Consider the following 41,805-nt stretch of genomic DNA (forward strand, 5'->3'; position numbering starts at 1 on the left):
CGTATTTTCATTGCCATAAACATAAAACGAGAGAAGACAAGTCCTGTCCTCTCTCGGTGTTAAATTGGTCAACCCACTACAGTTGACAAAGAGCCCAAAAATCCACTACGAGAGTGGATTTTTGTTTGAGATTTATCGCACCTCAGCGCCGACTTGTTCCGTCAGGGCCTTGGTAATTTTTTCCATGTATTTGGCAACTTCTTCATCCGTCAGGTTATCCTCAGGATTTTGGAAGGTCAGACTGTAAGCCATCGATTTCTTGCCCGACACGATATTGGCACCAGCATAGACGTCGAAGAGTTTCACAGCAGTTAGGCGTGACACCTTAGCAGACGCGATGGCTTCAAGGATGGCTTGATGGCTAACTTTCTTATCCAATAGCAGAGCGATATCACGAGTCACAGCAGGGAACTTGGTGATGTCCTTGAAGACCTGAGTCCTTGGCAGAGCTGCCAAGACAGCATCCAAGTTGAGTTCTGCCACATAGGTTTCTGGGATTCCATAGGCCTTAGCCACTTGCGGATGGACCTGACCAACAAAACCAATCACCTGTCCATCGCACTCAATCAGGGCCGTCCGGCCTGGATGAAGACTGGCCAGGTCTTTGCTGGCACGGTAGGTCACATGAACACCCAACTTGGCAAAGAGTGTCTCTAGAATCCCCTTAGCATGGAAGAAATCAACTGCCACTGCTGGTGTCTGGAAATCTTTTTCCGCCACCAAACCAGTCAAGGCAAACGCAAAGGAGCTAATTTCAGTTGGAAGGTCTTTTTTCGCATCACCAGTCTGGTCAAAGACCTTGCCGATTTCGTAGAGGGCCAGGTTTTTATTTCGACGGGCGACGTTATAGGCCACCGTATCCAAGATACCAGAAACCATGGATTGGCGAAGAACTGAGCGTTCAACAGACATAGGCCACATCAGCTCAGTCAACTGAGTTGGCTCTGCCTTGAACTGAACTGCCTTTTCAGGTGTGGTCAAGGCATAAGTAATAACTTCCGTCAAACCAGTTCCTTCGGCCAAGGTCCGTACCTGACGGCGAAGTTTTTGGCTGGCAGTCAATTCACCAGCTGTTCCATCCGCATCAGGGAGAGTGGTTGGCAAGCGGTCATAGCCATAGATACGGGCGATTTCCTCAACCAGGTCCGCCTGAATGCTGATATCCCAACGGCGACGCGGTACAGAGACCGTGAAGAGTTTTTCATCTCCCTCGAGACCAAAACCAAGTTTTTCAAAGACATCTTCCACATCCGCATAAGTCAACACAGTCCCCAAACGAACATTGACATAGTCTAGACTAGTCGAAACTTGAACAGGCTCAGTTGCAACTTCACCAGCTTCAATACGGCCAGCCAGAACTTGACCACCAGCTAATTCCTGTAACATGGCTGCCGCGAAATCCAAGGCTTCAGTCACGGTTGCCAAATTGATTCCCTTCTCAAAACGAGAGGAACTTTCAGAACGCAGGTTAAGGCGACCAGATGTCTTACGGATAGACTTACCGTTGAAGACAGCCGCTTCCAGGACAACCGTTTTAGAAGTGCTGTCAATCTCCGTAGACTGACCACCCATGACCCCACCGAGGGCAACAGGCTTGTCATTGACTGCGATGACGATATCTTCTGTCGTCAATTGACGCTCTTCGCCATCCAAGGTCACGAGTGTCTCGCCTTGACGGGCATCGCGGGCTACGATTGCCTGACCGTCAAACTTATCGAAGTCGAAGGCGTGCATAGGCTGTCCGAAATAAAGGAGGATATAGTTGGTCACATCGACCACATTGTTGATGGGACGGATGCCTGCATTCATGAGCAGGTTTTGCAACCACTGTGGACTTGGTGCAATCGTTACACCTTCCACCACACGGCTGGCATAGTAGGCCACCTTGTCACTCTCAATCGCTACGGAAATCTTATCAGCAGCTTTGCTATTGCTTTCCACCAGAGCCTTCTCAGGGAAATTGACCGTCTTCCCGTAGATAGCAGCAACCTCATGGGCCACGCCTCGCATAGACAGAGCATCGGCTCGGTTAGGCGTGATGGAGAGCTCAACCACTTCATCGTTGAGGTCCAGGTAAGGCAGGACATCGCTACCGTTCACAGCATCCTCTGGCAAAATTTGGATGCCGTCCGCAAATTCTTTCGGAATCACAGAGTCAGAAATGCCCAACTCTTGCAGGGAACAAATCATCCCCAAGGATTCCATGCCACGGATTTTACCCTTTTTAATCTTGTAATTATCCGCAATGCGAGCGCCTGGCAGGGCCACCATGACCTTGATGCCGGCACGAACATTTGGTGCACCGCAGACAATCTGACGGAGTTCGTCTTCACCAGTGTCTACCATGCAGAGATGGAGATGGGTTTCAGGCACATCGTCGCAGGAGATAACTTCTCCGACCACGATTTTGGAAAGACCGGCACCTGGGACTTCAACGCCCTCAACTTCGATACCGGTAGTCGACATTTTTTCGGCTAGTTCTGAGCTGGGGACGTCAATGTCAACCAGTTCTTTGAGCCATTTGTAGGATACTAACATAGGTTTTCTTTCTTTATTTTTAATTTTTTTATGACTATTTCCTTAGGTAGTACGGACGGCAGCGACCTCCTGCGGAGTTCCGTGCCTATTTTTTGAGTCTAGGTCTCAAAAAATCCGTCGTAACCAATTAGGATTAACTCCTAGTTGGTTACTCTTACTACAGCGGAAATCGTCGATTGTTTAGGCTCGCTATTGCTCGCCGTACTCGGATTCATTTCAACTTGTAAAAATAATCTATTGTATCTGGGCTAATGTCTGTGGTTTATTCTTCCACCTATGTGAGTGGGTAAACCACTTCAAATTCTTCGCAGACGATTTTGGAGTTTTCGGAAAAGGTGAGGCCTGCTTCTTCGTAGTAGGGTTTGAAAAAGTCTTCGTGGACTTGCCTCCAATAAGCCAGACTACGGTCGCCTTCACCTTCTTTGTAGGCGTGCTCGGCGGTAACATTACAAAACTCGGTCACATAGACCTTGGTTTGTTTGGTCACGCAGACGGCATTACCCTGACTGTCCAAGATGATGTTGTAGCTAGAATCAGATGGCAATGGCTCATCTTCTAGAGCGTACAAGTCATAGCCTGATGCAGTCGCTGTTTTGACCCCGTCTAGGACAAGCTGGGCTAGTTCATCTTCTAAGAGTCCAAAGGCCCAGGCTTCATAGTCATCTCCTGCGTTTGGGTTGATTGTTTTGTAGGCTTGCCACATGTCTTCAGGTGTCATCGCAAGTCCTTTCTGAGCAACCAATCGGTATCAATCTTGTCGCCGATTGGAAAATCATGCTCCGCAAACTTTTCAAAGCCGTACTTGGCATAGAGGGCTTGGGCCTTATGGTTATGTTCCCATACCCCCAACCAGGCCCAGTCAAAATCACCATCTTCAGCTACTTCTAAGGCATACTCAAAGGCAAATTTTCCAAGACCCTGACCTTGAAAGGCTTTCAAGATATAGATGCGTTGAACTTCAATAGCTTTCTCCAGCTCTTGTTCTGTCTGGGCAGTTCCCCAGTTGAGCTTGATATAGCCAGCCACCTGATTATCAACCATGATAAAATCAATCTCAGTCTCTGGATGATTGAGCTCAGCTGCCAAGGTTTCAATCGAATAGTCCGTGTCAAAATAGGCCTGTAACTGTGCTGAACTATTATCATGACCAAAGGTCTCCGTAAATGTCTGCTCTGCTATTTCCTTTAAAAGACCAACCTCATCCAAACGAACGGGGCGAATTCCAATCATTTTAGCCATATCAATCTCCTAGTTGAATTGTTCAGAGAAGCGAGCATCGCCTAGATAGAAGCCACGAATGTCGTTGATACCGTAGCGCAACATGGCAATCCGCTCTTGACCCAAACCAAAGGCAAAGCCAGAGTATTTTTCAGAGTCAACGCCAGACATTTCCAATACCTGTGGATGAACCATACCGGCACCAAGAATTTCAATCCATCCCGTCTTCTTGCAGACATTACAGCCGTCACCACCACACTTGAAGCAAGAAACGTCCACTTCAACAGAAGGCTCCGTGAATGGGAAATAAGAAGGACGCAGACGAATCTTACGCTCAGCTCCAAACATCTTTTGGCTGATGAGTTCCAGAGTCCCCTTGAGGTCCGCCATGGAAATATTTTCGCCAACAACCAAACCTTCGATTTGATGGAATTGGTGGCTGTGGGTCGCATCGTCCGTATCACGACGGAAGACACGTCCTGGTGAGATCATCTTAAGGGGACCCTTGCTGAAATCATGTTGATCCATCGTCCGAGCTTGGACTGGACTGGTATGGGTACGCAGCAAGATTTCCTCAGTGATATAGAAGGTGTCCTGCATATCACGCGCCGGATGATCCTTAGGCAGGTTCATGCGTTCAAAGTTATAGAAATCCTGTTCAACTTCAAATCCATCAACAACCTGATAGCCCATCCCCAAGAAGATATCTTCGATTTCTTCAGACGTTTGGGTGAGGACATGACGATTCCCAGCCGCAATGGGACGGCCTGGTAAGGTCACATCCAGCGACTCTGCTTCCAGTTTAGCGTTGATAACCGCCGCTTCAACAATTTTGGCTTGTTCTTCAAAGGATGCGGTTAAGATATCACGCATCTCGTTGACTAATTTCCCGACGGCAGGGCGCTCTTCGTTTGAGAGATCCTTAAGGCCCTTAAGCAACTCTGTTAGGGAACCCTTTTTCCCCAAGACCTGCACTCGTAAGTCCTGCAATTCCTTGGCATGATTGCCATTCATCTGCTTGAGCTGGGCCTGAGTTGCCTCTTGCAATTCCTTTAATTGTGTTTTTAAATCCATGGTTGTCCTTTCTGATTGACCATTTTGTAATAGCTGAGCGAACTGTGGTAGAGAGACAAAAAACCGCATGCCAATCTCCAACATATGCGGAGCGTTGACACGCGGTACCATCCGTATTCGTCCAAGGAAAGACCTCAGACCTCAATTCTCAGTCCTTGATGCGAGTGAATTCACCCAGCTTTCATCCAGGAGACTTCCAGTCACGGTCTCCACTCCCTGTCGATTGCCCCTAGGCTACTAGTCTCACAGACTATCAGCTATTCAATTACCCTCTATTTTAGCAAAAATAGCAGAGCTTGACAAGGAGTTTGGTGCAGTCAGCGGCATTCTAACTAATCGCTCTGACAGAGTCTTTAGCACCCTCACCAATCGCAAAGACATACTTGTGGCCTTGGGTCAGACTGTGGTAAAATCCCTCACCATCATAAAGTTGGAAGACCTGGATTGTCTCATCCGTTTGATGATTTGGATAGACGATATCGACATAGGGATTACCGGCCAACAAGGTCTCCAACAAATCTGGACCAACTTTACGAATTTTCCCCTCAATCCGTATCACCTGAATGAGATAGTCTTCCTCACGCATAGCTGTAATAGCAATCTGAGGATTGGTCTCTACCTGCTTGTAAAAATGCGTCTCAGGACTAGTCATGAAAAAAACTCCCTGCTCATTCGCCACACCGATATGAAAATAGCGGGCATGAGGCTTTCCAGATTCGTCCACACTCGAAAACGTCGCTACCCCAATATCTTTTAAAATCCCCAGAATATCATTCAACTCCATAAATAGGCTCCTTTGTAATCGTTTTCTCTTGTTTATTATAGCACAATCTTAGGACTATTTCATGCCATTTTTCAAGAAATTCAGCGAAAGCTAAACCAAACACTTACCTCAAGAATTCGAAAAAACACTCACACTAGAACTCCTAAATTTTAACCACTAAAAAACGAGAAGATGCCTCTCCTCGCTCAGTTGATTAGTCAAATAAAGTCTGATAATCCTCATAGCCTTCTTCTGCTAGTTTATCCTTAGGAACAAAGCGAAGGGCCGCTGAGTTGATACAGTAACGCAAACCACCTCTATCAGCAGGACCGTCGCTGAAGACATGCCCCAGATGAGAATTAGCCTGACGACTGCGAACCTCAACCCGGTGCATCCCGTATGAATTATCCTCGTGATTGGTTACCATCCGATTCTGAATAGGTTGTGTAAAGGCCGGCCAGCCGCAGCCCGAGTTATACTTATCTAGCGATGAAAAGAGCGGTTCACCACTCACGATGTCAACGTAGATGCCTTCTTCATTGAAATCATCGTACTGACCTGTAAAGGCCGGCTCAGTTGCCGCGTTTTGAGTGACCTCATAGGCCAAATCACCAATCCGCTGGCGAAGTTCCTCTGCTGATTCTGTCATGAGTATCCTCCTTCTCTATTTTTCTAATGAATCTGGGTAGGCCTGTGTGCCACCAACAACATTGGTCACATCGTACCCCTTTTCTTCTAGAAAGGCAACTGCCTTGGCCGACCGTCCACCCATTTGACAGATGACATGGTAGGCTGTGCCTTTATCAAGTTGAGCATAGGTCTGCTCCAACTGACTAAGCGGGAAATTAACCGCACCAGGAACATGTCCTGCCTCGTATTCGTCAACCTCACGAACGTCGATAAGAGGCACTTCTCCACCTGCCATCAAGCTCTGCAATGTGTCAATCGAAATCTCTTTCATGATACTCCTCATTTATTCAGCGTAATCGCCACCTTCAACACCAAAATATTCCTCTAGCGTCAAGCCAGATTGGTAAATTTCAGTCGCTTCCTGACCAACATACCGGACATGCCAGGTCTCCGCCTGATAACCTGTTATCGATTCCTTATCAGCAATGTAACGCACAATAAATCCATATTCATGTGCGTTCTGAGCCAACCAAGTCGTCGCTGCGCTATCTACCAAAAGATTCCCAGAAGTATCCATCAAATCAAAGGCTAAACCAGACTGATGCTCACTGTAACCAGGTCGAGCTGAATAAGTATCAACCGCCACCTGACCATCGCGATTGACATAGGTTTGATAAACCTGTGTCTGATACTCGTAAGAACGGAAACCACTATAATTATCTGAAATCGCGAACCCAAAATTCTGCATATCAGACTTAAGCTTTTGGAACTGAGCCAAGGCCTCTCCATTTTCACCAGGATTATAATCTGCTGCTATCGGATGTTTCTTATTGATAATTGGAATTTCATCATATTTTCCTTGAACATAGTAGTATGATCCATTGTGGAACACACCACTTTCATCGGTCGCTTGATCCGAATTTACTGAGGCCGTTGTTGTCGTTTCTTGCATAGTTGTAACAGTTGTCGTTTGGGAGCTTGTCTCCGTACTTTCTTTTTGAGTTGTCGCCTGAGTACCACAAGCCGTCAATGAACAGACGACAAAGGCACTGGCAAGATATTTTTTCAACATATTCCTTAACTTTCTAGGTGCATTTCTCTTGCCTTTTCATTATAACACATTCCTAGTCCACTGACGTAACAAACTTAAACCTTATTAGTACTAACTTTTTATCCCAACTTTTGGAAATGGCAGAGCTCCAAACAAAATCCCTCGCTAGAACACGAGGGAACCATATTAGCGCAATACTGCAGCCGCCAAGGCTTGTTGAATTTGCACAATGTTCTTGCTGGACTTAAACTGCAAGATTTCCGCAGGCTCTTTTGCTGATGAAATCCAAATCTTCAACTCAGAATCCAAATCAAAGTGACCATTGGTTTCAACAGTGAAACGCGAAATCGATTTGTAAGGAATGGAGCGATAGGAAGTTTTTTTACCTGTCACTCCTTGCTTATCTACCAAAATCAAACGTTTTTCTGTAAAGACAATCAGGTCTCGTACCAAGACATAGGCCAACTCAACCTGCTCACCCGGCACCAGAACATCAACTAATTGCTGCTCGACCTTGTCATTATCCTTTTGCGACGCATTGCCAATCAAACCTGAAAATAAACCCATAGGAACCTCCAATTTATATGATACCTTATTCTAGCAAAATTTAGATTAAAGCACGAAGAAAAGACAGGAAATCAATAATTTCCTGCCTGTATTAGTATTAGGGAAAGTTACTAGCGTAACTTCTCATTTCCAACTAGAAAAAGTCCCCCGGACCTTTTGGCGCAGTAGGTTTCAGCCAATCAAACAGCACTTCGCTTGTTTTCTTAGGAAACCCTTGCGGAGATGTAAAGTTGCTACTGCAACTTCCTATTTCCCACTATCAACTGTCTCCCAGACAGTTGCTACATCTTCTCTTCCAACGCCACATCTGGATACTTATCCGCAAACCAGCGGAGGGCAAAGTCATTTTCAAAGAGGAAAACAGGTTGATCAAAGCGGTCTTTGGCCAGGATATTCCGACTTGAGGACATGCGTTCATCCAGGTCCTCTGGCTTAATCCAGCGAACGGTTTTCTTGCCCATCGGCGTCATGACCACTTCAGCGTTGTACTCGCCTTCCATGCGGTGCTTAAAGACTTCAAATTGCAGTTGACCAACCGCGCCAAGCATGTACTCACCTGTTTGGTAGTTGGTGTAGAGCTGGATAGCCCCTTCTTGCACCAATTGCTCAATCCCCTTGTGGAAGGATTTTTGCTTCATAACGTTCTTGGCAGAGACCTTCATGAAAATTTCTGGGGTAAAGGTTGGCAGTGGCTCAAATTCAAACTTGTTCTTGCCAACTGTCAACGTGTCTCCAACCTGATAAGTTCCTGTATCGTAGACCCCAATGATGTCTCCTGCGACAGCATTTTCAACATTTTCACGTGATTCTGCCATGAACTGGGTCACGTTGGACAGTTTGGCAGACTTGCCAGTGCGAGGTAGGTTAACGGCCATACCACGCTCAAATTCACCAGAGACCACGCGCACAAAGGCAATGCGGTCACGGTGACGAGGGTCCATATTGGCTTGGATTTTGAAGACAAAGCCTGAGAAGTCTTTGTTGAGCGGGTCAATCACTTCTCCTTCTGTGGTCTTATGTCCGTGAGGTTCTGGCGCAAATTCTAAGAAGGTATCAAGGAAGGTCTGTACTCCAAAATTCGTAAGGGCTGAACCAAAGAATACAGGTGTCAACTCTCCATCAAGAATAGCCTGCTCAGAAAATTCATTTCCAGCCTCTTGGAGCAACTCGATATCCTCAAGCACTTGCTCATAAAACGGGTTGTTGGCAAACAGAGCTCCGCCATTTTCTAAATCCGCAAAACGCTCGTCGCCCTTATAGAGTTCCAGGCGCTTGTTATGAAGATCATAGAGCCCTTCGAAGCTCTTGCCCATCCCGATTGGCCAGTTCATTGGGTAGCTGGCAATGCCAAGTACTTCCTCCAATTCTTCAAGCAAATCCAGCGGCTCACGACCATCACGGTCCAACTTGTTAATAAAGGTAAAGACTGGAATGTTGCGGTGCTTGACAACCTCAAAAAGCTTTTTGGTCTGTGCCTCAATCCCCTTGGCTGAGTCGACGACCATGACAGCCGCATCCACCGCCATCAAGGTACGGTAAGTATCTTCTGAGAAGTCCTCGTGCCCTGGTGTATCCAAAATATTGACACGCTTACCAGCGTAGTCAAATTGCATTACAGATGAAGTAACAGAAATCCCACGTTGTTTCTCAATATCCATCCAGTCAGACTTAGCAAAGTTTCCAGTCTTTTTCCCCTTAACCGTCCCGGCCTCACGGATCTCACCCCCGAAGTAAAGGAGCTGCTCGGTGATGGTCGTTTTCCCCGCGTCCGGGTGACTGATAATGGCAAAGGTACGGCGTTTTTTAATCTCGTCTTGTAAGGTCATAATCGTTCTTTCTCTATCGTTTCTATTTTTCTTTAAATTTTATTACTAAGTTTTATCTTCTACATTGGTCTTTTATCCTTAAGCATGCTAAAAAGAGCTGCCTTGGCAACTCTTTAATTATAGCTAAAATACTTGGGTTAGGCAATTCTTTTGGAGGAATTTAGGAAATAGCAGAGCTTAAAAAGATTTATTGATTTAATATCCTACTAAATCCATCTTTTAAATCTGTATTCTCGGTTTCCTTGCTGACATTGTAATTAAAGTATTCTGTATAGTCACTTGATGCACCATTAGGTGGAAACATCCGATTATTTTCTGAATAAAATATGATCGGTGTACCATCTTGACGTAAAGCAAAATGGTAGCGATGAACAAGATTTATGTCTCTTGAATAAACATAGGTTGCAACTATTGTATACTCTGATGTACTAAGTCCTGTCTCACTATAGCTAGCGTCTATTTTATTTTTAAAAGAACCATTCCAAAAAAGATTTCCGCCATCTTCTACTTTTCTATAATCAGGCTGTCCCATACTGTTACCCCACTCAATCATAAAATGTGCTAATTGAGCTGATTTTTCAGCATTCCATGGTCCTGAACTTGCTTGGCTAACTCCCTCTGTTACTGTTGTAACACTCATAGTCGCCTGGGTGGTCGTAGTTGAGGTTTCTTTTTGCTTTATAGTCGAGGATGAAGTTGTTTCATCGTCTTCTTCCAACATTTCATCCTCATCATCACTACTTGTTTCAATTAAGTCCACCAATGATTTTTTGCCGACTACCTCATCTGTTTTTTTAAAAATCATAAGATTGCCGTTCTCATCAGTAACTTCAATCGTATTACCTTTAGTCTTGTAGGTCAATACCTGTGTCTGTGAAGTTAAGCCCAACAAGCTACTTTCGACTTCAAAGGTATTCCCTTTTATTTTTCCTTCCCCGCTAAGGATATAGGCATTCAACCGGACATCCTCTCCACTTATCACCAACTGATAACCGTTAGAATCTTCATAAACACCATCTTTAGGCCGCCCACTACAAGCAGTCAGGAAGAGTAAAATCACGGACAAGAGAGTTAATGTCACTATCTTTTTCATAAAACTCTCCACTTTTACTTCTTACGATTCATGAAAGTATTAAAAGCTGTAATTGTTGAAGCAGTTGCTGTAACTCGTGAACTGTTAGCAATGTCAGCTTGGAGGGCTCGTGTTTCTTCTTGAATAGACAATTGTGTTTCTTGGAATTGTTGACTTTCTAATAAATTATAAGCCTCTGGTAATGTCATCGCTCGACCTTCACTAATCAACTGATAGAGACGATAAATGTCGTGGTAATTATAAAATTTTTGAGGAAATCCTTGAGCTCCAGCGATATAATCCGGATCATTAACCGCAACATTATAAGCGTACTGGGCTTCATCTAAAACCAGTTTTGCTGGTTCGATTTTTAACTTCAGACGAGCAAAATAAATTCCACCTGCTAAAATAAACCAAATTGCTGATTTCATAGGATTCCCCCAGGAATCTATCACATTAACAATTAAAACCAAAATCGCCCAAATCAATAAACTATTAATGAGCCATTGTAGAAATTTCTTAGCATTGTTATAAACTAACTGTGCCTGATTTAAATTTTTGCTAGCAACAGCAACTGGTGCTGTCAATTTACGTTTTTCAGCTAATAAATTAAGTATTTCCTCTTTCGTCATATTTACTCTCCTAATTTTTCATTTTTTTTCGTTCTGTATAGACTAGTCCAATTCCTGTCAACAAAATTCCTACAGTAGGCAACAAGCTATCTTGATCTCCTGTTTTTGGCAGTTCTTGTTTTGGGGAAACTTGTGTATAAGCTGAGTCTCTATTAGATTTCTCGGAAACTGAAACCAAGTCCTGAGTTTTTTCTGTAGATTTCTGCTGAATTGGCTTAACAACTGGTGACTTAGATAATGGAACAGATTTTTTATCAGTTTGAATGACTGGAGCAGTCACAACCTGACTTCCCCGTTCAATAATTCGCTCAGTCATAGGAACTTTAACAGACTTAATTTGCGAAGAAATTTCTCCTGTTTTAGGGTCAACTGTATAAGTCGTTGTTACTAAGGTATATCCGTCACTTCCTTCTTGTAGAATGTGCTCTTGGCCCCTGCTCAAGGAAGGATTCTCTTTGTACACTGTAGTCGATACAATCCTATCGATAGAAACAGATGTCGGCTTTGTTCCTTTAATCATTAAACTATCTTGAACCGGTGTATCACTAAGTACTGTCTCAACCGCATCAAGCTTATCTCCATTGAGAACGTAGCTAGTGCGGACAACCTTAGAGCCTGCTTGACCGCCTGTCTCTGAAGTATAGCCATAGTCCTTGGTCTCATCCGCGACATAGTATGTCTTATAGGCTGTTACCGTCTGTGTTTCAACAGGTTTTGACCCCAAGGTAATCACCTTATCAATGGCTGGACTTTCACTGACAACTGTCTCAACTGCATCAAGCTTATCTCCATTGAGAACATAGCTAGTGCGGACAACCTTAGAACCTACTTGACCGCCTGTCTCTGAAGTATAGCCATAGTCCTTGGTTTTATCTGCAATATAGTAAGTCTTGTAGGCTGTGGTCGTCTGGGTTTCAACGGGTTTCGCCCCGTAGACCACAGTACCGTTTTGTGCTGAAGTGTTGGTTTTAGTAATGGTGTTTACAACTACTGTTGCATCATTACCTTGCTCAAAGAGTTTAGTGTAAAGATCTGCAAAATAATAGCTAGCTTCTTCAAAAGGATCCGTCATAGCATCCTCGTAACCATACTCTCCCTTTCTAACATGATAGACCTTACCCTCAAAATATCTATACCGAGGATAGTCAATTCCAAACAGCTCTTTTCTAAGATAGCGTGAAAAACCTTCTGCAAAAGTTTCCTCTGTATTATCACGATAGTAAGCTGTTACCAAGGGATTATCCTTGATATAGGTCTCGTACATCTGCTTAAATTCTGAGCTGCGTGAAGATAGACCAGATTGAAAATTTGCATCTAAGGCCCCATAACCAGCATAAGTAAGGCCAGTACTAAAATCAATCTGATGAGACAGTTCATGTAAGAGTACTGCCGTTAGATTACGCTTATAGTCAGTCATCGTTACTTCTTTGACTTCCTCAAGCCCAGTCTCTTCATTCAAGATAACCTGTTTGCGATTATAACTAGTACTATAGTTTAAATCAATACGCCCTCGATTCCAATAAGCCAAGCCAACAGGATCATTAGTTTTGGATGCAGGTGGTAACTTTTTGTCGGTAATATAGAGTTTCAGCAGATTCTTACGGAGCTGTTGGGGAATCGCTTGAATGGTATCTTCCAACCATTGTTTATCCTCATCCGACATACTTGGAGCATCATAGTCAATCATCATCTCCTCAAAGCCCTTGCTCCTATTGTAACGCTCCGTAATAATATCATACATCTCGCTAGCTAATTGATAATACTCTTCCTCAGCAAATTGTCCCAATTCTAACATCTTCTGACGAGCCAAGGTCAGTCTCAGATAATCTGCCTTCACATCAGCATAGAGTCCTTCAGAAATCGCGTTACGTGTATAATAACGCTCAATCATTTTACCCGTATCAGTAGTATAAGAGTCCACTGTATAGGCACCTGATGAAACAGCTGAGATGTCCGCATAACTTTCCATAAAGAGTTGCTTATAGGCTTCCGGAGTTGTTAAAGAGAATTCGTCCACTAATTCACCAAGGTACATGGCATCCGAATATCCATAATCCATACCACTGCCATCGGCTGCTATTTCCCGCAAAGACCTTTCCTCAAGAGACAATTTTGAAAGGACCTCTGAATCCCCTCGCCCTTTGATAAAGAGCTTGTCAATAACAACCTTATCACTCGGCAATTCTTTTGTCTCATCAATCGAATAAAATGACTCTGTAATGTATCGATAGGTATCATCAGTTGCCTTTGGAGAGGCTTCCTTTGGTACGGTTGGCTCGATGCGATAGGTGGTCTCAGTACGAGTGACTCCATCAACTGATGGGATAACAACATTATTCCCATACTCCTTGTTCTCATCAATGCTATAGTTTGTCTCAGCAGGGACAGTTGTTTCTTCAACTGTTTTCTTAGTACCAAGCACAACTGTCGTTTCCGTAGGCTCCACACGAGCTGCAGTGGTTTTATTTTCAGTTGTCGTAAGTGTTAGTGAGCCATCTGTTCCACTAGTAACCTCTTCACGGTAACCAACTTCTTTAATCTCATCAGCTACAAAGTTTGTTGGACTAACAATCTCCTCCGTAACTGTAGTTACCTTATCTGAATTATTTACAATAGCAGAGCTACTCGCATCTGCTACTGTCGTATCAGCGGCTACACTTGGCGACAAAAGACTGACACCAATTAACACACTTCCTACCCCTAACAAAGTCTTGCGAATCCCAAAAACACGCTTATCTTTGAACATAAAATCTCCTTTTAGGTTATATTTGCTGATAATTATCTTAAAACAGGAATTATCTGTCTATTTTTATAGCTTATCTTGGATTTTTTTATCTATATTTTTTAAATTTAAATACATATAATACCCTCCCCTATTGTTCTTGATTACCTTATGATTATTTAAAGTAGACTATGGAGGTAAAGCAATATGGACTTCGGACAAAAAATTGCTCATCGTATACGAGAACTCAGAAAAAGTAAAGGGATTACTCAAGAAAAATTAGCTGAGAAAGTAGACATGGACTTGACTGCCTTTAGCCGAATTGAGAGAGGAAGTAATACGAATATCCAAGTTAATACACTTGATCGTATTATCCAAGCACTAGAAATTGACTACCTAAGCTTCTTTTCCGTCTCATCCGATGATAATCCCAAACATCGACTTAATGCTAAGCCAGCATTACTTGAGGATCAAGATCCTATCCTAGAACATCTTGAGGGCATCTTAGACTGGAAAGTAGACAACTAGCCTTTAGTACCCATCAAGGTGAAAAATAGAAAGACCGAGCATCAGTTCGGCTTTTTTAGTGTAACAAAATTTTATTCCTATAAATTAGCCTTCAAAACTATAGTTTCAAAAAAGTGATTTTGTAGTTAATTTCATAACTCTTTACAGATTTCTGAAACTATAGTTTTACTTTTTGTAACCAAAGCATAGAAAATAGGCTATAATATTATCAAAAGAAAAAGGAGTATTTACAATGACATCACTTCATCCTTTTGGACCTACTTTTAAAACCTTACGTGAACAGAGAGGCTATTCCCTCAAAGAAGCTGCAGGTTCAATCGTCTCTCCACAGTTTTTAAGTCAATTTGAAAAAGAACAAAAAGGAATGAGTCTGGAGAATTTCAGTCGATTACTGATTTCCATAGGAATCGATTGGCTAACCTTTGCTAGTGAATATGACGGTGAATCTATTGATCTTTATAGTAAATTATTCTCCCAAGCGGTCTCTAAATACCCACTTAGTGAAGCCAAGACAATCAAAGAGCTTGAAACAAGTATTGATCCGTTTTTAAAGGACAACAGTGAACTCAAAAATTTATCTAAAATTCTGACAAAATTTTTACTACTCAAAAATGATAAACATGCATTAGAAAAAGATATTGAGCAAGCTATCACCTACCTCAATAAGCAAACCTATTTCAACACTCTGGAGCTGGATACTTTCTGTGCACTCATTGATACTATTAAAAATTGTCCATTAAGTTTAATCCAAAAAGTTCGAGATTTTTTACTCGATAGTCTCAAACCTGGTATGACAACTTCTGAGCATCATAATACGCTTATTATTTTAGCTCACATCACTAACTACCTTAGTCGCAATGGTTACTTCAATGAAGCTAAGAAAATCTTGGATAAAACTGGTCATTATCCATCACCAAACGCTGTAGCAACGGGTACTGTTATGATTGCCATGCAGGAAGCTTACTACCTCATCCGTCAAAATGATAGAGCTGCTCTTGAAAAGGCTAGAAATATTTTAGACTATATTGAAGCTTCTAATAAAATCATTCCTTCGGAGGCTTTGATTAAAATTGGACGAATCTTTGAACATAATTTTAACGAATTAAATCATACTGGAATCGGAATTTACGATTAAAGTGGATAAGCTAATGTCCATAAAATCAGAAAAAGCACATAAACTTAAGGCTTTATACCTTAAATTTATGTGCTTTTTATCATTTCTTCAAAAATTAGATATGCTCCAACTCTTCCACAACCTTGGCCAAATTCATGGAGTTACTGCCCTTGAGCAGGATTTGGTCAGTAGGCTTCAGGCTGGCTTTTATTGCTATAATCAGGGCATCCAGTTGGTCCATCTCGTCAGTCTTGGTAAAATAGCTGACGCTCCCTGATGGGAATTTTTCGAGAGCCTTCTCGTAGAGAGGTTGGATGTCTGGACCATAGAGATAGACAGCATCTAAAACAGCTGGGTCTAGACTATCAATCATAGCTACGTGAAGTTGGTCCTTGGTATCCCCAAGTTCCTTCATATCAGCCAGCACTGCTATTTTCTGTCCACCCGCATTTCTCGGGATGGCTGAAAATGTTTCTAGAATCAGTCTCATAGCGGTTGGATTAGCGTTGTAGACGTCACTGAGGATGTCAGCTCCGTTGGCTGCTTTTTTCCACTCTGTCCGGTTGCGGGTCAGGTTCAGATGAGCCAGGGCTTCAACGATGCCCTCGTCCTCAACAGCTGAGAGTCGGCCAACGTAGGCTGCGACCAGTGCATTCGTGGCGTTATACTTGCCAGGTACTGGCAGACTAATCGTCCGATCCATAAAGTTAGGTTTAAAGGACAGGCTATCCTTCTCCTCCACCAAATCAATCAGATGGAGCTCTGCCATGTCTCCAAAACGAATGACCATCTGATCCTCAGGGATAAAGGGCTCAATAATGACATCGGCAGGAGCAATCAGAATGCCATCTTCGCCCATCCCATCTAGAATCTGCATCTTACCTTCAGCGATTTTGTCACGGCTACCAAAGAACTCCAAATGAGCTTCCCCAATCAGCGTCACTACCGCAATCCGAGGCTTGGCAATTTCCGATAGGAGTTTGATATCCCCAAGATGATCCTGCCCCATTTCAAGGACAATCTTTTCCGTATCGTCCGGCATATGAAGCGCCGTATAAGGCAAACCAATCTCGTTATTGTAGTTACCCTGAGTTTTATAGGTCTTGTAGGTTGTTGACAGGATATCGTAAATCATATCCTTGGTTGTCGTCTTACCGTTCGAACCTGTGACTGCGATGACATCTACTCCCGTCCGTTCCAGGTAATAAGCCGCCAAATCCTGAAAGGCCTTGAGTGCATCCTCAACCAAAAGATAGGGTTTATCAGTTTCTAAAACTTTTTCTGTAAAGGTCGCTATTGCACCATTTGCAAAAGCTGTCTCTATGAAGTCATGGCCATCACGCGCTCCCTTTAGGGGCAAGAAGAGGTCACCTGGACCAATTTTTCGTGAGTCAAACTCAATCTGGTGTAAGGGAACGTCTTCGACGTCCGACAAATCATTGGTCGCCCCAACCACATGGGCAACTTCATGCAAGGTAAGTTTCATGTTTATTCTCGTTTCTGTTTAGCCTTTATCTGTTTCATCAAAAAAGGAAGGAATTCTCCTCCCATTATACCACAATCCTGCTAATTACTGTTGAGCTTTTTTCCCTGCCATACGACATCAAAGTACTCTTCGTCGGAATCGTAGTAGCTGGATTCCGGCGTTCCATCACTGTCAAACGAGAGATCATCAACAATCACGTCTCCCAATTTCTGTTGTTGAGGCACAAAAACCTGATTGCCTGTGTATAAAAATTTATTTTCTACAGATTTCCTTTGAAGCAAGTACTGTGCCACCAAAGTTCTGTCACAACAGTGTAGCGTTGGCCCCTTACTTCTATCTCATCATAGGTCAGTAATCGCTCATAACTAAATCTTAATAACACTGCATAAAAGATGAAGGAGAGACTGCCGACACCTAAAATTCCTATACAAATTCGTCCCAGAGCGCTATCCGTCTTTGTCAGTTCATAGAAAATAAGGGCTACAAACCCACCAATAATGAGTAAAACTAGTAAGCTAGGCTTTAAAAAATTAGTCCGCATAAAAATAAGCCTACGACTAGAACTCTACAGGTGACTTTTTTAGATAACCTTTTTGTATGCCAAAAAGACTAGCAATATTGGTAGTGCGAACCAAACCAGTTGTTTGGCGATATAGATCGAAAATGCAAGCATTCTTTCTCCTTCTATCCTATTGAGACCTAAAAAAGAGTGCTATTGCACTCTAGTATACCATATTTTAACTTATTGCTTAAATCAAATGGCGTTCGCGCTCGTCGAACTTCTCTTGGCCCAGACGGACCAACTCAGCAATTAGGTCTGGATAGGCCAGCCCCATATTATCCCATAGCAGAGGATACATAGACCACTGGGTAAAGCCTGGCATGGTGTTGAGCTCGTTAAGGTAGATGGAGCCATCTTCTGTCAAGAAGAAGTCACAGCGAGAAAGACCACAGCCACCCAATGCCTTAAAGGCTGTTGCGGCGTACTGGCGCATCTGGTCCATGATTGAAGCTGGAATATCCGCTGGAATCGCCATTGTAATCTTATTGTCGATGTACTTAGCCTGGTAGTCATAGAAAGCAACATCTTTGACCACTTCTCCTGCCTCTGTCGTCTTGACATCGCTATTACCTAAGAGCCCCACTTCAATTTCACGCGCTACGACGCCTTGCTCAATCAGGATGCGGCTGTCGTATTGAAGAGCCAAGTCAATGGCCGCGCGGAGCTCGGCTTCATTTTCCGCCTTGGAAATCCCGACAGAAGAACCCATGTTAGCTGGTTTAACAAAGATTGGGAATGTCAAATTTGCCATTGTCTCAGCAATGGTCGCTTCCAAATCGCCGCCTTCGACATAGACCGTATAGGCAACCTGAGGCACACCAACAGATGAGAGGATGTGCTTGGTCACAATCTTGTCCATGGCTGCACTGGATGACAGGACATTGGTCCCCACATAAGGCAGACGCAGGGTTTCAAGAAAGCCTTGAATAGAGCCATCCTCACCCATCGGACCATGAAGGACCGGAAAGACAACCGCGCCCGCTTCGTAGATATCGCTTGGCTTGATTTGTCGGGAAGCGTCCACCGTATTATTGGTCATAAGCTTCTCGTCTTGGCCAGGAGTGCTGGTAAATTCCTGGGTCTGGATAAAGTCACCTGCTTGTGTGATGAAGTAAGTCTTGACCACAAACTGGTCGTAGTTGACCGCACGCATCACACTTTCAGCAGTTAAGACAGACACTTCACGCTCAGCTGAGCGCCCTCCGTAGAGGAGAATAATGGTTTGTTTGGACATGGGATTCTCTCATTTCTTGGTATTAGTATCGTACTTATCATAGCATAGTCAGGCCTATTTTTCAAAGGATTTTTCTGAAGGTAGTAAAAGGAGCAAGTCTATTAAGACCTACTCTTCTACTGTGATTCTCATACTTCTGTCCGATTTTCAATAGCACGCAAGAGCGTGACTTCATCGGCATACTCAATATCTGATCCAACTGCAAGTCCTCGCGCCAAGCGTGTTACCTTGATTCCTGCCGGCTTGAGAACTCGGGAAATATACATAGAAGTTGCTTCACCATCTGCAGTCGCATTGGTGGCAATAATGACCTCAGACACCTGACCATCCATAAGGCGACTAATCAAATCCTTAAGATTAATATCATCGGGACCAACCCCATTCATCGGAGAAATAAGACCGTGGAGTACATGATAGAGTCCATGATATTCTTGAATTTTCTCCATTGCAGAAACATCTTTAGATTCTTCAACCACTAAAATAGTCGTCCTATCTCGAGTCTCATCCTGACAGATAGCACAAGGATCCTCATCCGTCAAGTTACCACACGTTGAACAATAGGTTAGTTCTCGCTTGGCTGCCAAAAGATTCTTGGCAAAGTCATTAACATCCTCATCTGACATTCCTATGGTATAAAAAGCTAGACGTGTAGCTGTTTTTATCCCAATACCAGGTAATTTACTATAGCTATCAATCAGCTTTGCTATGGGGGTTGGATAAAGCACTACTATTCTCCTTCTTCTGTAACTGTATCGACGTCGATTTCTTGTGACTGCTCAGTATTCATGTACATTGAATAATAAAGATTAATAATATCTCTCGTTATTTCGTGAGCAACTGTTGAGGTAAGCTCAGTCGTATGTGGCAGAATAATACCAACTGCAATCTTCGAACCTGAATCATTAACATCATAGGCAACCACACTGACATTAGAAGTCGTAACACTATTCCCTGAGGCATCGGTTGCAAAAGTTTCAGCCGTACCAGTCTTAGCAGCAATTGTAACAGCAGAATTCTGTGCAATCGTACTTCCGGTTGCATAACCGCTACCACTATTTACAACGTTGTAAAATCCTTGTTGGATGATTCCCATATCTTCACTACTGATACCGACTGTATTGAGTGTTTTTGTATTGATTGCTTGAATTTCTTGACCAAGTCCACCCGATTCATTAGCGTCATAGATTCCCTCAGCTAAATGGACTGCTAGGCGGTTCCCACCATTCGCGATTGTCGCAGCATATTGAGCCAGCTGCATTGGAGTATAATTATCAAACTGACCAAAACTCTCTGTTAAAACGTTAGAAACTGTATAATCTTCAGGAATATAACCCTTTGATTCAGTTGGTAAATCAATCCCAGTACTGGTTCCCAAACCAAATTCTGCATATGTCGAGCGAAGTTTTTCCATGGCTTCCTTATAACCATCTTCCGATAAGTACATACCATATTCATAGGGCTGTCCCATTAATCGCATCACTAACTGTACCATGTAGGTATTTGAAGAATATTCTAAAGCTTGGGCAGCAGTAATTGGCATGGACCCGCTTGTAAACCACGATTTTATGGGAGCCGATCCTGCAAATTGGATGGATTGATCTAGGAGGGTTTCATTGCCCGTCAACACACCATTTTCCCAACCAGCTGCAAGAGTTGCTCCCTTAACTACAGAACCTGGGGTAAAGACTTGCGTAATCGTGCCAAGAGAATCTTCAGTCAGATTTTTTGTTCCCGTCTCATGTGACAGTCCAGCCATAGCTCTAATTGCACCGCTAGATGGGTCTAAAGCCACAGCATAGACACCTTCAGAGTAATTGACTGTTCCTTCGTCCAATTCACGACTAAAATAGCTATTCAGGATATTTTGAACACCTTCCTGAAACTTAAGATCAATCGTTAACTTAATATTTTTCCCTTTTGCCCCTTCCTCAGTGATGGCATCAGATATTACTTCTCCCTTCCTATCGACAGTAACTTGACGGACTGTCCGACTCCCCTGTAAATAGGATTCATAGTATTTCTCTATGTAAGAGGTTCCTACACGATCATTAAGGGAATAGCCATTAGCTAACAATTCTTCTGCATCTTCTTGAGGTAATCCACTTTTCTCCGTTGATACAAGACCAATGATTGAAGATAAGGCCGTCGTAATCGGCTTCCTCTCCCAACCTGTCGAAATAGCAATCCCAGGTAGTTGATCAAGCTGTTCACCGATTATTTTCTCTTGTTCCTCCGTCAAGTCATCTGTTTGAAGGTTAACCGTTGTAAAGACTGAGGCAGCGTTCATCTGAGTAAATAGGGCAACAGCCTTAAGCTCCTCATCCGAGTACCTGACCTGGTCTTCAGTCACTGCATTGACAGCATTAGCATAGATTGTCGATTCTGTTAGACTATTTTTAAATTTATCATATTTTTTATCGTCTGGAAGCTCTTTAACAACAGCTGCATAGACCGCCTGGTCCGCCAAATAGTAGTCCTTGCGGTCACGGAGACTTACACTTGTATCAGAAATCTGAACAATTGTAGCCAGTTTCTGAGCCTCTTCCTTGATTATTTCAGTTTTTACCGTATTATCGCGTGTAAAGGTTAAGATATCTTTTGATGTGTTTTCAACTAGGGCAACACCTTGAGCATCATAAATCTGTCCTCGTTCATTAGCAGACTTTATCGTATAAGTCGTAGACTCTTTAAGTTTGTTGACATAAAAATCACTGTCAAAGAGTTGCATCTGCGCCAATCTCAAAACTAATACACTGAACAATAAGACAACAACAAAAAATAAAATGGTAATACGATTACTAATTTTACTAAATGGCCTTTGGTACCTCTTACTTTTTTTCTTTAACACGTTTAACTTCCTTCTACTCATACGGGTAACTTGGTCGCTTGACCACTCACAATAAAAATAAACGGCCTCCAAACTCACTGTTTGGTAGGACGATTCTGTCATTTTTTATATTTTCTATTCTATCATAATTCTACCCAAAATTTCGGCCTAAGCAAACTTTTTCAATAAGAATTTTTTATGTCTCCTTTCATCAATTCACGACTAGAATTGATAAAAATTACTAGAACTTTCTACGCCAATAATATTAGAAAATTAAAAATACTGATAAACTCATTTCTAAGAGGATTTGGCAATCCTCTAACTGACTCGTAATCACTTCCTACATCTAACTAGACTATACTGTCTTATTTCAGATACTACTTTAAACTCAGAGGACATATGGCTCTTATTGAGAATTCTAAAAACATCAAAAAAATCCTACCAAAAGAAATTTGGTAGAATTTTTATCTTTTCGTTTAGAAAGAATTATTCACCACCGAGGTAGTATTCTTTCACGATGTTAAGTTTTTCGTCCAATTCGAACACAAGTGGTGGGAAGTTTGGAATTTCCACGTCCATGATTTCGTCGTCAGACAATTGTTTGATGTGTTTTACAAGCGCACGGATAGAGTTCCCGTGTGCACCAACGAAGACGTTTTTGCCGTCTTTCAAAGCTGGCGCAATCTTGTCTTCCCAGAAAGGAAGGGCACGCTCAAGCGTTACTTTCAAGTTTTCAGCATCTGGAATCACAGAGTCATCCAAGTGAGCATAGCGACGGTCAGTGTGTGCTGAATGCTCGTGGTCTTTTGCCATTTCTGGCGGCAATGTGTCGTATGAACGACGCCAGATGTGCACTTGCTCATCACCAAATTCAGCTGCTGCTTCTGCCTTGTTAAGACCAGTGAGGCCACCGTAGTGACGCTCGTTCAAACGCCAGGATTTTTCAACTGGCACCCAGAGTTGATCAGCTGCTTCAAGGGCAAGGTTTGTTGTTTTGATGGCACGTTTAAGAACAGATGTGTAAGCCAAGTCAAATTCGATACCAGCTTCTTTGATCAAAGCACCAGCGTCGATCGCTTGTTGTGTTCCTTTTTCTGACAAATCAACGTCAGCCCAACCAGTGAAAAGGTTGGCTTTGTTCCATTCTGACTCACCGTGGCGAGCAAAAACCAATTTTACCATTGTGTTTCTCCTTTATTTTAGGCTTTGCGCCTTACTCTCCTATTTTACAAAAATCTTGTGAAAAAATCTACTATAAGCGCAAAAATTCTCAAGATTATGAAATATTTTCAGTTTTTTTCAAGCTTATCCTTTCAAAAATAGCAGAGCTAAGATATCTTACTCACTCAAAATCTCAATAGACAAGACAGATTAACGTAGACTTCAGAGAGTTAGGCAAGGAAACCTAACGATGTATCCTTTTGATTTTGGAAGAATATCACTCGCAAATCCGAACCTTATTTTTTATCTCCTCGTTGTTTCACTTGAAAATCCTGACTTTCCATGATAAACTGGTGAAAATTTATCTTTTGGAGGATGATATGGTTTCAACTGCAACTCAAATTGGAGATTTTCACTTTGACAACTGCCTCATGAATGCGGCTGGGGTCTACTGTATGACTCGAGAAGAACTTGCTGAGGTAGACGCTTCTGCTGCTGGTTCATTCGTGACAAAGACTGGTACCTTGGCAGCACGCGCCGGCAACCCTGAACCTCGCTATGTCGATACGGATTTGGGTTCCATCAATTCCATGGGACTTCCCAACCAAGGTTTCCAATACTATTTAGAGTATGTAACTGAGTTGCAGAATCAACCTGGTTCAAAACACCATATTCTCTCCTTGGTCGGTCTGTCACCAGATGAAACCCACACCATCCTTAAAACTGTCCAAGCCTCTGACTATGAAGGCCTAGTTGAACTCAATCTCTCCTGTCCAAACGTTCCAGGCAAACCTCAGATTGCCTATGATTTCGAGATGACAACTGAAATTTTAACGGAAGTCTTTACCTACTATACCAAGCCACTCGGAGTTAAACTGCCACCGTATTTTGATATTGTGCATTTTGATCAGGCAGCTGAGGTCTTTAACCAATTCCCACTCGTCTTTGTCAACTGCATCAACTCTATCGGTAATGGCTTAGTCATCGATGATGAATCTGTTGTCATCAAACCCAAACAAGGTTTTGGAGGTCTTGGTGGAGACTATGTCAAACCAACAGCCCTTGCTAACGTCCACGCCTTCTATCAACGCCTCAAGCCATCCATCCAAATCATCGGAACTGGTGGTGTACGTACTGGCCGTGATGCCTTTGAGCACATCCTCTGCGGTGCTAGCATGGTCCAAATTGGAACAGCCCTTCAACAAGAAGGCCCTGCTATCTTTGAACGTGTAACAGCTGAACTCCAAGCTATTATGGCTGAAAAGGGCTACGAAACGCTAGAAGACTTTCGTGGAAAGCTCAACTATATCGATTAACAAAGAAATACAAAAACCGAGATTAAAAGTCTAATCTCGGTTTTACATTCTTCTAGGAAACCTTATTCCTTACCAAAAAATTTTTCATCGGATTCTTTGTCAAAAGCTTCTTTTTCAGCCTCGGACATTTCTATTGGCTTGATTCGCTTTATGGTAATGACAATGGCAATTAATTTGATGATTGAAAAAATGGCCAAAAAGATAACAAATAATTTCAAAGGGGTCATAGGCTGTCCTTTCTGCCCTTATTATAGGATTTTATAAGGAGCTTTGCAAGCAAAGAGCAGTTCAGTTGAACTGCTCTTGTTATTTATTCGCTTGACATTCAGGGCAAATGCCATAAAGCATGAGTTGAGCACTGGTAATTTCATAGCCAGTCTCTTCTGCCGCAACCTTAGAGATATCTTCAATATCATGATGGTCGATGTCAGTGATTTTGCCACACTGTTCACAGACAACATTGAGATGATCATGCCCCATAAAGTCAAAATAAGAGGTATTATCCTGACTAACCTTGAGCTCGGTTACAAAGCCTTCTTCAATCAAAACCTTTAGGTTATTGTATACCGTTGCCAGGCTTATGTTAGGATAAGTTGGTTTGAGGTCCTTATAAATCTGCTCAGCACTCGGATGCTCAAAACTCGCAATCATGTACTGGATGACAGCCTTACGGGTTTCCGTAATACGAATATGCTTAGCTTTCAAGTGACTAATCACATAATCAAAAGCATCGCTACTGCGATGATGTTCATGATGATGACCCATGTGGACCTCCTTTCGAACCCTTTTAGGTATAATATCTTTGATTAAATCATATCATATTTTTCCTGAAAAAAGTTGAAATTTGCCTCAGATATTCTTTTTAAAAGGCAAACAAATCGTTGAAGTTCTCGACCATAGTTGGGTGAGTAAAAATTTGATTTTGGAAGTAGGTCGCTGGAATTTTATTATCCATGGCCATTTTAACCATGTTAATAAGTTCATGGGCTTCTGCACCAAAGAAGGTTGCGCCAAGAATTTGCTTGCTTTCCTTGTCAACAATGACCTTATAAGCACCACGGAGGTCAGCATTGACATGGCCACGAGGCATAGCAGCAACAGGAAGTGTCTTAGCTAAGTAGTCCAGGCCTTTCTCTGTGGCTTCTTTCTCTGTTAATCCAACCTGAGCCAGCGGTGGATTGATAAAGGTGCTTGTAGGAATAGCAGAGCGTTTAGCTAGGCTGTAGTCTGCTTTGCCATTGAGATAGCCATTAACGATACGGAAGTCATCCAAGGACACGTAGGTGAACTGAGGACCACCATTGACATCTCCCACCGCAAAGACACCGGCAACAGTCGTCTGACAGAAATCATCGACTTTGATAGCACCACGCTCAGTCAACTCGATACCAGTCGCCTCCAGGTTGAGTCCTTCGATAGCTGGTTTGCGGCCAGTTGCATAGAGGACCGCATCAAAGCTAAACTCACCGCGGTCAGTTGTGATGACAACTTCTGCGCCTTGGTTGGCTACTTTTTGAACACGGCTTGGCAATTCAAAGACGATACCATCTTCTTCCATGTAACCACGTGCCATCTCTGCAATCTCTGACTCAAAACGACCCAAAATCTGCTCAACACCATCAAAAACGGTTACTTGACTGCCAAGGCGATTGAACAAACCAGCAAACTCAAGTCCGATATTTCCAGCTCCGATAATTCCCAGACGCGCTGGGCGCTCTTCCAGATTTTGAATACCAGTTGAATCATAGACATGATCAGTTGTTGTCAGACCTTCAATTGGTGGCACAACAGACACAGCACCAGTGTTGATAATGATGGTCTCAGCTGTCAGAGTTTGAACTTCGTCACCAGCTGTGATTTCGATAACCTTGTCCTCAAGGAAACGAGCTGTCGCATCGATGACATCTACAGCAGCAGAAACGGTTGCGTAGTTCTTAGCATTCAGGCGGGTCACAACAGCTGTTTTTTCAGCCATAACTTGGTCGAAACTGAGACCTTTTTCAGCTGCAACTAACATGGTTTTGGTTGGGATACAAGCGATGTTGATACAAGTCCCACCGTACATAGCCTTGCTCTTCTCAATAAGGGCAACCTTCTTGCCTGCAGCAGCTTGCTTGGCAGCTAAGGTTTTACCAGCCTTACCAAAGCCAATAACAATCATGTCGTAAGTTAACATATAAAAACTCCTTTGTTCTGTTTGAGTCACTTCAATAACATGGCAGAGCTTATTTTTTAACTTCGGCTCAATGTCATGAGTGACCTTAAACTTATTATATCATCTCCCTTATAGTCCTGTCAGAATTCTGCTACGACATAAAAATACATTAGATTTCAACTCCAAATTCTCTTCTTGATTAAACATTTAAACAAACTCCATCACAAAGTCAAAACCTTGAAATGAGGAGATTAAATCTAGTAATTTACATATGATTAAAAACAAAAACGACCAGTTCTAGTCTGTTCTCCCTATCCCCTTTTTTGCCCCAAAACATAAAAAAAGACCCGTCACACAAGGCTTAAACCTTGATATGACGGGCTTTTTAAGTCGCTATTATTTTACAGCGTCTTTAAGAGCTTTACCAGCTTTGAAGGCTGGAACTTTAGAAGCTGCGATTTCGATTTCTTTACCAGTTTGTGGGTTGCGACCTTTACGAGCTGCACGTTCACGAACTTCAAAGTTACCAAAGCCGATCAATTGAACTTTTTCACCAGCCGCAAGGTAATCAGATACAGCTGTAAAAACAGCTTCAACCGCTGCTGCAGAATCTTTTTTAGTAAGTTGAGTAGCTTCTGCTACTTTTGCGATCAAATCTTGTTTGTTAGCCATGTTAACAAATCCTCCAAATAATTTATGAGCTTTCGCTCTAACAGTTTATATCATATCTAATTTTTCTATATCGGTCAAGTATAAAACGCTATTTTGACGGCTTTTTCTTGTAAATATCAAATGAAATTGCATCATTGACAAGATCTATCGATGTTGCCTTAAGATAGATTCCACTGGTATTTTCAAGATTTTCCAAATGAATTACTATTGAGGATTGTTTAGGTTGAACTTCAACAATTTCAGGTAAATCATAACTTTTAGCGATAAACTTGAGAACATCAGCTTCCGGAAGCGGTAATGCTCCGGCGGATATAGAAGTAATTTTAAGTTGAACAGAGCCGTCTTCAAGCTGATATGGTTCAAAATAAACATAAAGTGGGACATCATAACCTAGCAGATTATAGGTCCCTTCAAAAACAATTGTGCTCATTGTCGCATAAACCTCATAGGTCATGCTCTTCGTCTGATACTCCTCAAGAAAGGACGCGACAGTCTGATTGAGTTGTTCCCTATTGGTCGATACTGTTCCGACTCTAATATCGTCAGTTGAAGAGAGTTTAGCTACTGTCTCTTTCAGGTTGACTTCACGAATAGTAGTGATTCTCTGGAAAACAATGATTGCTAGTGCCAACTCTGCTATCACAAAAACGAAAAAGAGCCATTTCCAAGCATTAATCCGTTTTCCATTCCTCTTTTGTTTCAAGTATTTTCTCCATAATTGCATTTGTCATAATCAGATAACCTGTATTATTGGGATGGAAATGATCATCTGATAAAAGATTATTAAGCGATTCGTTAGAGGCTGTAGTGGATTGTTTATCTGTATCTGTCTCTTCTTCACTACCAAAAATAGCATCGAAGAAGGACGGCTCACTCTCTGAGGTTGTTTCTGAATCTGTTGGTGAATCATCTTCAGATACTTCCAATCCCTGTTTTCCATCCAATCCTTTGTAAAGGAGATCATTTACGGGTACAAAATAGACTCCGTTATACTCACTCACAACGGCCTGCGTCGCCTTATTCCAGTCATCAATCACAGTCTGCATTTCGGTAAGTTCATTAAAACTAAGATAAAAGGGGTTGTATATCCCAACGATGTAAATAGGCAAGTCCTTGTTATCACGCCTTGCCAAGCCAAGAATCTGCCTCAATTGTTGCTGATACACTTGCACAGGTTGGGTAAATGAAGACAGGCTCAACTTATCTAAATTCTTCCGAACAACTGACATGACATTATTACCACCAACAGTCAAGGTCATAAAATCTGCCTGAGCAAGATTTTTTTTAATCTCTGGATTCTCCCTCATCCGTTTTAGAATCTGCTTACTGGTATTACCCGCTTTTCCATAATTATAAAAGTCTACATTTTGACCATACTGACTGGTTATCTTTTGAGATAGGATAGGAACAAATCCACCTTGCATGGTACTGTCTCCAACTCCTTCCGTCAAAGAGTCACCAATAGCTACATAAGTTAACGTAGGCCTTGCCTGAGTTTCAAAATCACTCTTGGTCAAGACCGGCTCTGCTATGGGAACCAAACGATTAAAAAATAAGAGACTAGCCAAAAATAGGCAGATCACGAATCCAAGGGGAAAGGCTCGTCTAAGCATAGCGAACCATGACAGCAAAAGCGTCCTCTCCTGTGTGGGTTTGAATAATAGAACCAGTCTCTAAAACGGCAATATCAGATGAAACATAGGGTTGAAGCAAGGATTTGAGTTGCAAAGCTAGCTCCGTTCCACCTGAATAAGAAATACTAATTTCAGCAATTTCTCTGCCTTTGATGCCAGAATAAATATAGGATTCAGCCCATTTTGTAAAAGTTTTATTTCCACGACCTTTAGAAAGTGTCTCTAATTGACCGTCAATCAATTGCATCATGACACGTACATTCAGAAGACTGCTCAAAACGCCTGTTACTCGACTAATTCGACCACCTTTAACCAAGTTTTCTAATGTTGATACCCCGATATAAAGCTCTGTTTTCTCCTTCACTTCTTCAACACGGGCCAAGACATCCTCAAGACTCCCACCAGTTTGAGCCACCTTGGCTGCCTCGACAACTTGGAATTTAAGGGCCTGGTCTGTGAAGGTAGAATCCAAAATAGTCACAGGTGCATTCGCCAATTGGGCTCCCTGTCGCGCTGCTTCAATCGTACCAGATAAAGTCGGTGTAAGGTGAATGGACACGATATGGTCCGCCCCTTCAGCGACCAATTTTTCAAAGGCTTCTGCAAAGAGTCCAATTGGTGGTTGGCTCGTCTTCGGCAAAGTTTTGCTCTGCTTCATAAGACTGAGAAAATACCCAGGACTTTTCAAATCATTGTCAGAATATACGACACCATCGACCATAACAGATAAAGGAATAACTGTGATGCCATATTCTTCCACTAAGCTCGGTTCAATCGTAATCGAAGAATCTGTAACAATTTTAATCATATCTATCTAACCCTTGTTTTCTCTCTAAAATGATTATCCTTATTATAGCATATTTTACAAGCTCATTCTGTTAGAAACATTGAAAATATTGTGAAAATAGCAAAGCAGTTCTCTGATTAAAGAGAACTGCTGGTTCTGTATAAACTGTGGTTAAGATGTGTGTTGCTGAAGCAGTTCTCGCGCTTGGACGCGAGCAGCTTCGGTCACTTCACTTGCTGCCAACATCTTAGCAACTTCCTCAACTCGCTCCTCTGTCGTCAAGAGACGGACAGTCGAAACTGTTGAATGGTCGTCCGAGATTTTCTCAATGAAAAATTGGTAATCGGCAATAGCAATGACCTGGGGCAGATGCGAAATGGCCAGAACCTGTCCATGCGAGCCAATCTTATGAATTTTCTGGGCAATGGCTTGAGCTACACGGCCTGACACTCCCGTATCTACCTCATCAAAGACGATGGAGGTCTTGTCTTCACGTCTTGAGAAGGCCGACTTGATAGCCAACATGAGTCGGGATAATTCCCCACCAGAGGCAACCTTGGTTAGGGGTTTGAAGTCCTCGCCTGGATTGGTTGAAATGTAGAACTCGACCGCTTCATTGCCCTCACGGCTGAACTTAGCCTTGGTAAAATGAACCTGAAAATTTGCCTTTTCCATGTAGAGGTCTTGAAGCTCTTGCTTGATTTCAGCCTCCAGCTGCGAAGCAATGGCATGGCGGTGCTCACTGAGTTGACCTGCCTGTTCAACAAGATCATGCTCCAATTTTTTGAGTTCCCGTTCCAGCTCGTCAGAAGAAAGACTGTTACCAGTTAGCAGTTGATACTCCTTACTGATGTTATCATAGTAGTCAATGACATCGTTGACCGCTCCGCCATATTTCCTCGTAATGCTATTGAGCACATCTAAACGAGACTCAATGGACTGGAGATATCCTAGGTCAAAGTCCAGATTATCCAACAAATCACCAAGCTTGCGACTGACCTCCTCTAGGCTATAGTAGGCATCGGTGAGGTTACTAGAAATCGCCTTGTAATCCTGGTCATAATCTTCCAGGGTCAGCATGTCATTCATGGCTGATCGGATGTTGTTGAGGCTAGAATTATCCTCATTATCCAGCATGACATAGGCATTGGTCAAGGTGTCGGCAATCTGCTTGTGGTTCATAAGCTTATCACGCTCTTTTTGGAGCTGAATGTCCTCGTCAACCTTGAGACCAGCCGCCTCAATCTCTGCCATCTGGTACTCAAGCATTTCAATACGGGCCTTATGTTCCTGTTCATTTTTCTGCTTGGTTAAGACTTGATGGCGGAGCTTTTTATAGGCATCAAAGGTAGCCTGATAGTGCTTCTTGAGATCAACAAAATAAGCTTCCCCGAAGGCATCCAGCATCCGAATATGCATCTGGGGTCTCATCAGTTCTTCCTGGTCATGTTGACCATGGATGTCTACTAGAAAATGACTAATAGCACGCAGGGTTGACAGGTTCACCATCTGACCATTGACACGGCTAACAGATCGCCCATTTTGAAAAATCTCCCGACGAATAATCAATTCATCGCCAATTTCCAGGCCATTTTCTTCTAGGATTTGCGTTAAGGCCGGATTTTCCTGAACAGAAAAGAATCCTTCAATCTCAGCCTTGGTCTGACCATGTCGGATGACATCAGTTGAAGCCCGACTCCCCAGCATCATGTTCATCGCATCGATGATGATGGACTTCCCGGCCCCTGTCTCACCAGTTAAAACCGTCATCCCATTTTCAAAATTAAGACGAATTTCCTCGATAATGGCAAAATTCTTAATCGAAATTTCTAAGAGCATTACTCACCTCTATTGTTCGTCACTAACAACCATCGATTCTAATTTTTGTCGAATAACTTGCTGATAAAAATCAGTCTTAGCCACTAAAAGAAGGCTATCATCATCTGCAATCAAGGAGAAAATCATCTCCTTATATTTTGTCAAAAGTTGACGCTTGATAAGGCGACTAGTACCAGGCACAACATCAACATGGATCATTTTTTCCAGGCCATCAACTAGAGGTGATACTGCTAAAATAGACGGAGTTTCGTCGATACGGTGTCCTTCTTGACGTAATTTATCCTTAGAGAGGCCATAGATGTACGATCCATCTGGGCCTGGAATTTTGATAATACCAATCTCATTCATATCACGAGAAATCGTCGCCTGAGTTAAGGTCTGACCTGCATTCTCCAAGATATCTAAGAGTTCTTGCTGAGTGGAAATTTTGTGCTCTAAAATCAGCTTTTTTATAAGTTCTAAACGTTCACGCTTTCTCATTTGCTTTAAATTCCTTATGTGTTTGTTCTACAAGTTCGACCAGACTGGTCTCTACTTGATTTTGAGGATTGTCAGATTTTTGAAGATGGGCAATAAATTCAATATTCCCATGGCCACCTTGGATGGGAGAAAAATCAAGATCTAAGAGGCTAAAGCCTGCCTCCATAGCAAATCTGGTCACTTTTTCAAGGACTGCTACATGGACAGTTGGGTCTTTGATAATCCCATTCTTACCAATCTGCTCCCGACCAGCTTCAAACTGTGGCTTAATCAGGGCGACCACTCGGCCATCCTCGGCTAAAATCTTATGAAGGGCTGGCAAAATCAGACTCAGTGAGATAAAACTCACATCGATAGAGGCAAAGCTGGGCTCTCCCTCTTCAAAATCAGCTGGCTCAGCATAGCGGAAATTATATTGCTCCATACTTCTAACTCGCTCATCTTGGCGGAGCTTCCAGGCCAACTGATTCGTCCCGACATCAACCGCGTAGACAAGTTGAGCACCATTTTGCAACATAACATCCGTAAAGCCACCTGTTGAAGCCCCGATATCAATCGTCGTCTGGTCATCAACAGAAATTCCAAAGACCTGAAGAGCCTTTTCAAGTTTGAGTCCTCCGCGACTAACATACTTGAGTTTTTCACCCTTGAGTTTGAGTTCGGTAGCATCATCAATTTTCTCACCAGGCTTGTCATAACGCTGGCCATTGATTGTGTTAACAACCAAGCCAGCCATGACGCCACGCTTGGCCTGCTCGCGCGTTTCAAAAAGTCCCTGCTGATAGGCCAGGACATCGACACGTTCCTTAGGCATTGAGTCGCAACCTTTCTATCATGTCATAGACCTTCTCTCCCTGGAAGGAATTGGTCTCTTCAAAGTCCTTAAAAATAGCAGAGGCTTGATCTAGTGCTTTGTCAAGAACAGCATAAGACTGCTCCAAACCTAGCAAGCTCGGATAGGTCGATTTCTCCGCTAGAAGATCCTTCTGAGGTGTTTTACCCAGTTCCTCAAAGGAGGCTGTCACATCTAAGATATCATCTCGAACCTGAAAGGCCAATCCAACTGCCTCTCCTGCTTCACGCAAGCGAGCCACAGCCTCATCTGATAACTGGAGGACTATACCAGCTGCGACAAAGGGAAAGGCCAAGAGTTTGCCCGTCTTATGGGCATGGATTTGGGCTAATTCTGTCAAATCCACCTGACGGCCCTCACCCTTGATATCCAACATCTGTCCACCGACCATACCGAAGGTCCCAGACCCGTAAGACAATTCACGGATTAAGCCAACCTTGACTTCAGCAGGGTAATCTGTCTCTGCTATGAGCCCAAAAGGATCCAAAAAGAGACTATCACCAGCCAAAATAGCTGTCGCTTCGTCAAATTGCTTGTGGTTAGTCAGGCGACCACGGCGATAATCATCGTTGTCCATGGCTGGCAGGTCATCATGAATAAGGCTGCCTGTATGAATCATTTCTACACTAGCCGCCGCATCATAGTCACGGTCCGTTAAGCGGTGGCCAAACCCCTCCAGAACCTCCAGCATGATAAGAGGACGAATTCGCTTGCCACCAGCATCGACTGAGTAGAGGATGCTCTCAACCAAGTCCGTAGAAAGCTCCTTTTGCTCATAAAATCGACGAATGGCCTGATTTAAACGTTCAATCTTGTCACTCACTCTGCGAACTCACCTTCTGTTCCGTCTGCCTGCATAACCTTGACAATCGTTTTCTCTGCGTCGTTCAAGGTCTTCTGCAGGTCTTTTGATAGGGCCATACCCTTTTGGAATTCCTGGATAGCATCTTCAAGTGCCACATCCCCATTCTCCAACTTGGCCACAATAGCCTCTAACTGCTGCAAATTTTCTTCAAATGTTTGTTTTTTACTTGGCATCCTTTACCTCCACAAGGAGCTGACCATCCTGCATCAGAACAGTTACTTCCTCGCCTACTGTCACATCCTTAACGGATTGAATAATTTTGCTGTCTTTTTGGACCATGGCATAGCCTCGCGATATGATGCGTGAGGTATCCAGAGAGAGCAGGGCGTCTTGGGCTCGGTCAAAGCGGGTCTGCTGACGCTCAAAAGCTGTCTTGGTCTGGCTAAGCAAGAGACGTTCCAAGGCAGCAACCTGGTCTTGAAAACGCTGAATCTGGCCTGCCATATCCTGTGCTTGAAGACTGGCATGTAATCGGGTCACATCAGATTGAGCCTTGCTCAGACGTTGCTCCATCTGGTGTCGTATATTCATGGTCAGCCTGTCTAGACTTTGCACATAGGCATCATAGAGCCTAGCTGGCTGTCTAAAGATTACTGATTGAGTAATTTTATCCAATCGCTCCCGCCTTAAATTTACCAGTCTCATAAGAGCTTGATAAAACCGCAACTGTCTATCCTGTAAGAAATTTAGAAGGTCAGCCTTGGTGACGGGAGTCGCTAACTCTGCTGCAGCGGTTGGCGTCGCTGCTCTGCTATCGGCCACAAAATCCGCCAAGGTCGTGTCAGTCTCATGCCCAACGCTCGAAATAACCGGTAAGCGTGACTCGAAAATGGCCTGTACCACGATTTCTTCATTGAAGGCCCAAAGGTCCTCAATAGAACCACCTCCCCGACCAACGATAAGCAGGTCTAAATCGTCCCGCTGGTTGGCTAGAGCCAGGTTGCGAACCACATCTTCAGCCGCTCCGGCTCCCTGAACTTTAGTGGGAAAAAGTAAAATCTCCACACCAGGAAAGCGCCTAGAAACCGTCGTAATAATATCTCTGATGACCGCCCCGCTTGGACTGGTCAAAACCCCAATTTTCTTGGCAAATTGAGGGAGGGACTGTTTGTGACGTTGGTCAAAATAACCAGCCTCAGCCAACTTTTTCTTAAGCTGCTCAAACTGAAGGGCTAAGGCTCCGATGCCATCTGGCTCAGCTTTTTCTATGATAATGGAATAGGTCCCACTAGGTTCATAGAGCTGAATTCGCCCTATGACATTGATTTTCATCCCCTCTTCTAGATCAAAAGGAAGAGCTTTGAAAATCCCAGCCCACATGGTCGCCTGAATAACAGCCTTGTCATCCTTGAGAGAGAAATACTGATGGGTCGGTCGCTTGCGGAAATTCGATACCTGACCCGTCAAATAAACCCGCTCCAGATAAGGGTCACGATCAAATTTTAATTTCAAATACTTGGTCAAATGCGACACAGATAAATAATCTGACATCAAACTCCCTTTCTGGTTAATAAGTCAGCTTCAATTATACCATTTTTATTCAGAAATAGTGATGATGAAGTTGCTTTTGACCATAGAAAAAGGCAGAGAAAACAACTCTACCTTGTAAATCATATTATTTCACTGTTCGGACAGCTGCGTTATAGGTTTGCTCCATGAGCATGGTGATGGTCATAGGACCGACACCTCCTGGGACTGGTGTGATGGCACTAGCAATTTCTGCCACTTCTGCATAGGCTACGTCCCCGCAGAGCTTGCCATTTTCATCGCGGTTCATACCGACATCGATAACGACCGCACCATCCTTAACAAAGTCCTTAGTCACAAAGTTGGCCCGACCGATAGCAACGACCAAAATATCTGCAGTCTTGGCTAAGGCCGCCAAGTTCTGAGTCCGTGAATGAGCGATGGTTACAGTTGCATGGGCATCCAAAAGCATTTGTGCCATAGGCTTACCAACGATATTAGAACGACCAATCACAACAGCTTTCTTGCCTTTAAGTTCAATGTCATACTCAGTAAACATCTGCATGATTCCTGCTGGTGTAGAAGGAATCATAACAGGATGACCACTCCAAAGCTTGCCCATATTGGTCGGATGGAAGCCATCCACGTCCTTGGCAGGGTCGATAGCCAGCAATACCTTTTCCTCATTGATATGGTCAGGAAGAGGCAGCTGAACCAAGATACCGTGCCAAGATGGGTCTTGGTTGAAGCCCGCAATCAGGTCCAAGAGCTCTGCTTCTGTGATGGTCTCAGCTACGCGTACCACCTCACTCTTAAAGCCTGCCGCCTGGGCTGAGCGCTCCTTGTTACGAACATAGACTTGGCTGGCTGGGTCTTCTCCCACCAAAATAACCACCAAACCTGGTGTCACACCATGCTCAGCCTTGAGCTGGGCTGTTTTTTCTGCTAGAGCTCCCTGCATTTTTGCTGCAAGTGCTTTTCCATCGATAATCGTCGTCATCACATCACCTCTTTTTTCTATCATACTAAAATAAAGCATACATTTCCATGTTTTTGATTAAAAAAATAGACTTGCACACCTAAATACGAACAAATCTATTTTTTTAATTTTTTTCGGTCGTTTTTATAAGACCTTGGACAAGAAATCCTTAGTCCGCTCTTCCTGAGTTTGGTCAAAGACTTGCTCAGGCGTCCCCTGTTCAACAATAACACCACCATCCATAAAGATGACACGGTCTGCCACTTCCTTGGCAAAGCCCATCTCGTGGGTCACGATGACCATGGTCATCCCTGATTTTGCCAAATCCTGCATGACAGCCAATACTTCTCCGACCATCTCTGGGTCGAGGGCGGAAGTCGGTTCATCAAAGAGCAAGACATCTGGATCCATGGCGAGACCGCGGGCAATGGCAATCCGTTGCTGCTGGCCACCAGAGAGACTTGACGGATAGGCACTAGCCTTATCTCTCAATCCAACCTTATCTAACAATTCATAGGCCCTCTGCTCAGCTGTTGATTTTGAAACTCCTTTTATTTTAGTTGGAGCTAGGGTAATATTGTCCAAGACAGACATATTGGGGAAGAGGTTAAATTGCTGGAATACCATCCCCATCTTCTCCCTCATTTTAAAGACATCATTAGCCTTATCTGTAATATCGACTCCCTCAAATGTGACTTGCCCCTCAGTCGGGACTTCGAGTAAGTTCATGGTTCTTAAAAAGGTCGATTTACCTGAACCTGAAGGACCAATAATTACAACGACCTCTCCTGCTTGTATGTCTAGGTCGATGCCCTTGAGGACTTCATTTTTCCCGAAATATTTATGCAAATTTGTAATCGAAATAATTGGCTGGCCCATTAGTGGTGTCCTCCTTGACTAAGTTTCTTTTCAAGTAACCCTAAAAGCTGTGACATAAGGGTCGTGATAATAAGATAGTATAATGCTGCGAATAAGAGCGGCTCTATCGGCAAATAAGTTGCTGTTGCTACAGACTGAGCCCCATTCCATAATTCCATGACCCCGATTGTCTGCAAGAGTGAGGAGTCTTTAATAATCGTGATAAATTCATTCCCTAATGCAGGCAAGATATTCTTCAGAGCCTGAGGGAGAACAACATAACGCATGGTTTTCCACGGTTTAATTCCCAGTGAGTAGGCTGCCTCAGTCTGCCCCTTAGGCACAGAGTCAATCCCAGCCCTAATGGCTTCTGAGATGTAAGCTCCGCTATTGAGTGAAAGAATAATTATCCCAGGTAAGAGACGTGAAAAATCAAGGTTGAGCACACCAAAGCTGATCGTTGGAGCACTGGTGAAGTTCATCCAAACAAAGGAAATCATAATCTGCACAACCATTGGTGTCCCTCGAAAGACCCAAACGTAAAAAGAAAACAGCCAATCCAAGGGTTTAAAGCGTGACCGTTTGGCTAGTGCAACCAACAAACCGATGATGGAACCAAAAAAAACCACACAGGTTGAAATCATAATGGTAACGAGGACTCCGTAGTTAAAATAAGCCCAGTATTTCTCTAAAAATGAAAAGTTCATGAAAACTCCTTAATCTCTAAGTCTTAATAATATTCTCTAAATTATAACATATTTGAATAAAAATACAAGCGGAACATCTAGACTTTTTTACCGACCATAAAAGAAAGAGCCGGGACTATCGTCTCAGCTCTGTGACTAACTTAGTAAAGCAGGTCGTAAATTTCCATCGCGATCAAGTCGATACTATCAAAAGTATAAGTTTCACGCGCTTCTACATCACGAAGTGTAAAGACTGGACCATTTTCAGGGTCGTTATTGAAGGCAACTTCAGCTACCACCACACCCTCACGCTCAAAATTACGTTTCAAATTGCTTTCGTCTGTTGCCATCAGTTCCAAACGGTTGATAATTCTTACCAAATGAGATTCCATAGTAGACTCCTAATCTAGATTTCTTTATTAGTTCTCTCCTATTCTACCATAAAATAGCAAAAGCGACAGCAAAAACTACTAGATTTAATGATTTTTTAGGGTCTCATAGAGGACCGCCTTGATGGTATGCATGCGATTTTCAGCCTCTTGGAAAATAAGCGGAGCGTATTTTTGGAAGACCGAATCCGTGATTTCGAGTTCTGTGTAACCATACTTGTCGTAGAGTTCCTGACCAATCTCAGTCTTTATATCATGGAAGGCAGGAAGACAATGAAGAACAATCAGATTAGGATTTGCTGCTAAAGCAAGTAAATCATCATTAACCTGATAGGGCATCAGCTGGTCAATACGTTCCTTGAAATCAACAGTTTCTCCCATAGATAACCAGACATCCGTATAGATGACATCAGTCCCCTTAATTTCTGCCACATCATCTGTAATTGTAATAATGGCTCCATGATTATGTTGAGAGGCCAACTGAACAATCTCAGGCTCAGGTTGCAGGGCCTTAGGGGCAATAATCGTCACGTTGACACCTAAGATAGCTCCGGTAACCAGGAGTGAGTTAGCCACATTATTCCGCCCATCTCCAATGTAGGTCAGGGTTCTGTTGGTCAAATCTCCGAAATGTTCCTTTATGGTTAGAAAATCAGCTAGCATCTGGGTCGGGTGCCATTGATCCGTCAAGCCATTCCACACTGGAACACCTGAAACTTCTGCCAAGGTCTCCACCTCTTCTTGCTTGAAACCACGGTATTCAATCCCGTCAAACATCGAGCCCAATACCCTTGCAGTGTCCTCTACGGACTCCTTCTTACCTAATTGGATTTCTCCCTGGCCCAAATAGGTCACCTGCATACCGAGGTCTTGCCCAGCTACTGTAAAGGCAGCCCGAGTCCGTGTCGATGCCTTTTCAAAGATTAGGGCAATATTGAGTCCCTCCAAATAACGGTGGACCACCTTTCCCTTCTTCATTTGTTTGAACTTCTCTGCCGAGTGAATCAAGTGTAATAACTCTTCTTGACTAAAGTCAATTTCCTTTAAAAACGATTTCCCTTGTAACATAGCATCTTCTCTTTTCTATTTTTATACAACATTATAAAATATTTATAAAATAAATTCAACATTTATTTAGCTTTTTACGGAATATTTATTCTGTTTTTCAGCAAAAAGTAATTTCTTACCACTCAAACTATAGTTGAGATTCCAACAAACAAAAAAATCAACAGAAAAAGTCTGCTCATAATCTTTTTACTTGATTTGTAAATCTGAGATGCTATAATGAAACTATGAATTTGACCTTTTTTGACCATTCAAAAAAAGGTCTCTCGTGTACGTTAAATGAAAGAGGTAACCTATGCTCTGTCAAAATTGTAATCTTAATGAATCTACTATCCATCTCTATACCAGTGTCAATGGTCAGCAAAAGCAGATTGACCTCTGCCAAAACTGCTACCAAATCATGAAGACGGACCCTAAAAATAGTCCGCTCAGCCATCACACATCATCCCTTAACCCCTTCTTCGACGATTTCTTTGGAGATTTGAATAACTTCCGAGCCTTCAATGGCGGTGATTTGCCAAATAGCCCTAAAACCCAGTCCGGTGGAGCTGGAAATGGCGGAGCTGGGAACGGAATTCCTAACGGACCAACAGGCCGTCACCCTGGCCAGGGTCCACGTCGTCAACCTGCTCCTGAGCGCCCTAAGGGACTATTGGAAGAGTTCGGAACCAATCTGACTGAAATCGCTAAGCGGGGTGAAATCGATCCTGTCATTGGCCGTGACGAAGAGATTGTTCGTGTCATCGAAATCCTTAACCGCCGCACCAAGAACAATCCCGTCCTCATCGGAGAGCCCGGTGTTGGTAAGACCGCAGTTGTCGAAGGCCTGGCCCAAAAAATTGTTGACGCTGACGTGCCTCAAAAACTCCAAGGCAAACAGGTCATTCGCCTCGATGTCGTCAGCCTCGTTCAAGGCACAGGTATCCGAGGTCAATTTGAAGAACGCATGCAAAAATTGATGGAAGAAATTCGCAACCGTAAGGATGTTATCCTCTTCATCGATGAAATCCATGAAATTGTTGGTGCTGGATCTGCTGGCGACGGAAACATGGACGCTGGCAATATCCTCAAGCCGGCTCTGGCCCGAGGTGAAATGCAACTAGTCGGTGCTACAACCCTCAACGAATACCGCGTCATCGAAAAAGACGCTGCCCTAGAACGTCGGATGCAACCTGTCCGCGTTGATGAGCCAAGCGTTGCTGAAACCATCACTATCCTTAAAGGTATTCAGCCTAAATACGAGGACTACCACCACGTTCGTTACACATCAGAAGCCATCGAGGCTGCTGCAATGCTCTCCAACCGCTACATTCAAGACCGCTTCCTACCAGACAAGGCTATTGATTTGCTTGACGAAGCCGGCTCTAAGATGAACTTGACCCTCAACTTTGTCGATCCTAAAGAAATTGACCAACGATTGGTTGAAGCAGAAAATCTTAAGGCCCAAGCCACTCGCGATGAGGACTATGAAAAAGCGGCCTACTTCCGCGACCAGATTGCCAAGTACAAGGAAATGCAAAATGCCAAGATGGACGAGCAAGATATTCCTGTCATCACTGAAAAGGAAATTGAAACCATCGTTGAGCAAAAAACTAATATCCCTGTCGGCGACCTTAAGGAAAAAGAGCAAAGTCAACTGCTCAATCTTGCCAGCGACCTGAAAGCTCATGTGGTTGGCCAAGACGATGCCGTAGACAAGATTGCCAAGGCTATCCGTCGCAACCGTGTCGGTCTCGGTACGCCAAACCGTCCAATCGGTTCCTTCCTCTTTGTTGGTCCGACCGGTGTCGGTAAGACGGAACTCTCCAAGCAGTTGGCCATTGAACTCTTCGGTTCAGCTGATAGCATGATTCGCTTTGACATGTCCGAGTACATGGAAAAACATGCTGTTGCCAAGCTGGTCGGAGCTCCTCCAGGCTACGTTGGCTACGAAGAAGCTGGACAACTCACCGAAAAAGTTCGTCGCAATCCATACTCTCTCATTCTTTTGGATGAGATTGAAAAGGCCCATCCGGATGTCATGCACATGTTCCTCCAAGTTTTGGATGACGGACGTTTGACGGATGGACAGGGGCGCACTGTCAGCTTCAAGGACACCATTATCATCATGACTTCCAACGCTGGGACCGGTAAGGTCGAGGCCTCTGTTGGCTTCGGGGCTGCCCGTGAAGGCCGTAGCCAGTCTGTTTTGGGACAACTGGGCAACTTCTTCACACCAGAGTTTATGAACCGTTTTGATGGCATTATTGAATTCCAGGCCCTGTCCAAGGAAAACCTTCTGTCTATCGTTGATATCATGCTTGCAGATGTTAACAACCGCCTTGCCAGCAACGACATTCATCTCCATGTGACTGATAAGGTCAAGGAGAAACTCGTCGACCTAGGCTACAATCCTAAGATGGGCGCTCGGCCATTGCGCAGAACCATCCAGGACAATATTGAGGATGCCATCACTGACTTCTACCTGGAAAATCCAACAGAAAAAGACCTCCGGGCAGTCATGACTAGCCAAGGGAAGATTGTCATCAAGTCCGCTAAGAAAGCTGAAACAACTTCTGATACTGCAGAAATCACTGAAAACGAAGTCTAAGACCATAGGAAGTCGGAAAGAACTCCTAAAAGTAAAAAAAAGAGTTCGATAACTTCGCTTCTGGGTTTTTGAGCTGAGGCTGAAACGGTCTCTTCCCAGACCGTTTGACACTGACTTCGTCAGCTTTATTTCCCACTTCAAAAGGTCTCCCAGACCTTTTGAACT

General features: G+C 43.3%; 41 protein-coding genes. 4 read left to right on the plus strand and 37 right to left on the minus strand.

The window, feature by feature from the left end; all coding sequences use genetic code 11:
- Positions 1 to 132: 132 nt before the first annotated feature.
- The 13 genes from pheT to ACFORF_RS02375 all read right to left on the minus strand — a co-directional run bounded on the left by pheT (position 133) and on the right by ACFORF_RS02375 (position 14,117).
- Positions 133 to 2,538: a phenylalanine--tRNA ligase subunit beta gene (pheT, locus tag ACFORF_RS02315; protein WP_380425057.1), complete on the minus strand. Its 2,406-nt coding sequence runs from the start codon at positions 2,536 to 2,538 to the stop codon at positions 133 to 135.
- Between the two features lie 274 nt (positions 2,539 to 2,812).
- Positions 2,813 to 3,256: an ASCH domain-containing protein gene (locus ACFORF_RS02320; RefSeq protein ID WP_380425060.1), complete on the minus strand. Its 444-nt coding sequence runs from the start codon at positions 3,254 to 3,256 to the stop codon at positions 2,813 to 2,815.
- Complete coding sequence (locus tag ACFORF_RS02325) at positions 3,253 to 3,777, minus strand: GNAT family N-acetyltransferase (RefSeq protein WP_380425063.1); 525 nt, start codon at positions 3,775 to 3,777, stop codon at positions 3,253 to 3,255. Before ACFORF_RS02325 ends, ACFORF_RS02320 begins: the two co-directional genes overlap by 4 nt.
- A gap of 9 nt (positions 3,778 to 3,786) precedes the next feature.
- Positions 3,787 to 4,830: a phenylalanine--tRNA ligase subunit alpha gene (pheS, locus tag ACFORF_RS02330; protein ID WP_380425146.1), complete on the minus strand. Its 1,044-nt coding sequence runs from the start codon at positions 4,828 to 4,830 to the stop codon at positions 3,787 to 3,789.
- 328 nt (positions 4,831 to 5,158) lie between these two features.
- Positions 5,159 to 5,614, minus strand: coding sequence for a pyridoxamine 5'-phosphate oxidase family protein (locus tag ACFORF_RS02335; protein ID WP_380425066.1), 456 nt, complete (start codon positions 5,612 to 5,614; stop codon positions 5,159 to 5,161).
- Positions 5,615 to 5,807: 193 nt separating this feature from the next.
- Positions 5,808 to 6,242, minus strand: a complete 435-nt coding sequence (gene msrB / locus ACFORF_RS02340) for a peptide-methionine (R)-S-oxide reductase MsrB (RefSeq protein ID WP_380425068.1) — start codon at positions 6,240 to 6,242, stop codon at positions 5,808 to 5,810.
- A gap of 15 nt (positions 6,243 to 6,257) precedes the next feature.
- Complete coding sequence (locus ACFORF_RS02345; protein ID WP_380425071.1) at positions 6,258 to 6,554, minus strand: rhodanese-like domain-containing protein; 297 nt, start codon at positions 6,552 to 6,554, stop codon at positions 6,258 to 6,260.
- A gap of 12 nt (positions 6,555 to 6,566) precedes the next feature.
- Complete coding sequence (ldcB, locus tag ACFORF_RS02350) at positions 6,567 to 7,295, minus strand: LD-carboxypeptidase LdcB/DacB (RefSeq protein WP_380425073.1); 729 nt, start codon at positions 7,293 to 7,295, stop codon at positions 6,567 to 6,569.
- A gap of 165 nt (positions 7,296 to 7,460) precedes the next feature.
- On the minus strand, positions 7,461 to 7,841 hold the full coding sequence (locus ACFORF_RS02355) for a PH domain-containing protein (protein WP_380425076.1): 381 nt from the start codon (positions 7,839 to 7,841) through the stop codon (positions 7,461 to 7,463).
- A gap of 281 nt (positions 7,842 to 8,122) precedes the next feature.
- Positions 8,123 to 9,667 carry a peptide chain release factor 3 gene (locus ACFORF_RS02360; protein ID WP_380425078.1) on the minus strand — a complete coding sequence of 515 codons (1,545 nt, stop codon included), beginning with the start codon at positions 9,665 to 9,667 and terminating at the stop codon, positions 8,123 to 8,125.
- A gap of 187 nt (positions 9,668 to 9,854) precedes the next feature.
- Positions 9,855 to 10,760, minus strand: a complete 906-nt coding sequence (locus ACFORF_RS02365; RefSeq protein ID WP_380425080.1) for a DUF4767 domain-containing protein — start codon at positions 10,758 to 10,760, stop codon at positions 9,855 to 9,857.
- 14 nt (positions 10,761 to 10,774) lie between these two features.
- Positions 10,775 to 11,371 (minus strand): hypothetical protein, encoded by a 597-nt coding sequence (locus ACFORF_RS02370; RefSeq protein WP_380425083.1) that lies wholly within the window; start codon positions 11,369 to 11,371, stop codon positions 10,775 to 10,777.
- 10 nt (positions 11,372 to 11,381) lie between these two features.
- Positions 11,382 to 14,117: a G5 domain-containing protein gene (locus tag ACFORF_RS02375; RefSeq protein WP_380425085.1), complete on the minus strand. Its 2,736-nt coding sequence runs from the start codon at positions 14,115 to 14,117 to the stop codon at positions 11,382 to 11,384.
- Positions 14,118 to 14,300: 183 nt separating this feature from the next.
- Between ACFORF_RS02375 and ACFORF_RS02380 the strand changes: the two genes are divergently transcribed.
- Both ACFORF_RS02380 and ACFORF_RS02385 read left to right on the plus strand, forming a co-directional pair.
- Entirely contained in the window at positions 14,301 to 14,621 is a 321-nt protein-coding gene (locus ACFORF_RS02380; RefSeq protein WP_380425087.1) for a helix-turn-helix domain-containing protein, read from the plus strand.
- A 232-nt stretch (positions 14,622 to 14,853) separates the two neighbouring features.
- Positions 14,854 to 15,756: a helix-turn-helix domain-containing protein gene (locus tag ACFORF_RS02385; RefSeq protein ID WP_380425090.1), complete on the plus strand. Its 903-nt coding sequence runs from the start codon at positions 14,854 to 14,856 to the stop codon at positions 15,754 to 15,756.
- Positions 15,757 to 15,850: 94 nt separating this feature from the next.
- On the opposite strand, the gene ACFORF_RS02390 is transcribed toward ACFORF_RS02385, so the two are convergent.
- The 6 genes from ACFORF_RS02390 to ACFORF_RS02415 all read right to left on the minus strand — a co-directional run bounded on the left by ACFORF_RS02390 (position 15,851) and on the right by ACFORF_RS02415 (position 23,026).
- Complete coding sequence (locus ACFORF_RS02390) at positions 15,851 to 17,221, minus strand: UDP-N-acetylmuramoyl-tripeptide--D-alanyl-D-alanine ligase (RefSeq protein WP_380425093.1); 1,371 nt, start codon at positions 17,219 to 17,221, stop codon at positions 15,851 to 15,853.
- Positions 17,222 to 17,301: 80 nt separating this feature from the next.
- Positions 17,302 to 17,514 carry a hypothetical protein gene (locus ACFORF_RS02395; protein WP_380425096.1) on the minus strand — a complete coding sequence of 71 codons (213 nt, stop codon included), beginning with the start codon at positions 17,512 to 17,514 and terminating at the stop codon, positions 17,302 to 17,304.
- 456 nt (positions 17,515 to 17,970) lie between these two features.
- Complete coding sequence (locus ACFORF_RS02400; protein ID WP_380425098.1) at positions 17,971 to 19,017, minus strand: D-alanine--D-alanine ligase; 1,047 nt, start codon at positions 19,015 to 19,017, stop codon at positions 17,971 to 17,973.
- A 128-nt stretch (positions 19,018 to 19,145) separates the two neighbouring features.
- Positions 19,146 to 19,742, minus strand: coding sequence for a recombination mediator RecR (gene recR / locus ACFORF_RS02405; protein WP_380425100.1), 597 nt, complete (start codon positions 19,740 to 19,742; stop codon positions 19,146 to 19,148).
- Positions 19,743 to 19,744: 2 nt separating this feature from the next.
- On the minus strand, positions 19,745 to 21,886 hold the full coding sequence (gene pbp2b / locus ACFORF_RS02410) for a penicillin-binding protein PBP2B (RefSeq protein WP_380425149.1): 2,142 nt from the start codon (positions 21,884 to 21,886) through the stop codon (positions 19,745 to 19,747).
- A gap of 444 nt (positions 21,887 to 22,330) precedes the next feature.
- Positions 22,331 to 23,026 (minus strand): phosphoglycerate mutase, encoded by a 696-nt coding sequence (locus ACFORF_RS02415; RefSeq protein WP_380425102.1) that lies wholly within the window; start codon positions 23,024 to 23,026, stop codon positions 22,331 to 22,333.
- Positions 23,027 to 23,385: 359 nt separating this feature from the next.
- Here ACFORF_RS02415 and ACFORF_RS02420 point away from each other — a divergent pair, with 359 nt between their 5' ends.
- Positions 23,386 to 24,321 carry a dihydroorotate oxidase gene (locus tag ACFORF_RS02420; RefSeq protein ID WP_380425105.1) on the plus strand — a complete coding sequence of 312 codons (936 nt, stop codon included), beginning with the start codon at positions 23,386 to 23,388 and terminating at the stop codon, positions 24,319 to 24,321.
- Between the two features lie 62 nt (positions 24,322 to 24,383).
- Here the strand turns inward: ACFORF_RS02420 and ACFORF_RS02425 are convergent, their stop codons facing one another.
- The 18 genes from ACFORF_RS02425 to argF all read right to left on the minus strand — a co-directional run bounded on the left by ACFORF_RS02425 (position 24,384) and on the right by argF (position 39,053).
- A complete protein-coding gene (locus ACFORF_RS02425) occupies positions 24,384 to 24,548 on the minus strand; it encodes a hypothetical protein (RefSeq protein ID WP_380425108.1) in 165 nt (54 codons plus the stop codon).
- 79 nt (positions 24,549 to 24,627) lie between these two features.
- On the minus strand, positions 24,628 to 25,086 hold the full coding sequence (locus ACFORF_RS02430) for a Fur family transcriptional regulator (protein ID WP_380425110.1): 459 nt from the start codon (positions 25,084 to 25,086) through the stop codon (positions 24,628 to 24,630).
- Between the two features lie 97 nt (positions 25,087 to 25,183).
- Positions 25,184 to 26,497, minus strand: a complete 1,314-nt coding sequence (locus ACFORF_RS02435) for an FAD-containing oxidoreductase (protein ID WP_380425113.1) — start codon at positions 26,495 to 26,497, stop codon at positions 25,184 to 25,186.
- Positions 26,498 to 26,872: 375 nt separating this feature from the next.
- Positions 26,873 to 27,148, minus strand: coding sequence for an HU family DNA-binding protein (locus ACFORF_RS02440; RefSeq protein ID WP_380425116.1), 276 nt, complete (start codon positions 27,146 to 27,148; stop codon positions 26,873 to 26,875).
- A gap of 88 nt (positions 27,149 to 27,236) precedes the next feature.
- Positions 27,237 to 27,851, minus strand: a complete 615-nt coding sequence (locus ACFORF_RS02445; RefSeq protein WP_380425117.1) for a YpmS family protein — start codon at positions 27,849 to 27,851, stop codon at positions 27,237 to 27,239.
- Positions 27,820 to 28,761 carry an SGNH/GDSL hydrolase family protein gene (locus tag ACFORF_RS02450; protein WP_380425151.1) on the minus strand — a complete coding sequence of 314 codons (942 nt, stop codon included), beginning with the start codon at positions 28,759 to 28,761 and terminating at the stop codon, positions 27,820 to 27,822. The genes ACFORF_RS02445 and ACFORF_RS02450 overlap by 32 nt, the downstream gene beginning before the upstream one ends.
- Positions 28,754 to 29,596, minus strand: a complete 843-nt coding sequence (locus tag ACFORF_RS02455) for a DegV family protein (RefSeq protein WP_380425154.1) — start codon at positions 29,594 to 29,596, stop codon at positions 28,754 to 28,756. Before ACFORF_RS02455 ends, ACFORF_RS02450 begins: the two co-directional genes overlap by 8 nt.
- A 144-nt stretch (positions 29,597 to 29,740) precedes the next feature.
- The gene (gene recN, locus ACFORF_RS02460) at positions 29,741 to 31,408 is read right to left on the minus strand and encodes a DNA repair protein RecN (protein WP_380425120.1); all 1,668 of its coding nucleotides are present in this window, start codon (positions 31,406 to 31,408) and stop codon (positions 29,741 to 29,743) included.
- A gap of 9 nt (positions 31,409 to 31,417) precedes the next feature.
- Positions 31,418 to 31,888 (minus strand): arginine repressor, encoded by a 471-nt coding sequence (locus ACFORF_RS02465; RefSeq protein WP_380425121.1) that lies wholly within the window; start codon positions 31,886 to 31,888, stop codon positions 31,418 to 31,420.
- Complete coding sequence (locus ACFORF_RS02470; RefSeq protein ID WP_380425124.1) at positions 31,875 to 32,702, minus strand: TlyA family RNA methyltransferase; 828 nt, start codon at positions 32,700 to 32,702, stop codon at positions 31,875 to 31,877. The genes ACFORF_RS02465 and ACFORF_RS02470 overlap by 14 nt, the downstream gene beginning before the upstream one ends.
- A complete protein-coding gene (locus ACFORF_RS02475) occupies positions 32,695 to 33,564 on the minus strand; it encodes a polyprenyl synthetase family protein (RefSeq protein WP_380425125.1) in 870 nt (289 codons plus the stop codon). The genes ACFORF_RS02470 and ACFORF_RS02475 overlap by 8 nt, the downstream gene beginning before the upstream one ends.
- A complete protein-coding gene (locus ACFORF_RS02480; protein ID WP_380425126.1) occupies positions 33,561 to 33,779 on the minus strand; it encodes an exodeoxyribonuclease VII small subunit in 219 nt (72 codons plus the stop codon). Before ACFORF_RS02480 ends, ACFORF_RS02475 begins: the two co-directional genes overlap by 4 nt.
- Positions 33,769 to 35,097, minus strand: a complete 1,329-nt coding sequence (xseA, locus tag ACFORF_RS02485) for an exodeoxyribonuclease VII large subunit (RefSeq protein WP_380425128.1) — start codon at positions 35,095 to 35,097, stop codon at positions 33,769 to 33,771. Before xseA ends, ACFORF_RS02480 begins: the two co-directional genes overlap by 11 nt.
- A gap of 124 nt (positions 35,098 to 35,221) precedes the next feature.
- Positions 35,222 to 36,073: a bifunctional methylenetetrahydrofolate dehydrogenase/methenyltetrahydrofolate cyclohydrolase gene (locus ACFORF_RS02490; RefSeq protein ID WP_380425130.1), complete on the minus strand. Its 852-nt coding sequence runs from the start codon at positions 36,071 to 36,073 to the stop codon at positions 35,222 to 35,224.
- Between the two features lie 123 nt (positions 36,074 to 36,196).
- Positions 36,197 to 36,931: an amino acid ABC transporter ATP-binding protein gene (locus ACFORF_RS02495; RefSeq protein ID WP_380425133.1), complete on the minus strand. Its 735-nt coding sequence runs from the start codon at positions 36,929 to 36,931 to the stop codon at positions 36,197 to 36,199.
- Positions 36,931 to 37,617 carry an amino acid ABC transporter permease gene (locus tag ACFORF_RS02500; RefSeq protein ID WP_380425136.1) on the minus strand — a complete coding sequence of 229 codons (687 nt, stop codon included), beginning with the start codon at positions 37,615 to 37,617 and terminating at the stop codon, positions 36,931 to 36,933. The genes ACFORF_RS02495 and ACFORF_RS02500 overlap by 1 nt, the downstream gene beginning before the upstream one ends.
- Positions 37,618 to 37,757: 140 nt before the next feature.
- Entirely contained in the window at positions 37,758 to 37,988 is a 231-nt protein-coding gene (locus tag ACFORF_RS02505) for a DUF1797 family protein (RefSeq protein ID WP_380425138.1), read from the minus strand.
- Between the two features lie 84 nt (positions 37,989 to 38,072).
- Positions 38,073 to 39,053 (minus strand): ornithine carbamoyltransferase, encoded by a 981-nt coding sequence (gene argF / locus ACFORF_RS02510; RefSeq protein ID WP_380425141.1) that lies wholly within the window; start codon positions 39,051 to 39,053, stop codon positions 38,073 to 38,075.
- Positions 39,054 to 39,345: 292 nt separating this feature from the next.
- Between argF and ACFORF_RS02515 the strand changes: the two genes are divergently transcribed.
- Positions 39,346 to 41,640: an ATP-dependent Clp protease ATP-binding subunit gene (locus tag ACFORF_RS02515; RefSeq protein WP_380425144.1), complete on the plus strand. Its 2,295-nt coding sequence runs from the start codon at positions 39,346 to 39,348 to the stop codon at positions 41,638 to 41,640.
- The last annotated feature ends 165 nt before the right edge of the window (positions 41,641 to 41,805 follow it).

Origin of the sequence: Streptococcus caprae, from assembly GCF_042649745.1 — a bacterium.
In the GTDB taxonomy this organism is placed as follows: domain Bacteria; phylum Bacillota; class Bacilli; order Lactobacillales; family Streptococcaceae; genus Streptococcus; species Streptococcus caprae.

Coding starts and splice junctions, on each gene's coding strand:
- ACFORF_RS02390 (WP_380425093.1), bottom strand. CDS start 17,221: ATGAAACTTACCTTGCATGAAGTTGCCCATGTGGTTGGGGCGACCAAT.
- ACFORF_RS02480 (WP_380425126.1), bottom strand. CDS start 33,779: ATGCCAAGTAAAAAACAAACATTTGAAGAAAATTTGCAGCAGTTAGAG.
- ACFORF_RS02385 (WP_380425090.1), top strand. CDS start 14,854: ATGACATCACTTCATCCTTTTGGACCTACTTTTAAAACCTTACGTGAA.
- ACFORF_RS02320 (WP_380425060.1), bottom strand. CDS start 3,256: ATGACACCTGAAGACATGTGGCAAGCCTACAAAACAATCAACCCAAAC.
- ACFORF_RS02355 (WP_380425076.1), bottom strand. CDS start 7,841: ATGGGTTTATTTTCAGGTTTGATTGGCAATGCGTCGCAAAAGGATAAT.
- ACFORF_RS02500 (WP_380425136.1), bottom strand. CDS start 37,617: ATGAACTTTTCATTTTTAGAGAAATACTGGGCTTATTTTAACTACGGA.
- ACFORF_RS02400 (WP_380425098.1), bottom strand. CDS start 19,017: ATGTCCAAACAAACCATTATTCTCCTCTACGGAGGGCGCTCAGCTGAG.
- ldcB (WP_380425073.1), bottom strand. CDS start 7,295: ATGTTGAAAAAATATCTTGCCAGTGCCTTTGTCGTCTGTTCATTGACG.
- ACFORF_RS02325 (WP_380425063.1), bottom strand. CDS start 3,777: ATGGCTAAAATGATTGGAATTCGCCCCGTTCGTTTGGATGAGGTTGGT.
- ACFORF_RS02380 (WP_380425087.1), top strand. CDS start 14,301: ATGGACTTCGGACAAAAAATTGCTCATCGTATACGAGAACTCAGAAAA.
- ACFORF_RS02415 (WP_380425102.1), bottom strand. CDS start 23,026: ATGGTAAAATTGGTTTTTGCTCGCCACGGTGAGTCAGAATGGAACAAA.
- ACFORF_RS02370 (WP_380425083.1), bottom strand. CDS start 11,371: ATGACGAAAGAGGAAATACTTAATTTATTAGCTGAAAAACGTAAATTG.
- ACFORF_RS02345 (WP_380425071.1), bottom strand. CDS start 6,554: ATGAAAGAGATTTCGATTGACACATTGCAGAGCTTGATGGCAGGTGGA.
- ACFORF_RS02360 (WP_380425078.1), bottom strand. CDS start 9,667: ATGACCTTACAAGACGAGATTAAAAAACGCCGTACCTTTGCCATTATC.
- ACFORF_RS02515 (WP_380425144.1), top strand. CDS start 39,346: ATGCTCTGTCAAAATTGTAATCTTAATGAATCTACTATCCATCTCTAT.
- ACFORF_RS02430 (WP_380425110.1), bottom strand. CDS start 25,086: ATGGGTCATCATCATGAACATCATCGCAGTAGCGATGCTTTTGATTAT.
- ACFORF_RS02365 (WP_380425080.1), bottom strand. CDS start 10,760: ATGAAAAAGATAGTGACATTAACTCTCTTGTCCGTGATTTTACTCTTC.
- ACFORF_RS02375 (WP_380425085.1), bottom strand. CDS start 14,117: ATGTTCAAAGATAAGCGTGTTTTTGGGATTCGCAAGACTTTGTTAGGG.
- ACFORF_RS02490 (WP_380425130.1), bottom strand. CDS start 36,073: ATGACGACGATTATCGATGGAAAAGCACTTGCAGCAAAAATGCAGGGA.
- pbp2b (WP_380425149.1), bottom strand. CDS start 21,886: ATGAGTAGAAGGAAGTTAAACGTGTTAAAGAAAAAAAGTAAGAGGTAC.
- ACFORF_RS02420 (WP_380425105.1), top strand. CDS start 23,386: ATGGTTTCAACTGCAACTCAAATTGGAGATTTTCACTTTGACAACTGC.
- ACFORF_RS02435 (WP_380425113.1), bottom strand. CDS start 26,497: ATGTTAACTTACGACATGATTGTTATTGGCTTTGGTAAGGCTGGTAAA.
- ACFORF_RS02495 (WP_380425133.1), bottom strand. CDS start 36,931: ATGGGCCAGCCAATTATTTCGATTACAAATTTGCATAAATATTTCGGG.
- ACFORF_RS02470 (WP_380425124.1), bottom strand. CDS start 32,702: ATGCCTAAGGAACGTGTCGATGTCCTGGCCTATCAGCAGGGACTTTTT.
- pheT (WP_380425057.1), bottom strand. CDS start 2,538: ATGTTAGTATCCTACAAATGGCTCAAAGAACTGGTTGACATTGACGTC.
- msrB (WP_380425068.1), bottom strand. CDS start 6,242: ATGACAGAATCAGCAGAGGAACTTCGCCAGCGGATTGGTGATTTGGCC.
- ACFORF_RS02505 (WP_380425138.1), bottom strand. CDS start 37,988: ATGGAATCTCATTTGGTAAGAATTATCAACCGTTTGGAACTGATGGCA.
- xseA (WP_380425128.1), bottom strand. CDS start 35,097: ATGTCAGATTATTTATCTGTGTCGCATTTGACCAAGTATTTGAAATTA.
- ACFORF_RS02440 (WP_380425116.1), bottom strand. CDS start 27,148: ATGGCTAACAAACAAGATTTGATCGCAAAAGTAGCAGAAGCTACTCAA.
- ACFORF_RS02335 (WP_380425066.1), bottom strand. CDS start 5,614: ATGGAGTTGAATGATATTCTGGGGATTTTAAAAGATATTGGGGTAGCG.
- argF (WP_380425141.1), bottom strand. CDS start 39,053: ATGTTACAAGGGAAATCGTTTTTAAAGGAAATTGACTTTAGTCAAGAA.
- ACFORF_RS02450 (WP_380425151.1), bottom strand. CDS start 28,761: ATGCTTAGACGAGCCTTTCCCCTTGGATTCGTGATCTGCCTATTTTTG.
- ACFORF_RS02465 (WP_380425121.1), bottom strand. CDS start 31,888: ATGAGAAAGCGTGAACGTTTAGAACTTATAAAAAAGCTGATTTTAGAG.
- ACFORF_RS02425 (WP_380425108.1), bottom strand. CDS start 24,548: ATGACCCCTTTGAAATTATTTGTTATCTTTTTGGCCATTTTTTCAATC.
- pheS (WP_380425146.1), bottom strand. CDS start 4,830: ATGGATTTAAAAACACAATTAAAGGAATTGCAAGAGGCAACTCAGGCC.
- recN (WP_380425120.1), bottom strand. CDS start 31,408: ATGCTCTTAGAAATTTCGATTAAGAATTTTGCCATTATCGAGGAAATT.